Annotated in this window: 37 protein-coding genes and 1 riboswitch (1 of these 38 running past the window's edge); of the genes, 19 read left to right on the top strand and 18 right to left on the bottom strand. The window is 70.3% G+C overall.

All coding sequences use genetic code 11. The annotated features are described in order from the left end of the window. The 6 genes from ACFVH2_RS21070 to ACFVH2_RS21095 all read right to left on the bottom strand — a co-directional run. A protein-coding gene (locus ACFVH2_RS21070) for a ferredoxin (protein WP_378426707.1) crosses the window boundary here: on the bottom strand, positions 1–172 show its 5' portion. It extends 23 nt beyond the left edge of the window; the window shows 172 of its 195 coding nt (coding positions 1–172); its start codon is at positions 170–172; the stop codon falls past the left edge of the window. 2 nt (positions 173–174) lie between these two features. After that, positions 175–1,575 (bottom strand): cytochrome P450, encoded by a 1,401-nt coding sequence (locus tag ACFVH2_RS21075; RefSeq protein WP_378426705.1) that lies wholly within the window; start codon positions 1,573–1,575, stop codon positions 175–177. Further along, positions 1,572–2,396: an SDR family oxidoreductase gene (locus ACFVH2_RS21080; RefSeq protein ID WP_378426703.1), complete on the bottom strand. Its 825-nt coding sequence runs from the start codon at positions 2,394–2,396 to the stop codon at positions 1,572–1,574. Before ACFVH2_RS21080 ends, ACFVH2_RS21075 begins: the two co-directional genes overlap by 4 nt. Then, positions 2,396–3,619: a cytochrome P450 gene (locus tag ACFVH2_RS21085; RefSeq protein WP_378426701.1), complete on the bottom strand. Its 1,224-nt coding sequence runs from the start codon at positions 3,617–3,619 to the stop codon at positions 2,396–2,398. Before ACFVH2_RS21085 ends, ACFVH2_RS21080 begins: the two co-directional genes overlap by 1 nt. Then, positions 3,616–4,191 (bottom strand): TetR/AcrR family transcriptional regulator, encoded by a 576-nt coding sequence (locus ACFVH2_RS21090; RefSeq protein WP_378426699.1) that lies wholly within the window; start codon positions 4,189–4,191, stop codon positions 3,616–3,618. Before ACFVH2_RS21090 ends, ACFVH2_RS21085 begins: the two co-directional genes overlap by 4 nt. Positions 4,192–4,283: 92 nt before the next feature. Next, positions 4,284–5,141 carry a mycofactocin-coupled SDR family oxidoreductase gene (locus tag ACFVH2_RS21095; RefSeq protein ID WP_378426697.1) on the bottom strand — a complete coding sequence of 286 codons (858 nt, stop codon included), beginning with the start codon at positions 5,139–5,141 and terminating at the stop codon, positions 4,284–4,286. Positions 5,142–5,412: 271 nt separating this feature from the next. Here ACFVH2_RS21095 and ACFVH2_RS21100 point away from each other — a divergent pair, with 271 nt between their 5' ends. The 6 genes from ACFVH2_RS21100 (at position 5,413) to ACFVH2_RS21125 (ending at position 11,550) form a co-directional block, all read left to right on the top strand. Continuing rightward, positions 5,413–6,885 (top strand): aldehyde dehydrogenase, encoded by a 1,473-nt coding sequence (locus ACFVH2_RS21100; RefSeq protein ID WP_378426695.1) that lies wholly within the window; start codon positions 5,413–5,415, stop codon positions 6,883–6,885. Between the two features lie 32 nt (positions 6,886–6,917). Beyond that, the gene (locus ACFVH2_RS21105; protein ID WP_378426693.1) at positions 6,918–7,667 is read left to right on the top strand and encodes an SDR family oxidoreductase; all 750 of its coding nucleotides are present in this window, start codon (positions 6,918–6,920) and stop codon (positions 7,665–7,667) included. Next, positions 7,664–8,563: an NAD(P)-dependent oxidoreductase gene (locus ACFVH2_RS21110; protein WP_378426691.1), complete on the top strand. Its 900-nt coding sequence runs from the start codon at positions 7,664–7,666 to the stop codon at positions 8,561–8,563. The genes ACFVH2_RS21105 and ACFVH2_RS21110 overlap by 4 nt, the downstream gene beginning before the upstream one ends. Next, entirely contained in the window at positions 8,560–8,991 is a 432-nt protein-coding gene (locus ACFVH2_RS21115; protein ID WP_378426690.1) for a carboxymuconolactone decarboxylase family protein, read from the top strand. The genes ACFVH2_RS21110 and ACFVH2_RS21115 overlap by 4 nt, the downstream gene beginning before the upstream one ends. Positions 8,992–9,047: 56 nt before the next feature. Beyond that, entirely contained in the window at positions 9,048–10,514 is a 1,467-nt protein-coding gene (locus ACFVH2_RS21120; protein WP_378426688.1) for an FAD-dependent oxidoreductase, read from the top strand. A gap of 88 nt (positions 10,515–10,602) precedes the next feature. Continuing rightward, a complete protein-coding gene (locus ACFVH2_RS21125; protein WP_378426686.1) occupies positions 10,603–11,550 on the top strand; it encodes a pyridoxamine 5'-phosphate oxidase family protein in 948 nt (315 codons plus the stop codon). A 15-nt stretch (positions 11,551–11,565) separates the two neighbouring features. Here the strand turns inward: ACFVH2_RS21125 and ACFVH2_RS21130 are convergent, their stop codons facing one another. Further along, positions 11,566–12,426, bottom strand: a complete 861-nt coding sequence (locus ACFVH2_RS21130) for an LLM class F420-dependent oxidoreductase (protein WP_378426684.1) — start codon at positions 12,424–12,426, stop codon at positions 11,566–11,568. Positions 12,427–12,508: 82 nt separating this feature from the next. Here ACFVH2_RS21130 and ACFVH2_RS21135 point away from each other — a divergent pair, with 82 nt between their 5' ends. After that, positions 12,509–13,483, top strand: a complete 975-nt coding sequence (locus ACFVH2_RS21135; RefSeq protein WP_378426682.1) for an oxidoreductase — start codon at positions 12,509–12,511, stop codon at positions 13,481–13,483. Here ACFVH2_RS21135 and ACFVH2_RS21140 read toward each other — a convergent pair. Continuing rightward, positions 13,465–15,198: an acyl-CoA dehydrogenase family protein gene (locus ACFVH2_RS21140; RefSeq protein WP_378426680.1), complete on the bottom strand. Its 1,734-nt coding sequence runs from the start codon at positions 15,196–15,198 to the stop codon at positions 13,465–13,467. The two genes, ACFVH2_RS21135 and ACFVH2_RS21140, sit on opposite strands and share 19 nt — an antisense overlap. Before the next feature lie 209 nt (positions 15,199–15,407). Here ACFVH2_RS21140 and ACFVH2_RS21145 point away from each other — a divergent pair, with 209 nt between their 5' ends. From ACFVH2_RS21145 to ACFVH2_RS21175, 7 genes are all read left to right on the top strand, one after another. Further along, positions 15,408–16,364: an oxygenase MpaB family protein gene (locus tag ACFVH2_RS21145; RefSeq protein WP_378426678.1), complete on the top strand. Its 957-nt coding sequence runs from the start codon at positions 15,408–15,410 to the stop codon at positions 16,362–16,364. A gap of 33 nt (positions 16,365–16,397) precedes the next feature. Next, positions 16,398–17,741, top strand: coding sequence for a cytochrome P450 (locus tag ACFVH2_RS21150; RefSeq protein WP_378426677.1), 1,344 nt, complete (start codon positions 16,398–16,400; stop codon positions 17,739–17,741). Between the two features lie 31 nt (positions 17,742–17,772). Beyond that, positions 17,773–18,372, top strand: coding sequence for a TetR/AcrR family transcriptional regulator (locus tag ACFVH2_RS21155; RefSeq protein ID WP_378426675.1), 600 nt, complete (start codon positions 17,773–17,775; stop codon positions 18,370–18,372). Between the two features lie 121 nt (positions 18,373–18,493). Further along, positions 18,494–20,101, top strand: a complete 1,608-nt coding sequence (locus tag ACFVH2_RS21160) for a succinic semialdehyde dehydrogenase (protein ID WP_378426673.1) — start codon at positions 18,494–18,496, stop codon at positions 20,099–20,101. After that, positions 20,098–21,414: an AMP-binding protein gene (locus tag ACFVH2_RS21165; RefSeq protein WP_378426672.1), complete on the top strand. Its 1,317-nt coding sequence runs from the start codon at positions 20,098–20,100 to the stop codon at positions 21,412–21,414. The genes ACFVH2_RS21160 and ACFVH2_RS21165 overlap by 4 nt, the downstream gene beginning before the upstream one ends. Continuing rightward, entirely contained in the window at positions 21,366–21,725 is a 360-nt protein-coding gene (locus tag ACFVH2_RS21170; protein ID WP_378426670.1) for a hypothetical protein, read from the top strand. The genes ACFVH2_RS21165 and ACFVH2_RS21170 overlap by 49 nt, the downstream gene beginning before the upstream one ends. Beyond that, positions 21,722–22,543 carry an SDR family NAD(P)-dependent oxidoreductase gene (locus tag ACFVH2_RS21175; protein WP_378426668.1) on the top strand — a complete coding sequence of 274 codons (822 nt, stop codon included), beginning with the start codon at positions 21,722–21,724 and terminating at the stop codon, positions 22,541–22,543. Before ACFVH2_RS21170 ends, ACFVH2_RS21175 begins: the two co-directional genes overlap by 4 nt. Before the next feature lie 42 nt (positions 22,544–22,585). Here the strand turns inward: ACFVH2_RS21175 and ACFVH2_RS21180 are convergent, their stop codons facing one another. Continuing rightward, a complete protein-coding gene (locus ACFVH2_RS21180; RefSeq protein ID WP_378426667.1) occupies positions 22,586–24,343 on the bottom strand; it encodes a proline--tRNA ligase in 1,758 nt (585 codons plus the stop codon). A 245-nt stretch (positions 24,344–24,588) separates the two neighbouring features. Here ACFVH2_RS21180 and ACFVH2_RS21185 point away from each other — a divergent pair, with 245 nt between their 5' ends. The 3 genes from ACFVH2_RS21185 to yaaA all read left to right on the top strand — a co-directional run bounded on the left by ACFVH2_RS21185 (position 24,589) and on the right by yaaA (position 28,226). Then, a complete protein-coding gene (locus ACFVH2_RS21185) occupies positions 24,589–26,700 on the top strand; it encodes a hypothetical protein (protein WP_378426665.1) in 2,112 nt (703 codons plus the stop codon). 89 nt (positions 26,701–26,789) lie between these two features. Then, a complete protein-coding gene (locus tag ACFVH2_RS21190; protein WP_378426664.1) occupies positions 26,790–27,383 on the top strand; it encodes a hypothetical protein in 594 nt (197 codons plus the stop codon). Positions 27,384–27,485: 102 nt separating this feature from the next. Next, on the top strand, positions 27,486–28,226 hold the full coding sequence (gene yaaA, locus ACFVH2_RS21195) for a peroxide stress protein YaaA (RefSeq protein WP_378426662.1): 741 nt from the start codon (positions 27,486–27,488) through the stop codon (positions 28,224–28,226). Between the two features lie 10 nt (positions 28,227–28,236). Here the strand turns inward: yaaA and ACFVH2_RS21200 are convergent, their stop codons facing one another. The 9 genes from ACFVH2_RS21200 to mqo form a co-directional block, all read right to left on the bottom strand. Beyond that, complete coding sequence (locus ACFVH2_RS21200) at positions 28,237–30,771, bottom strand: polynucleotide kinase-phosphatase (protein WP_378426660.1); 2,535 nt, start codon at positions 30,769–30,771, stop codon at positions 28,237–28,239. Beyond that, the gene (locus ACFVH2_RS21205) at positions 30,768–32,165 is read right to left on the bottom strand and encodes a 3' terminal RNA ribose 2'-O-methyltransferase Hen1 (RefSeq protein ID WP_378426658.1); all 1,398 of its coding nucleotides are present in this window, start codon (positions 32,163–32,165) and stop codon (positions 30,768–30,770) included. Before ACFVH2_RS21205 ends, ACFVH2_RS21200 begins: the two co-directional genes overlap by 4 nt. Positions 32,166–32,229: 64 nt before the next feature. Then, on the bottom strand, positions 32,230–33,708 hold the full coding sequence (locus ACFVH2_RS21210; RefSeq protein WP_378426656.1) for an MFS transporter: 1,479 nt from the start codon (positions 33,706–33,708) through the stop codon (positions 32,230–32,232). Positions 33,709–33,719: 11 nt separating this feature from the next. Next, positions 33,720–34,943 carry a uroporphyrinogen-III C-methyltransferase gene (cobA, locus tag ACFVH2_RS21215; protein WP_378426654.1) on the bottom strand — a complete coding sequence of 408 codons (1,224 nt, stop codon included), beginning with the start codon at positions 34,941–34,943 and terminating at the stop codon, positions 33,720–33,722. Positions 34,944–34,967: 24 nt separating this feature from the next. Continuing rightward, positions 34,968–35,348, bottom strand: a complete 381-nt coding sequence (locus ACFVH2_RS21220) for a cobalamin biosynthesis protein (protein WP_378426652.1) — start codon at positions 35,346–35,348, stop codon at positions 34,968–34,970. Further along, the gene (locus ACFVH2_RS21225; protein WP_378426650.1) at positions 35,341–36,732 is read right to left on the bottom strand and encodes a cobyrinate a,c-diamide synthase; all 1,392 of its coding nucleotides are present in this window, start codon (positions 36,730–36,732) and stop codon (positions 35,341–35,343) included. The genes ACFVH2_RS21220 and ACFVH2_RS21225 overlap by 8 nt, the downstream gene beginning before the upstream one ends. A 26-nt stretch (positions 36,733–36,758) precedes the next feature. Next, the gene (gene cobO / locus ACFVH2_RS21230; protein WP_378426648.1) at positions 36,759–37,379 is read right to left on the bottom strand and encodes a cob(I)yrinic acid a,c-diamide adenosyltransferase; all 621 of its coding nucleotides are present in this window, start codon (positions 37,377–37,379) and stop codon (positions 36,759–36,761) included. Positions 37,380–37,410: 31 nt separating this feature from the next. After that, positions 37,411–39,339 (bottom strand): magnesium chelatase subunit D family protein, encoded by a 1,929-nt coding sequence (locus ACFVH2_RS21235; protein ID WP_378426794.1) that lies wholly within the window; start codon positions 39,337–39,339, stop codon positions 37,411–37,413. A 26-nt stretch (positions 39,340–39,365) separates the two neighbouring features. Continuing rightward, positions 39,366–39,519, bottom strand: a riboswitch (adenosylcobalamin (AdoCbl) riboswitch). A gap of 80 nt (positions 39,520–39,599) precedes the next feature. Next, entirely contained in the window at positions 39,600–41,147 is a 1,548-nt protein-coding gene (mqo, locus tag ACFVH2_RS21240) for a malate dehydrogenase (quinone) (RefSeq protein ID WP_378426646.1), read from the bottom strand. A 119-nt stretch (positions 41,148–41,266) separates the two neighbouring features. Between mqo and ACFVH2_RS21245 the strand changes: the two genes are divergently transcribed. Then, positions 41,267–42,289: an alpha/beta hydrolase gene (locus ACFVH2_RS21245; protein WP_378426644.1), complete on the top strand. Its 1,023-nt coding sequence runs from the start codon at positions 41,267–41,269 to the stop codon at positions 42,287–42,289. Then, positions 42,286–43,656: a mycothione reductase gene (mtr, locus tag ACFVH2_RS21250; protein ID WP_378426642.1), complete on the top strand. Its 1,371-nt coding sequence runs from the start codon at positions 42,286–42,288 to the stop codon at positions 43,654–43,656. Before ACFVH2_RS21245 ends, mtr begins: the two co-directional genes overlap by 4 nt. Positions 43,657–43,779: the final 123 nt, after the last annotated feature.

The following is a 43,779-nucleotide window of genomic DNA, read 5'->3' on the forward strand; positions in this document are numbered from 1 at the left end:
CCTGCGTCGGGCAGTACCGCACGGCGTTCTCCACGTCCGCCCGCGCCGACTCCGGCGGCGACGCGTCGAGGACCGTCACCTTCTCGCGGCCCGGCACCGAGAACACCTCGGGCGCCTCCATCTCGCAGGCCGCATGGCCCTGACACAGGTCCAGGTCCACCTCGATGCGCATGGTCAGGCCTCCCCCGCGATCCGGGACGCCGCGCGCCTGCGGTAGCGCACCCGGCACGGCTGCTGCAGCTGCACGACCATCTTGCTGTGGTCGTTGCGGTAGCTGTCGGACGGTTGTGACATCTCGAACTCGTAGTCCCGCAGCAGGATCGAGAAGATCGCCTTGAGCTGCATCTGCGCGAAGGCGGCACCGACGCAGCGATGCCTGCCCGCCCCGAACGGGATCCAGGTCCACCGGTTGACGATGTCTTCCTGGTTGGGGTCGATGTAGCGGCCCGGGTCGAAGTCGTCCGGTCGCGGGAAGTCCTCCGGAATCCGGTTGGAGATCGCCGGCGTCGCAGCGACGAGGTCGCCCTCGTGGATCCGGTAGCCCCCCACCTCGAAGTCCCCGCGCGCGACCCGCAAGAGAATGATCAGCGGCGGGTGCAGGCGGAGGGTCTCCTTGACCACCGACTCGAGCACCGGGATCTGGCGCAGCGCATGGAAACTGATGTCCGCGCCGTCGGAGTACAGCTCGTCGAGCTCGGTCACCACCCGGTTCATCGCGTCGGGGTGCCGCAGGAGTTCGATCAGCGACCAGGCCGCGGTCCCGGAGGTCGTGTGATGTCCGGCGAACATCATCGAGATGAAGATGCCGGTGATCTCGTCGGCGCTGAACCGCAGTTCGCCTTCGTCGTCTTTGACCGACACCAGGACGTCGAGCATGTCCCGGTCTTCCCTGCCCTGCGGCGGGTTCGCGATGCGGTCGTTCATGATCTCCTGCACCAGCGCCACCAACGCGACCCGAGCCTCGTCGCGGCGCCGGAAGCTCTCGATCTGCGCGTAGGGGTCGACGAACGCGATCGCGTCCGTGCCCTGTTCGAGCTCGTGGTAAAGCTTGGCGAACCGGTCGTCCAGCTGGTCGCGGAACTTCTTGCCGATCAGGCAGGCCGACGAGGTGTAGATGGTCAACTCGGCGAAGAAGTCGAGCAGGTCGATCTCGCCCTCCTCGTCCCAGCCCGCGACCATCGCCTCGACCTCGATGCCGATGGTGGCGGCGTGCCCCTTCATCTGCTCGCCGCGCAACGCCGAGTTGTGCAGCATCTCCTTGCGCCGCTCGGGGCTGGCGTCGAAAACCACACCCTCGCCGAAGATCGGCTTCATGAACGGGTACGCGGCCTGCTGGTCGAGATCCTCGTCGCTGGAACGGAAGAAGAACTCGTTGGCCTCGGCGCCGGAGAGCAGCACCACCTCCCGTTCGGCGAGCTGGAATATCCCGACGTCACCGCATTCCGCGCGCACCCGACGCATCAACGCGATCGGGTCCGTGCGCAGTTCCTCGAGGTGTCCGTGTTCGTGCTCGCCACCGGACACGCGTGGCGGGTTGGGCAGCGCCGTGGACTTCTCCTGCACTCCGTGTGTCATGTCGTCTCCTGCGAGGTGGTGTCGGGACGCGGGTTCGGGGGCGCCGGATCGTGCAGCGGCGCTTCGGGCTGGACCTCCACCAGGACCAGGTGGGCGCCGCGCGGCGCCGTCACCACCGCCACGATCGCGTTCGCGAGGTCGGAGGCACGCAGGAAGTAGCCGTGTCGGGCGAATCCCCAGCGCTTCCACGACTCCGCGAGCGGCCCGATGGTCTCCGGTGTCGCGTCCATCCCCATGCCGGTGAGGGTGGGACCCGGCCGGACGATGGAGGCCCGAATCCCGGTGCCCTCGAGCTCCATTCGCATCTGCCTGCCCATCGACTCCAGGCCGGCCTTCGCGGCGTCGTAGGCTCCCATCAGCGGACGCTGCCGATTCGCGCAGTCGGAGCCGATCAGCACGAAGTCGCCGCGGCGCCGCTCCCGCATGCCGGGCAGCACCCGATGCGCCAGTCGCTGCGCACCGACCAGGTGCACGTCGACCTGTCGCAGGAAACGCTCCGGATCCATCTGGTCCGCGGCACCGAACTCGAGGTCGCCCGCCCCGGAGACCGCGATCTCGATCGGTCCGAGAGCGGCCTCCGAGGCGGTCACGAACTCGTCGACGGAGGCGCCGTCGGTGACGTCGAGGAAGTGCGCGTACGCCTCGCCGCCGTCGCTGCGAATCTTCGCGGCGATCGCCTCGCACTCGGCGACCCGCCGGGCGCCGAGCGCTACGGGGTGACCGAGTTCGGCCAGCGCGTAGGCAGTGGCCGTGCCGATTCCCGAGGACGCGCCGCTGATCAGGGCCGGACGCCGGGCGGGATTGGGTTCGAATCTGGGCATCAGCGCACCTGCACCTTCACCGGCAGGGCCGCGAAGCCCCGCACGTTCGTCGAGTGGACACGTTCGATCCCGGACTCGTCGACCTCGAATCCGGACACCTGGCGGGCGAATTCGGCGAGCGCGATGTTCGCCTCGAGCCGAGCCAGGTGCGCGCCGAGGCAGAAGTGCACGCCGCCGCCGAAGCTGGCCAGCTTGTTGGTCGAGTTCCGGCCGATCAGGAATTCGTCGGCATCGTCGAAGACGTCGGAATCACGGTTGGCCGAGCCGATCAGGAGCAGCATCTTCTCCCCCGCGGGCACGGTCTGGTCGTAGTACTCGAGATCCTCGGCGGTGGTCCGCGCGACGATCTGGCTCGACGTGTCGTAGCGCAGCGTCTCCTCCGTCCACTGGGACACCTGAATCGACTGCGACCTACTGTCGGCGTCGGACAGGAGCGGCGCCATCTGATCGGGATTCCGTGCGCCCCAGTAGAGCGCATTCCCGAGCAGCTTCGTGGTGGTTTCGTTGCCCGCCACCACCATCAGGAACATGAATCCGAGAATCTCCGCGTCGGAGAGCTTGTCCCCGTCGATCTCCGCGTCGAGCAGCGCGGAGGTGAGGTCCGCGGTGCGCGCGCGCCGGCGCTCGGCGATCATGTCCCGGTAGTAGGTCATCAGCGCCATCGAGGACTCCACCGCGGCCTGCGGAACGTCGAGCACACCGTCCTCCCGGTGCACCACCAGGTCCGCCATCCTGCGCAGCTCGGCACGATCGGGCTGCGGGACCCCCATCAGCTCCGAGATCACGTCCATCGGCAGCTTGCCTGCGACATCGGCGATCCAGTCGAACTCTCCCGACTCGAGCGCCGGACCCAGGTGCTGCTTCGTGAGTTCCTGGATGCGACCCTCCATCTCGGCCACTCGGCGCGGAGTGAATCCGCGAGACACCAACTGCCGCAGCCGCATGTGCCTCGGATCGTCCATCGCCAGGAAGGACATCACGTAGTGCGCGTGCGGGCCGTAGGCCGCCGGGTCGAGCGAGACGCCGTTGGCGCTCGACAACCTCCGGCTGTCCTTGAACGCGTCGGCGACGTCGGAGTGTCGTGAGAGCGCCCAGAACCCGAGGTCCGGGTTGTGGTACAACGGCGACTCCACGCGGAGCCTGCTGTACACCGGATACGGGTCGTCGTGGAATCGGTAGTCGTACGGATTGAAGACCACCGGGTCGATCAGGGCTTCGGTCATCGTTGCTCCAGGATCATCCTTGCGGACGCCTCCAGGCGTCCGGCAATGTGCGCGTAGCTGCCGTACCCCATGCCGGCCCGCAGAAGCGCTCCGGCATAAAGCAGTTCGAGAGTCTCGATGGTGTCGGGGTCGCTGCCCGGGCCGAGCGCCTCGGCGAGGCGCCCGTGGATCTCGGCCCCGATCCGGCCGCGGAGATGCTCCACGTCCGGGTCGGTGCCGAGCAGTGCACTCGTCACCGCGTCGGACACCTCGGGCTCGTCCGCGATCAGCAGCGCGATGTTGCGCAGCACCGCCAGCACCCGAGCGGTCCGGTCGAGTCCGTCGCCGTCCGCGACCGGCGAACTGCGCAGCCGACGCCAGAACACCTCCGCGACGAGGTGCTCCTTCGACGAGAAGTAGGTGTAGGCCGTGGCGGGTCCGACCCCGGCGCGCGCGGCCACCGCCCGCACCGTGAGCCCGGCGAACTCCTGCTCGCGCAGCACCTCGACGCCGGCGTGCGTCAACCGATCGACGGTCTCGGCCTGCTTCTCCGTCAGCCGTCGTCGGGTGGATTCGAAACTCCGACTGGACACATGTCTGGACGCTACTACAGGCTCATGTCCAGGGCAACGGTCGTCGAGGCGTGGCGCGCCGGTTGATTCGGTCATATCCGCTGGCCGTGGACCTAGAGGCCGATCTTCATGCCCGCGCCACCGTCGACACGCAGCTGCTGACCCGTCACGTAGCGCGACTCGTCGGACGCGAAGAAGAGCACCGCGTGCGAGATGTCCTCGGGCTCGACCCACGGAATCGGCATGGCCTGCATGAACGGGAAGGTCACCGCGGCATCCTCGGCGGTGGGGTTCGCGAGATCCGGCCGGAAGGTCTTGTACATCGGCGGACTCTGCAGCATGTCGGTGTTGCAGTTGGTCGGATGGATCGCGTTGACCCGGATCGAACTCGGCCCGAGGGTCAGCGCGAGCGAGCTCGTGTACGTCTGGATCATCTTCTTCGCCAGCCCGTATCCGTCCCCGCCCGGACCCTGCAGCGCCTGCTGGCCGTTGAACCCGGTCTGCGGCACGAGTCCCGCGACCGACCCGATCGCGATGATCGAGGCACCCGCCCCGAGGTGCGGCATCGCCGCGTGCACGGTGTTGACGACGCCGACGAAGTCGACGTCGAAGGCATCGACGAAGCCCATGTTCGGAATGTGGTTGCCCAATGGGCAGATTCCGGCGTTCGCGACCACGATGTCGAGCCCGCCGAGCTGAGCGACCGCATCGGTCAGTTCCGTCTCCATCGCGGCGCGATCGCGAACGTCGACCTTCGCGGCAACCACCCTGCGCCCGGTCTTCTCCACCAGTTTCGCGGTGTCCGCGAGATCCGCCTCACTCGAGAGCGGGTACTCGTTGCTCCCGATGTCCTCACAGACGTCGAACGCGATGACGTCGGCGCCCTCCTCGGCCAGCCGAACCGCGTGACTGCGGCCCTGCCCCCTGGCCGCGCCCGTGACGAAGGCGACCTTGCCGGCAACTCGGTTCATTGCATTTCTCCCTCGGATCGAACGAACGGGGATCTGTGAACGGGCGCGCTGCACTCCGCCTGCCGGACATCGCGAACGGAGAGGTTCGCGCGCGGCGACGCCTGCCCCGGCACTGACGGCCGGGCGACGCGGCGGTGTGACGAAGACTAGACACGGACTCCGACGTTTGTCGATACCCAAGATCGAAATCGCTTATGCCCGACACCCATTGCGTGTGACATTTGTTCGAACTATAGTCCAGACACCTGTCCAGAAAGGAAGGGTTTGCGCAATGACGCTTCGACCTGCCGACAGCTCTGCACTGCTCGTCGACGGAAAGCTGATCTCGGGCTCCGGAGGGACCTTCGAGGTTCTCAACCCGGCCACCGAGGAGGTCATCGGCCTCGCCGCCGAGGGCACCGCCGAGGACATGGACGCCGCCATCGGGGCCGCACGGCGCGCCTTCGACACGACCGACTGGAACCGCGACCACGCGTTCCGGGCCCGATGCCTGCGACAGCTCTGCGACGCGCTGCAGTCGCACCTCGAGGAGCTGCGCGCGATCACCATCGACGAGGTCGGGGCCCCGGCCATGCTGACCACCGGTCCGCAACTGGAGGGTCCGATCGAGGACCTTCGCTACTGGGCCGATCTTGCCGAAAGCTATTCCTGGGAGAGCGATCTCGGGAAGGCGACGCCGATGGGCATTGCCACCGCGCGACGCGTGCTGAAGGAGGCGGTCGGCGTGGTCGGGGCGATCACCCCGTGGAACTTCCCACACCAGATCAACTTCGCCAAGCTCGGTCCCGCGCTCGCCGCGGGCAACACCGTGGTGCTCAAGCCGGCCCCCGACACCCCTTGGTGCGCAGCACTGGTCGGCCAGGTCATCGCCGAGGAGACCGACATACCCGCGGGCGTGGTCAACATCGTGACCTCCACCGACCACGGCCTCGGCGCCCAGCTCGCCGCCGACCCACGGGTCGACCTGGTCTCCTTCACCGGATCGACCGCGACCGGCAAGGCCGTCATGCGCACCGCCGCGGACTCGCTGAAGAAGGTGTTCCTCGAACTCGGCGGCAAGTCTGCCTTCGTCGTGCTCGACGACGCCGACGTGGCGGCCGCCAGTTCCGTCGCCGGCTTCTCGGTGTGCGTTCACGCCGGCCAGGGCTGCGCGCTGACCACCCGGCTGCTGGTGCCACGCGCCCGGTACGACGAGGCGGTGGCCGCGACCGCCCGGACGATGTCCGGCATCCGCGCAGGCGACCCGTCGAAGCCCGGAACCGTCTGTGGACCACTGATCTCCGCTCGCCAGCGTGACCGCGTCGAGGGCTACCTGAAGCTCGCTGTCGAGGAGGGCGGCACCATCGTCACGGGCGGTGGACGACCCGCGGACCGCGAGCGCGGGTACTTCGTCGAGCCGACCCTGATCGCCGGACTCGACAACTCGGCGCGGGTCGCGCAGGAGGAGATCTTCGGCCCGGTGCTGGTCGTCCTGCCGCACGACGGGGACGACGACGCGATCCGGATCGCGAACGAGTCCCCCTACGGTCTCTCGGGCGCAGTCTGGGGTACCGACCCCGATCGAGTGAATCGTGTGGTCGCGGGCATTCGCACCGGAACGCTCAGCGTCAACGGCGGCGTCTGGTACTCCGCCGACGCACCGTTCGGCGGATACAAGCAGTCGGGGATCGGTCGAGAGATGGGCGTGGCCGGCTTCGAGGAATACCTGGAAACCAAGCTCGTCGCCTCCCCCGCGTCCGCGTAATGCATTCCACGACAACGAAAGCAGGACTTCACATGGGACGTTTCGACGGACGCACCGCCATCGTGACCGGCGCCGCGCAGGGCATCGGAGAGGCGTATGCCCGAGCGCTGGCCGCCGAGGGGGCGAACGTGGTGGTGTCGGACCTCAACCGCGAACTCGGCGAGACCGTGGCCAAGCAGATCGTCGCCGACGGCGGATCCGCGGTGTTCAAGGAGGTCGACGTCGCGGACGGCGCGTCGACGCAGGACCTGGCCGACTTCACCATCGCGAAGTTCGGCAGCATCGAGCACCTGGTCAACAACGCCGCCATCTACGGCGGCATGAAGATCGACTCGCTGCTCACCGTGGACTGGGACTACTACCGCAAGTTCATGAGCGTGAACATGGACGGCGCGCTGCAGGTGTGCCGGGCGGTGGTCCCGCACATGCGCGCCAACGGCGGCTCGATCGTCAACCAGTCCTCCACCGCGGCCTGGTTGTACTCGAACTACTACGGACTGGCGAAGGCGGGCATCAACAGCCTGACCCAGCAGCTGGCCACCGAGCTCGGCTGGTCGAACATCCGCATCAACGCCATCGCGCCGGGCCCGATCGACACCGAGGCCACCCGCACCGTCACCCCGGGCAACGTCGTCAAGGACATCGTGAAGCGAATTCCGCTGCAGCGCATGGGGACCACCGACGACCTGGTCGGCATGTGTCTGTTCCTGCTCTCCGACGAGGCGAGCTGGGTCACCGGCCAGATCTTCAACGTCGACGGCGGACAGGTGTACCGCTCATGACCGCGGCCGCCACCGACGTCACGGTCGGCTACATCGGGCTCGGCAACATGGGTGCGCCGATGGCGAAGCGACTGCTCGACTGGCCCGGCGGCCTGGTGGTCTGCGACGCCCGCACCGAGGCCACCGAACCGTTCACCGCGGCAGGCGCCCGCGCCGCGGCCACCCCCGCCGCGGTCGCCGCCGAGGCCACGGTCATCTCGGTGACCGTGCTCGACGACGCCCAGGTGCGCGACGTCGTGGCCGGCCCGGACGGCATCCTGTCCACCGCGCGAGCGGGCACGGTGATCGCGGTGCACTCGACGATCTCGGACGTCACCGCCGTGGAACTCGCCCGCACCTGCGCGGAGGCGGGCGTCCACCTGATCGACGCCCCGATCAGCGGCGGCGCACCGGGTGCCCAGCAAGGTCGCCTCGCGGTCATGGTCGGGGGTTCCGCCGAGGCCTTCGCCGCGGTCAGCGAACCGTTCGGCCGATTCGCGGAGCTGGTGGTCCACGCCGGCGAGGTCGGCGCGGGAACGCGGATGAAGCTGGCTCGCAATCTGCTGCACTTCATCTCGTTCACCGCGGCCACCGAGGCGCAGCGGCTTGCCGAGGCGGCCGGCCTGGACATCCGGGACCTCGGCAAGGTGGTCCGGCACACCGACGCGATCACCGGCGGGGCCGGGGCGATCATGCTGCGTGAGACCACGGCCCCGGTCGCCGAGACCGACGGCTGGTTCCCGATCCTCAGCCACGTCCGCAACCTCGGCGAGAAGGACCTGTCCCTGGCCCTCGACCTCGGCGAACGACTCGACGTCGACCTTCCACTGGCCACCCGGGCACTGTCGGGCCTCGGCCCCGGCCTCGGCGTCGGTACCGGCGCCCTCTCCGAATCACTCACGAAGGAGCACACATGACCGATCGGAACGAACCGACCGAGGCTCGGTCGCGCGGCGTCGCGATGATGAACGAGGTGTACGGCTGGGAGATGCCCGCGGACGTACCCGGCGACTTCTTCGCCGTCACCGCCGACCACCTCTTCGCCGACATCTGGACGCGGCCGGGCCTGAGCCTGCGCGACCGGCGCCTGCTGCTGCTGGGCGCGATCACGGCGCAGGGTCAGGGCGACGTCGCGAAGATCCAACTCGGCGCCGCGCTGCAGAACGAGGAACTCACCGAGCAGCAGTGCGAGGAGGCCGCGATCTTCCTGTGCCACTACGTCGGCTGGCCGCTGGCCACCGGGCTGAACAACGCCCTCATCTCCGTCAAGGCCGACCGTCGCAAGGCGGCCCGGGCCGCGGCGAAGGCGGCCGAGGCGGAGTCGGCGGATTCGGCCTCCGGCTGACGCCGAAACCGAAATACTGCACCCAAGGCAACAACCCCGAGCAGAAGGACCGATTCATGGCCGAGGCCAACCACATCCGCCCACTGTCCGTCGACCAGGTGCAGACCTGGCATCACGAGGCCGACGTGGTCGTCGCCGGCTACGGCATCGCGGGCGTCAGCGCCGCGATCGAGGCGGCCCGAGCCGGCGCGGACGTGCTGGTTCTCGAGCGCACCAGCGGATGGGGTGGCGCGGCCGCCCTCGCCGGCGGCTTCATCTACCTGGGCGGGGGCACCCCGTTGCAGAAGGCGCTCGGGTTCGAGGACTCCCCCGAGAACATGAAGGCCTTCATGATGGCGGCCCTCGGCCCCGGCGCCGACGAGGAGAAGGTCACCGACTACTGCAACGGCAGCGTCGAGCACTACCAGTGGCTCGTGGACAACGGCGTGCCGTTCAAGGAGAGCTTCTACGGCCAGCCCGGCTGGGAGACCCCGTTCGACGACGGCCTGATGTACTCGGGCGGCGAGAACGCCGCCCCGTTCAACACCGTCGCCACCCCCGCCCCGCGCGGGCACGTCCCCCAGATGACCGGCAAGCGCACCGGCGAGAAGGGCGGCGGCTTCATGCTGATGAAGCCGCTGGTCGAGACCGCGGAGAAGCTCGGGGTGCGGCACGAGTACGACATGCGGGTGCAGCGACTGATCGTCGACGGCGATCGGGTGGTCGGCATCGTCGCCAAGCAGTACGGCAAGGAGATCGCCGTCCGCGCCCGCACCGGCGTCGTGCTGGCCACCGGCAGCTTCGCCTACAACAAGGAGATGGTGCAGGCCTTCGCGCCGCGCCTGATCGGCAAGCCCGGCGCCTCGATCGAGGAGCACGACGGCAAGGCGATCCAGATGGCGCAGGCCATCGGCGCGGACCTCGCGCACATGGACGCCACCGAGGTCGCATTCTTCGGCGACCCACAGCTCATGGTCCGCGGCATCCTCGTCAACGCCCGCGGTCAGCGGTACGTCAACGAGGACACCTACCCGGGCCGGATCGGCCAGGAGACGTTGCTGCGCAACGACAACCAGGCCTATCTCGTCATCGACGAGGCGGCCTACGAGGAGGGCAGCGCGGCGGACAGTTCGACTCCGTTCTTCCGCTTCCAGCCCAAGTGGGTGGCCGAGACGGTCGAGGAACTCGAGTCGGACATGGGCCTGCCGGAGGGCACGCTGGTGTCGACGGTGGAGGTCTACAACCGGCACGCCGAGCGGGGCGAGGATCCGGTTCTGGGCAAGAAGTCCGAGTGGTGCAAGCCGATCGGCTCCCCGATCGCCGCGCTCGACCTGCGCAACTTCACCGCCGGCTTCACCCTCGGCGGCCTGCGGACCACGATCAACTCCGAGGTGCTGCACGTCTCCGGCGAGCCCATCCCCGGACTCTTCGCCGCCGGCCGCTGCACCGCGGGCGTCTGCGCGGGCGGCTACGCCTCGGGAACCTCCTTGGGCGACGGCAGCTTCTACGGTCGCCGGGCCGGGATCGCCGCCGCCAAGGGCTAGACAGGCGGCTGCGCCGCCTGTGCGTGGTTGACGAGTCCCTGCACTCGTCAACCACGCACAGGAGCGGCGCCCCGGGTAGGGTCGGGCCATGCCGGTGACCTGGTCGGACGACGTGGACGCCATCCTGGGCGGCGACATCACCTGCGGTCTCGCCTGCCTCACCCCGGCGGGCGGGGCGGTCGTGACGACGGTGTCGCCGATCGGGCTCCGCGACCGCGAACACGGCACCGTCGGCTTCACCACCTCGCTCGGCTTCGGCCGCAAACTCGAACGCATCAAGGACAATCCCCGGGTCGCGCTGGCCTACCACGCACGCGAGCACGGGGTGGGTGACTGCGCCGACCCCCGGTTCGTCCTCGTGCAGGGCGAGGCGCGATTCGACCCACACCCGGACCGCGCGACGCTCGACGAGATCGGCGAGCACTCGGAGCCGTACCTGGGCGCGCCGCGGCGCGGCCCCTTCTGGGACCGGTGGCTGCGCGCGTACTACGAGGACCGGGTGCTGGTGACGGTGACCGCGACCCGGGTCGTCGCCTGGCCCTCGGCGACCGCGGAGGGTGAGCCCGAAGTGTTCGGTGCGCCGCGGCCCGACGGTGCGGCCGCGCCGCAGACGCCGCCGAAGAAGGGCACCGGCCCGCGGGTGCACGCGGTGCGGACCGGCGACCGGGCGTCGAGGTTGCCGCACCTGTTGCTCGCCTACCGCGACGCGGATCGGTACCCGGTGATCGTGCCGGTCGGGGTGAGATCGGCCGATGCCGCCGGCGTGCGACTACGGGTGCCCGCCGGTGTGCCCCTCGGCGGTCGCCGGGCCGGGCTGCTCGCGCACTCCTACGGCGCCCAGCTCGTCGGCCTCGAGTCCCGCCAGAACACCGGCTGGCTCGAGGTCACCGACAACGGGGCGTTGTACGCGCCGCACACGGAGTCCGGGTTCCGTGCACCCGCGAACAAGACGATCCTGCTGCTGGCCAACGGATTCCTGGCGCGGCGCGGGCTGGCGAAGGCCCGCAGGCAGGGGCGGGTCCAAGCGCTGGGCTGAACCCGCCACCACGGGTCAGCCCGCGAACGGCTCTCGATCCAGCTTGCCCGCGAGCCGCTCGAGGTAGGCCACGACCTCGGCCTCCGACTTGTCCGGCAGGCCGTACACCACCTCGGTGACGCCGAGGTCCTCCCAGCGGGACAGCTTCTCGGGCACAGGCTTGCGGTCGAGCACCACGATCCGCGGCGCACCCTCCCGGCCGGCGTCGGCCCAGGCCTTGCGCAGCAGCAGCACGTTGTCGTCGATGTCCTGCTCGATCGGGGTGGTCATCCACCCGTCGGCGGAGCGCGCGATCCACTTGAAGTTCTTCTCGTTGCCCGCCGCGCCGACGATGACCGGAACTCGCGGCTGCTGAACGGGTTTGGGCCACGCCCAGCTCGGGCCGAAGTCGAGGAACTCCCCGTGGTACTCCGCCTCCTGCTGTGACCACAGCGCTGCCATGCCCTCGAGGTACTCACGCAGCATGGTGCGGCGCTTGGCCGGCGGCACGCCGTGATCGGTCAACTCGTCGAGATTCCAGCCGTAGCCGACACCCAGGACAACCCGGCCGCCGGAGAGGTGGTCGAGCGTGGCGATGGTCTTCGCGAGCGTGATCGGGTCGTGCTCGACGGGCAGCGACACGGCGGTCCCGAGGGCGATCCGTTCGGTCACCGACGCGGCGGTACCCAGTGCCACCCACGGATCGAGGGTGCGCATGTACCGGTCGTCGGGAAGGGACTCGTCCCCGGTCTGCGGGTGCGCGGCATCGCGACGCACCGGGATGTGGGTGTGCTCCGGGACGTAGAACGAGTCGAATCCGGTTCGCTCCGCGGCCCGGGCCGCGGCGGCGGGCGTTATCCCCCGATCGCTCGTGAACAACGTGATGCCAAACTTCATCAATGTCTCCTCGCCGCGCGAACCCTCGTTCCGATGCCGTGAAGACTAATTTCTGGACACCTGTTTATCAAGGTGTCCAGAAATGCCTGCCGCGCGGGGCGACACGGTGATTCGCGGTCGGTCCGAGCGCAACCCCTGGACGCTCGACCGGGCTCCGAACCAGGCGGGCCGGACCGCCCTGGTGACCGGCGCCAACTCCGGAATCGGGCTCGAGACCGCCCGCGCGCTCGCCCACCTCGGCGCCGACGTCGTGCTCGGCTGCCGCAACCAGGCCCGGGCCGAGGGCGCCCGCGCGGATCTCCTCGCGAGCCTTCCCGGCGCGCGCATCGAGATCCTGCACGTCGACCTCTCCGACCTCGCGTCGGTCCGCGACGCCGCGGCCCGGGCTCACGAGCGATTCGATCGCCTGGACGTCCTGGTCAACAACGCCGGCCTGATGCGCTCGCCGCGCACGATCACCGCCGACGGCTTCGAGGCGAACCTCGGCACCAATTTCCTCGGGCACTTCGCGTTGACCGGATTACTGCTCGACCTGGTCGAGTCCGCGCCGTCCGGGCGGGTCGTCACCGTGGGCAGCCTCGCCCACCGGTTCGGCCGGATCCAATTCGCGGACCCACAACTCGCAGCACACTTCACGGTCGCGAAGGCGTACGCCCAGTCCAAGCTCGCCGAGGTCATGTTCGCGCTCGCCCTCGACCGGCGCCTGCGCGCAGCGCGGTCCGGGTCGATCTCGGTCGCCAGCCATCCCGGCGGCAGCCGCACCGCGGTGCTACGCGACCAGAACGCACTGCTCCGCCTCGGGATCAGCTCCAGGATGCGGGCGCTGACGGCCAGGCTCGTGCAGGAGCCGGCGGCAGGCGCGCTGCCGACCCTGCGTGCGGCGACCGATCCGGCGGTGGCCGGCGGCGACTACTACGGTCCCGGCGGACTACTCGAACTGACCGGGCCACCCGGCCCGGCGGGCATCGCCCGCCGGGCCCGGGACGGCGCGGACCAGGACCGGCTGTGGTCGCTCGCCGAGGACCTGACCGGCGTCCGCTACGGGCGCATCTCGTAGGCGCCGTCGTACGCGACCACCTGGTCCCACACCCGGCCGAACCGCTTCTCGTCCACCACGGGCTTGCGCACCGCCGCGAGCGCCCACTCCTGCTGAGCCTCCGTCGAGGACGGCTTCCCGTGCAGGGCAATCGCGTACCCGGAGAAGTCGCGGACCTGGAAGTCGAAGATCTGGTCGACGAGATCGAGGTCCAGGCCCGTGATCTCGGCCTGTTCGAGGATCAGCTGGCCGTACACGACGAGCGAGAAGAGGTGACCGACGTTGAGCATGAAGTCGAGGTCCTTCTGCTGCGCGGTGTCCGGCGCGGCGGTGGACAGCAGCTCCTTCAGCGCCGTGGCCTGCTCGTAGAAGCGGACCACGTTCGGCACGTCGCCGAACCGTTCGTACACCTTGGTCCAGTCGTGGAACTGAACCTTCGCCGCCCCTCGGGTCGGGCCCTGATTCCAGAAGAACTCGTCGTCGGCCGCGTCGAGCCGGGTACCGATCTCGGGGTACTCGGCGGGATTGAAGAGGTAGTTGGGCAGGAACTTGAGGATCAGGCCGACGTTGACGTGGACGGTGCCCTCGAGCTTGGGGAGGCAGCCGATCATCCCGGCGGCCTCGCGGAAGTAGGTGTTCTTCTCGTAGCCCTTGGCCGCGATCACGTCGTGCAGCAGCGCGACGACGCGCTCGCCCTCCGAGGTGACCTTCGCCTTGGTCATCGGGTTGAAGAGCAGGTAGCGGCGGTCGTCGAGGCTGGCGCTGCGGAAGTAGTCGACGGCGCGGGCGGCGAACTGCTTCATCGCGACCGTGCGCGCGTAGGCGTCGACGAACGCCGCCCGCACATGGGTGAAGTCCGTGACCGGGTTGCCGTAGAGAATCCGATTGTGCGCGTGCGTGATCGCCTCGTAGAACGCGTGCTCGGCGATGCCGATCGAACCGGTGCACAGATTGAACTTGCCGACGTTGACGGTGTTCAGTGCCGCCTCGAACGCCTGCACCCCGGTGTGCAGGATGTCCTGCTCGCGGACTGGGTAGTCCTCGAGGCGGAAGGTGCTCACGTACATCTGGCCGCGCAGGATGTTGTCGATCAGCTGGTAGTTCGGATGCCGGCTGTCCGCGACGAAGAAGACGTAGCCGTCGGGACCCTCGATGTCGGTGCGGCGGCCGAAGACCGAGACCATGCCCGCGACATTGCCGTTGCCGATGTAGTACTTGTCCCCCGTCACCCGGAACGCGACACCCTCCTCCGCGGCAGGGGTCAGGAGCATGTCGGTGGAGTAGACGTCGGCGCCGTGCTCGCGCTCGGAGAGCCCGAACGCCATCACCCCGCCGTCGGTCAGCTCGCGCGCGGCCCGTTCCTTCGCAATGACGTTGTCGCTCATCCAGATCGGGCCCAGCCCGAGGATGGTGACCTGCCACGCGTACCAGTAGGCGAGGCCGTAGAAGCCGAAGATCTCGCTCAGGGCCGCGTTGCGGGCGGCGTCCCAGCGGCGGTTCGGGTCGCCGTCGCCGAACTCGGCGGGAGTCTGGAAGGTCGCGAACAGCTTCTCGTCCTTGACGAACTCGAGAAAGTCCGACACCCAGACCGCGTCCAGGTCGTCCTGGAGCAGTCGCTGCTTGCCACGATTCTCGAACCAGTCGATGGTCGCGCGCAGCAACCTCCTGGTCTCGGGGTCGAAGTCCCGAGGGTCGTAGGTGTTCGGGTTGAACAGCAATCCAGCTTGCTCCGTCACGGCCACGCCTTTCGTCGAAGTACCGACCCTCAACTTACCAGCGAGTAACTTTCGCGTGAAGGGGTCCCGAGCCGTCTCCCGGGGCAGGGAAATCGACGCGGACTCTTGTGCACGCCACCCACCCGGCCTACTGTCTGGAACAGAGACACAGTTTTGTTCCATTGTTCACACCGGAACCCGACCCGGGCGTGACGACCGGAGGACTACTCATGACGCCTGTGCCCGAGACGACCCACGACCCCGCCGCCCCGCACGTCGGGTTCGACGAGGGCATCCGCGAGGCCGTGCCGATCACCGTCGACGACGAGGTGGCCGCCGCGGTGCCACCGCTCGGACCGGACTCGCTGGTGTGGAAGTTCTACGGCGACGTCCGTGGACTGCTCGGATTCCAGCGGCTCGCGGGCACCGAGAACTGCATCGAGCAACTCGGCAAGGCCGTCGAGGACCACTCGGTGATCTTCTCCGACACCCTCGGCCGAGCCCGCCGCAGCGGGCCACCGATCATGAAGACCGTCTACAGCGAGGACCCGCACGCGTGGGGCCGAACCGTCCGCGATTTCCACAAGCCGATCAAGGGCACCATCGCCGACGGGTCGCGCTACCACGCGCTCAACCCCGAGCTCTTCTACTGGGCGCACGCAACTTTCGTCGACCAGGTCCTCTACGTCACCGACACCTTCATCCGTCGCCTGTCGGACGCGGAGAAGGAGCAGATCTTCGAGGAGAGCAAGGCCTGGTACCGGCTCTACGGCGTCAGCGACCGCGGCCAACCACAGACCTACGCCGAGTTCGTCGAGTACTGGGACGGCATGCTCGACCGGTTCGTACCGACGAAGACGATCGTCTACGCCACCGGGTACATCCGCAAGGGCATCCCGGGCCCCCGCCGGATCCCCGCACCCGCGTGGAAGGTGCTGTCCGCACCGCTGAATGCGTTCACCCGCACCGTCGTCGTCGGCACCGTCCCCCCGCAGATGCGCGAGGTGTGCGGGCTCGAGTGGGACGCAAAGAAGGAGAAGAGGTTTCAGCGCTTCGCCAGGGTGATGCGGGCACTCGATCCGGTGTTCAACCGCCTCCCCCTCGGGGCGCTCTACCTGCCGTGGGCGCGCGACGCGTGGCGCCGCGTCGGCGTCGATCCGCGTCGACTGCACAACGCCCCAGCCTGACCATCCACCGAACGACGACTTCCAGGAGATCGCATGCGTCACAAGCAGTTGGCCACTGTTCCCGCCGGCAGTGGGCTGAAGCCGATCCACGGAACGGGCGACCCCGGTGTGATCGAGGTACTCCGGTTCTTCAGGGATCCGATCAGCATGGTCGCCAGGCGCCGTGCCGCATACGGCGACATCACCTACATCAACTCGTTCGGCCTCAAGTTCGTCATACCGCTGAACGCAGACGGCTGCGAGGCCGTCGCGATGAACCGGGACAAAGCCTTCGCCAACGAACCGGCGTGGGGCTTCCTGATCGGCCCGTTCTTCCGCCGCGGCATCATGCTGATGGACTTCGAGGAGCACCGCCACCACCGGCGGATCATGCAGCAGGCCTTCACCAACACCCACCTCAAGGGCTACCTCCAGGACATGCAGCCGATGCTCGCCGACCGGGTGGCCCACCTGCCACTAGGCGACGACGTGCGCCTGCTCGACGAGTTCAAGCAGCTCACCCTGGACCTGGCCCTGGAGATCTTCCTCGGCCTGGACCTACCCCGCGCCGAGGCCGACCGGATCAACAAGGCGTTCGTCGACTGCGTGAACGCCGGCCTGTCGATCATCCGCAAGAACATCCCCGGCACGCGATGGGCGCGGGGTCTCGCCGGACGAAAGGCACTCGAGGACTTCTTCCACGAGCACCTGCCCGCCAAACGCGCGACCCAGACACCCGACCTGTTCTCCGTGCTCTGTCACGCCCAGGACGAGGAGGGCCACACCTTCACCGACGAAGACGTGGTCAACCACATGATCTTCGTGCTGATGGCCGCCCACGACACGTCGACCATCACGCTGACCACCATGGCGTACTACATGGCCAGGCACCCCGAGTGGCAGGACAAGGCCCGCGGGCAGTCACGCGGGCTGCCACCGGAAATCTCGTACGACACCCTCGACGAGTTCACGGTCCTCGACCGCATCATGAAGGAGTCGCTGCGGCTGAACTCCCCGGTGCCCGGTCTGCCGCGGCGGGCGATCAAAGACACCGAGATCTGCGGGCACCACATCCCCGAGGGCACGTACGTCGCCGCGATCAGCTTGGTCAACCACCACAATCCGGCGCTGTGGACCGATCCCGAGCGATTCGACCCCGATCGGTTCACCAAGGAACGCGCCGAGGACAAGATCCACCGCTACGCGTGGATGCCCTTCGGCGGCGGCGTCCACAAGTGCATCGGCCTGTACTTCGCGCAGATGGAGGTCAAGACGATCATGCACAACATGCTGCTGAGGTACGAGTGGTCGGTACCGGAGGACTACCGGTGGGAGCTCGACAATTCCACCCTTCCGGTGCCGAAGGACCGCCTGCCGGTGCGACTTCGCGCGCTGTAGGCGGATACCGACGTGCGAGCCGACGACCGATATGCTGCCTGTAATGCCCACACCAGCCGAGCGCACCGCGACGTCCGCGTCACCGGAGACCGCGATGCTCGACGCTGCCCGCGACGAGTTCGAGCGCTACGGGATCCGACGCACGAACATGGACGACATCGCACGTCGTGCCGGCATCAGTCGCAGCACGCTGTACCGGCGCTTTCCCAACAAGGACGCACTGGTCGAGACCCTCTTCCTCCGCGAGTCGGCGCTGTTCTTCGCGGAACTGGACCGGGTCGCCGCGGACCTGGATCCGCACGGCGCCGTCGTCGAGTGCTTCACCCGTGGAGTCCGGCTCGCCCAGGACTGGCCGCTCGCGGGCCGGATCCTCGAGTCCGAACCGGAAATGATCCTCGGACTCACCACCCGGACCGACGGTGCGCCGATCACGGAGGCGAGCGCCCAGATCGCGGGTTCGCTGCGGCGCAGCGGTGTCACGATGCCGGACGAGGACCTGCAGGCAGTGTCGGAGATCCTGCTTCGAATCGCGATCTCGTTGATGCTCAATCCGCAAGGGCAGTTGGATCTCTCGGACTCCGAGGCGGTGCGCCGGTACGCCGAGCGTTACCTCGTGCGTCTCGTCTGGTGACGACCACCCCACCCTGAACGACCACGCTCCGGCGCCACGCCACCCTCTACCGAGCGCACGGTCACTCCGGCGACCCACGAGCCGATGCCTCCGTGCTCGCACCCTCCCGAACGAGGACTCCATGACTTCGACCTCCCGCGACGCCACCTGCGTCGACGATCCCTCCCCGCCCGAGTACCCACCGACCGTCGGCCCGGACCTGATCGCCGAACTGCGCGCGCAGCTGCCGTCCTCCCCCGACGTGCACCGCGCGCGGGCCCCGTTCACCGGCGCCGCGCTTCCCGGCGTGCCGCAGGCGACGCCGGAGACGGTCGCGACTGCGGCATCGACCGCGCGCGAGGCCCAGACCGGGTGGGCAGAGACCCCGGTCTGCGATCGCGCCCGCGCGGTTCGGCGTTTCGGTCGCGCCCTGCTCGACCACCACGACCAGCTCTGCGACGTCATGCAGTGGGAGACCGGCAAGGCCCGCGTACATGCGGCCATCGAGGTGCAGGGCGTCATCTCGGTCGCCGAGTACTACGGGCGGACCGGCGAACGCCACCTGCGCGGGAGGCGCGCCCGCAGCGCGATGCCCGGCGTGGTGCGCACGCACGTCGGCCACCGCCCGAAGGGAGTGGTCGGGGTGATCGCGCCGTGGAACTACCCGCTGTTCCTCGCGGTCGGCGACGTGATCCCCGCCCTCGTTGCCGGCAACGCGGTGCTGAGCAAGGCCGACTCGCAGGCACCGTGGACGCTGCTGCTGGCGCGAAAGCTCGCGGTGGAAGCGGGTATTCCGCCGCAGGTGTGGCAGGTGGTGGCCGGACCGGGCAACCGCATCGGGCCGGCCGTCGTCGACGCGGTCGACCACCTGTGCTTCACCGGGTCCACGGCCACCGGCCGCGACATCGCGCGGCGCTGCGCGGACCGGCTGATCGGCGCATCGCTGGAACTGGGCGGCAAGAACGCGATGCTCGTGTGCGCGGACGCGGACGTCGACGCCGCCGCGGTCGGCGCGATCCAGGCCTGCTTCTCGAACGCGGGCCAGATGTGCATCGGCATCGAGCGGATCTATGTGCACGAGCGGGTGTACCCGCAGTTCGTCGAGGCGCTGACCGAACGCACCCGGCGACTTCGGCTCGGCGCCGGCTACTCCCACGACCTCGACATGGGTTCGCTCACCTCACCGAGACAGCTCGAGGCGACGCGGCGGCACGTAGAGGACGCGGTGGACAAGGGCGCGAGGGTGATCACCGGTGGGCGTGCCCGACCGGATCTCGGGCCCCTGTTCTTCGAGCCGACGGTGCTCGCCGACGTCACCGAGGACATGGACGTCTACGCGGAGGAGACCTTCGGTCCCGTCGTCGCCGTGTACCGGGTGCGCGGCGACGACGAGGCGGTCGCCGCCGCCAACGAGGGCGAGTACGGCCTGAGCGCGAGTGTGTGGACGCGGGACCTGAAGCGAGGCAGGCTGATCGCGTCCCGGATCGTGGCGGGGTCGGTGAACGTCAACGACGGGTACCTGTCCGCGATCGCCTCGCTCGACGCGCCGATGGGCGGGATGCGCGCGAGCGGGCTCGGCCGCCGGCACGGCCGCGCGGGCATCGTCCGCTACACCGAACCGCAGACCGTGACCACCCAGCGGCTACCCACCGCCTACCCGGACCGCTTCCGCGCCCTGCTGCTGCACGTGACGAACCTCGGCATGCGAGTGCGCCTGGCGCTGCCGCACCGATCGCGAGGACGACGATGAACCTCCCACCGCTGATCAGCCGGGCACGCAACGAATTCGCGGCGGCCCGGATTCTCCGGAGAGCGGGTATGGCGCCGCACAACCCACGCGCGTTCGCCGCCGGCGCCCGCGCCGTGGCCCGCCTCGGACCGTTCGGCGGCCTGCCCGGGTACTGCGCGGCGGTGCACTCCGGTACGGCCGTCATCGACGATCGCGGCGAACTCGGATTCGACGAATTCGATCTTCGGACAAGGCGACTGGCCAACGCGCTGCGTACCGAACTCGCCGGTGCGGACGGGGCCACGCCCAGTGTCGGGATCCTGTGCCGCAACCACGCCGATGCCCTGGTCACACTCTGCGCCGCAGCCGCCGCGGGCGCGCGGGTCGTGCTGCTGGGCGCGGACTTCGGTCCCCGGCAGGTCGCCGCGGTGGCCGCACGGGAACGGCTCGACGCGCTGGTCTACGACGAGGAGTTCGCGGCCGCGGCCGCGGTGTTCACCGGCCCGCGGTGGTGCGCCTGGTACGAGAACACACCGCCGGCGGACGCCCTCGACCACCTAGTCGCGCGCGGCGCCGATACCGTGCCGCCCCGGCCCGCACGGCCGGCGTCGCTGGTGATCCTGACCAGCGGCACCAGCGGGATTCCCAAGGGTGCGCCGCGCGGCGAACCGCGGACCCTGCTGCTGACGGCGGGGCTGCTCGAGCGGATCCCGTTGCGCGGTGGCGAACGAGTCCTGTTGTCGGCGCCCGTGTTCCACGGCTGGGGCCTGCTCGTCGCGGTGCTCACCCTCTGCCTCGGGTCGACCCTCGTCCTGCACCGCCGCTTCGACGCGGCCCGGGCAGTGACCGACCTCGAACGCCTCGGCTGCTCCACCTTCGTCGCGGTGCCGACCATGCTTCGCCGGGTGCTCGCCCTGGGCGAGCAGGTGCGGTCGGCGGACCTGTCCGCGGTGCGGATCGTGGCCAGCGGCGGCGCACGCCTGGAACCCGCCCTGGTTGCGGAAGTCACGGCGACGTTCGGCCCGGTGCTGCACAACCTCTACGGGTCGACCGAGGCGGCGTACATCAGCATCGCGACACCCGACGACCTCGCCGTCGCCCCGGACTGCGCGGGTCGCCCACCGCTGGGCAGCACGGTCCGCATCGCGGACGAGCGGGGGCACGCAATTGAAGCGGGCACGGAGGGCCGGATCCTGGTGCGCACTCCCGGACAGATCGACGCGTACACCGACGGCACCGCGCGCAGCAGTGTCGACGGTTTCTCGACACCGGCGATCGGGGGCACATGGACGGCAGCGGCCGACTGTTCGTCGCGGGCCGCTCCGACTCGATGATCGTCTCGGGCGGCGAGAACGTCTTCCCCGAGGAACTGGAGATGACGCTGCTCACGCACCCTGCGATCGCGGACGCCGTGGTGACACCGGTGGAGGACGCCGAGTTCGGGCGGAGACTGCGCGCCTACGTCGTGCGAGGACCGGGCACCGGTCGCGACCTCGACGAGGATGCCGTTCGCGCGCACGTCGCGACCGAGTTGCCCCGGTCCCGGATGCCCCGCGACATCGTGTTCGTGGATGCGCTGCCGCGCGGATCGTCCGGGAAGGTACTGCGCCAGACCATCGACGAGCTGAGGGAGAGCCACACATGAGGGGAATCGAGTTGGCCGGCCGGGTGGCCGTGGTGACCGGAGGTGCCCGCGGCATCGGGCTGGCCACCGCGCGGGCGTTGCGGGCGGCGGGGGCCCGGGTCGCGATCGGCGATGTCGACGCCGAACGGGCCGCGGCCACCGCCGCCGACCTCGGAATCGTCGCTGCCCACCTCGACGTCACCGACCCGGCGTCGGTCGACGCATTCCTCGACGAGGTGCAGACGCGGCTCGGCCCGATGACGGTGTGGGTGAACAACGCCGGCATCATGCCGATCGGTCCGGTCCTCGACCAGGATGCCGCGGTGATCCGCCGGGCCGTCGACGTCAACGTCGTCGGCGTGATGAACGGTGCCCTCGCCGCGGCGCGCCGCATGGTCACCGGAGGGGGCGGACGCATCGTCAACGTCGCGTCGATCGCCGGCCGCATGCCGGCGCCCGGAATGGCCGTCTACAGCGGCACCAAGTTCGCGGTCGTCGGATTCGGCGAGGCGCTCGATGCCGAACTCGCCGACCGCGGGGTGCGGGTGTCGACGGTGTTGCCCTCGTTCACCGACACCGAGCTGATCGCCGGGACCGCACCCGGACCGTTCACCCGGCCGATCCCGCCGGAGCAGGTCGCGGCAACCGTGGTGACGGTGCTGCGGCGGGGCCGCCGGCACGCGGTGGTCCCGGGCCGACTGTCCGCGGGAAGCGCACTGTGGCAACTGTTCCCGAGGCCCGTGGCTCGAGTTCTCCGCCGGGGCGTCGGGCTGGACCGGGTCTTCCTCGACGTCGGTGTGGACCGGCAGGCCTACGACCGACGCATCGCGGGGAGCTAGGCGTCGGTTCGTGGGCCTGGCCACCCCGCGACGGCGAGCGGATCAGCCGCGGACGGCCGCCAGCACCTCGGCGAGCGCGCTGTCCGCGGACACCTCGCGGGACTCACCGGTGAACCGGCCCCGCAGCTCCACCTTGCCCTCGGCCCAGCCGCGGCCGACGACGACGACCAGCGGGACACCGAGCAGTTCGGAGTCCTTGAACTTCACGCCGGGCGAGGCCTTGCGGTCGTCGAGGATCACCGACAGTCCGGCGCGATCGAGCTCCGCGGCGAGACCCTCGGCGCCCTCACGGGCGGTCTCGTCCTTGTTCGCGATCACCAGGTGCACGTTGGCGGGCGCGACCTCGGCGGGCCAGCGCAGGCCCTTGTCGTCGTGCTGCTGCTCGGCGATGACCGCGACCAGCCGCGAGACGCCGATGCCGTAGGAGCCCATGGTCGGGCGGACCGGCTTGCCGTTCTCGCCGAGCACGTCGACCGAGAAGGCGTCGGTGTACTTGCGGCCGAGCTGGAACACGTGGCCCACCTCGATGCCGCGGGCGGCGACAAGCGGGCCCGCGCCGTCGGGCGAGGGGTCGCCGTCACGCACCTCGGCGGCCTCGATGGTGCCGTCCGGGGTGAAGTCGCGGCCGGCGACCAGTCCGACGACGTGCTTGCCCTCCTCGTCGGCGCCGGTGATCCAGCTGGTGCCCTCGACCACGCGCGGGTCGACGAGGTAGCGAACGCCGTTGGCCTGCAGCGCCTTCGGGCCGATGTAGCCCTTGACGAGGAACGGGTTGTTCTTGAAGTCGGTCTCGGTGATGAGCACGTACTCGGCGGGCTCGAGCGCCGCCTCGAGGCGCTTCTCGTCCACCTCCCGGTCACCGGGGATGCCGATACCGAGGAGCTCCCACTCGCCGCCCGGCACACGGGTCTTGACCACGATGTTCTTCAGGGTGTCGGCCCCGGTCACGGTGCGTCCGATCTTCTCGGCGACGCCGGTGGCGTTCGCCCAGCCGACCAGCGAGTCGATGGTCGGGGTGTCCGGGGTGTCGTAGACCGTCGCCTCGGGCTGTCCCTCGATCGGCAGCGCGGCGGGAGCCAGCGTCTTGACCGCTTCGACGTTTGCGGCGTAACCCGACTCGAGGCAGCGAACGTAGGTGTCCTCGCCGATCTCGGACTCGGCCAGGAACTCCTCCGAGGCGCTGCCGCCCATCGCGCCGGACGTCGCGGAGACGATGACGTACTTGACGCCGAGCCGCGCGAGGATGCGCTCGTAGGCGTCGCGGTGCGCCCGGTAGGAGGCGGCCAGGCCCTCGTCGGTCAGGTCGAAGGAGTACGAATCCTTCATCACGAACTCGCGTCCGCGCAGGATGCCGGCGCGCGGCCGCTCCTCGTCGCGGTACTTGGTCTGCACCTGGTACAGGGTGACCGGGAAGTCCTTGTACGAGTTGTACTCGCCCTTCACGGTGAGGGCGAACAGCTCCTCGTGGGTGGGGCCGAGCATGTAGTCGTTGCCCTTGCGGTCCTTGAGGCGGAACAGGCCGGCGCCGTACTCGGTCCACCGGTTCGACGTCTCGTAGGGCTCGCGCGGGAGCAGCGCGGGAAGCAGGATCTCCTGCGCGCCAATCGCATTCATCTCCTCACGGACCACGCGCTCGACCTCGCGCAGCACCCGCAGGCCCAGCGGCAGCCAGGAGTAGACGCCCGGCGCGATGCGGCGGACGTAGCCGGCACGAACCAGCAGCTTGTGGCTGGCGACCTCGGCGTCGGCCGGATCGTCGCGGAGGGTGCGGAGGAACAGCTGAGACAGGCGCGTGATCACAACCCAGGAGCCTAGTCGGTCGAGCCTGCGAGGCCGACCGTGGGCGCAGTGGTCGAGCCTGCGAGGCCGACCGTGGGCGCAGTGGTCGAGCCTGCGAGGCCGACCGTGGGCGCAGTGGTCGAGCGTGCGAGGCCGTGCGAAATCCGAACCCAGGTTAGCCTCTCCTTGCTAAACATAGGCTAACCTCTGTCGCGTTCGTCCGATTGCCGCCCCCACCGGAGCGGCTGTGACCAGAAAGAAGAAGGATGCGCGCGTTCAGCAGTGCAGCCCTCGGGGCAGCGGCGGTCGCCGTGGTGTGGTCGGCTTCGGCGGGGGTCGCCTTCGCGGCCCCGGACGTCGACGGCCCGCCCGTGACGTCGGCATCGAGAACGACCGGCCTGCGCGCCGGCGGCGAGACCCTCACCGTCTCGGGGTCCGGGTTCAAGACCGACGGTCCGGGCATCTACGTCGGGCTCGTCGAGGACAGCCGGTTCACGCCCACCGACGCGAGCGCGTGGATCTCGACGGTGTTCGTGCAACCGGGTCAGATCACCGGAGGCCGGTGGTCGACGTCGCTCGACGTGACGGCCGTCGGCGCGGGGTCCGACTGCGCGGCGAGCAGTTGCTCGATCTACACCGTCGCCGCCCACGGATCGTCGGACCGCTCGCAGGACACGCGGATCCCGGTCACGTTCGCCGCGGCAGTTCCGACGACCACGCCGGCACCGACCACCACCACGACGCCCCCGGCGCCGTCCACGACCACCCCGGCGCCGACGACCACAACCACCAAGTCACCGGCGCCGACCACCACGACGAAGCCGCCGGCGCCAACCACGACCAAGCCACCGGCGCCGACGACCACGAAGCCCGCGGCCACCACTACCACCAAACCCCCGGCGCCGACCACCACCACGCCACCGGCGCCGACCACCACCACGAAGCCGCCGCCCACGACGCAGCCGCCGACCGGCAACGGGCCGGCGGTCACGGCGGATCGCACCAGCGGCCTCAACCCGGCCGGTGACACGATCACCGTCAGCGGGCGCGGGTTCTCCACCTCGGGTACGGGCATCTACATCGGCGTCGCCCAGATGAGCCGGTACTCGACCACCGACGCGTCGGTGTTCCAGGATGCGAAGTTCGTGAAACCGACGGACATGCCGGGCGGATCATGGTCGACGACGCTCAACGTGTCGTCCGCGTTCGCCGGCAGCGACTGCATGGCCAATGCGTGCGCGGTCTACACCCTGGCCGCCCACGGGTCGCCCGATCGCGGCCAGGACACCGTCACGCGGATCACGTTCGCGGGCGCCCCGGCCCCGGCCGAACCCCCGGCCGGCACGGGCCCCGGCGGCACGAACGGCGGCACCGATACCGGCGGTGGCGGTGCGGGCGGCGGCGCCCCCGGCGGCGGGGCGATCGCGTCCAACCCCGGCCTGTCGGTGACGCTGTCGAAGTCGGCCGAGCTCGATCCCGCCGGTGAAACGGTGACCATCTCGGGCGCCGGATTCTCCGGCGCGGCACCGGGCCTGTACGTCGGGCTGGTCCAGGACAACGTCTTCTCCTCCACCGACGCCTCGGTCTGGATGACCACCGCCTTCCTGAAGCCGGACGCCATCGCGGGCGGAAACTGGTCCATCACCGCGGAACTCCCCTCGGCGATGGGCGCATACGACTGCGTCCGCAACTCCTGTTCGATCTACACGGTCGCGGCACACGGGTCGAGTGACCGCAGCCAGGACTCGCGGACGCCGGTGAGCTTCGTCGGCGGTGTCGCGCCGGGCACGGTCACCGCGCCGCCGGCCAAGGGCGCGGCCGGCGGCGACGCGGCGAAGGCGGTCGCCGTCACGCTGTCGAAGTCGCGGGGGCTGAAGGTCGACGGCGAGACGATCACCATCTCGGGCACCGGCTTCGCCGCCACCGGCCCCGGCGTCTACGTGGGCCTGATCCAGGACGACAAGTTCTCGACGACGGACGCGGGCGCCTGGATGACCACCGCGTTCATCACCCCGAACCGGATCATGGACGGCGCCTGGTCCACCACAGCGGATGTCCTTGCAGTCAAGGGCGATTCGGACTGCACGAAGAAGACCTGCTCGGTCTACACGATCGCCGCGCACGGCTCGAGCGACCGCAGTCAGGACACCAAGACCCCGGTGAGCTTCGGCGACGACCCGGACGCCGCGGTGGACCCGAACGAGGACGCAGCCGCGGGCGACGGCGGATCCTCGAGTTCGACTCCGACGGCGCTCCGCAGCCTCTCCGGTGCACTGGACGGGCCCGCCGGCTGGATCCTGCCGCTGCTGGTCGGCGGCGGTCTCGGCGCCGCGATCGCGGTCGCGACGACCACCGCGATGCGTCGACGCAAAACGTAGGGGTTGCAAATTTAGGCTAGCTTTACCTAAGTTCTAATCCGGAATCCGGAGCCACTTCATCGTTAACCCCCACTCACGAAAGAAGAATCATGCGCACGTTCCACAAGGTCGCCGTCGCGGCGGCCGCCGTCGCACTCGTCTCCGCGCTGCCGGTCGGCATCGCCACGGCGGCAACCCCGTTGAAGCTCGACCTCGGTTCGACGGCCAGCATCGGCACCGAGCTGCCGGCCCTCCAGGGCATCAACACCGACCTGCTCGCCGGCCTCGACACCGGGTCGCTCGGCGGACTCTTCCCGGGCAGCGAGGGCACCGACCCCCAGGGGCCGGGGCCCGTGGAGCCGGCCGGTCCGAAGGTCACGGTGTCCAAGAAGACGGACATCGCCGCCGCCGGCGAGACCATCACCGTCTCGGGTGCCGGATTCTCCGGAGCCGGTTCCGGCCTCTACGTCGGTCTCATCCAGGACAGCAAGTACTCGGCGACGGACTCCACCGCGTGGATGACCACCAAGTGGCTCAAGGCCGCCGACATCGTCAACGGCGCCTGGACCGCGAACATCGACGTCGCCGCCGTCGCCGGCAGCTCCGACTGCCTGAAGAACACCTGCTCGATCTACACGGTCGCCGCCCACGGCTCCCCCGACCGCACCCAGGACACCAAGACCCCGGTGACCTTCCGCGGCTGACCCCCGCACACCCGGTCCGGCCTCCGCTTCTCGTGAGCGGGGGCCGGACCCGTTTCGATGCGCCCAACCGTGCGACCGTCGCGCCCGGTACGGTTGGCGCCCGTGCTGGTACTGCTGCCCCCTTCCGAGACCAAGTCCGACGGCGGCAAGGGCGCCCCGCTCGACCTCGGTGAGCTGGCGCTGCCCAAGCTCACCGCGACCCGCGAGCTGCTGGTGAACACGCTCGTCGAGCTGGCCGCCGACGAGGAGGCCTCCAGCGCGGCCCTCGGGCTCAGCGCCGGGCAGGCCGACGAGATCGCCCGCAACGCCGCGCTGTGGACCTCCCCCACCCGACCGGCGCTCGACCGCTACACCGGCGTCCTGTTCGACGCCCTGGACGCGAGGTCCTTCACCCGCACACAGAAGGCGAAGGCCCTGACCCGGCTCGCGATCGGGTCCGCCCTGTTCGGGGTGGTGCGCGCGGGCGACCCCATCCCGGCGTACCGACTGTCGGGCGGATCGAAGCTGCCGGGCATGGGCACCCTCGCGGCGCTGTGGAAACCGGAACTGACCTCCGCGCTCGAGGCCGAGGCCGACGGCCTGGTGGTGGACCTGCGCTCGGGCACGTACCAGCAGCTCGGCCCCGTGCCCGGCGCGGTCGTCGCGACCGTCCTCACCGAGAAGCCGGACGGCACCCGGTCCGTCGTCAGCCACTTCAACAAGCACCACAAGGGCCTGCTCGCGCGCGCCCTGGTCGTCTCACGCGCCGAGCCGACGGACGTGAAGGGGGTCGCCCGCGTCGCCTCGAAGGCGGGCCTGACCGTCGAGATCGCCTCTCCCACCGAGCTCGTCATCCTGACCTAGGCGCAGACGCCTACAACCGGGGGTCGACCGGCTCAGACTCGAGCGCCAGCACCGCGAACACCGCCTGGTGGATCCGCCACAGCGGATCGGCCTTCACCAACCGGTCGACCGCCTCCATGCCCAGCGCGTACTCACGCAGGGCCATCGACTGCTTGTGCCCCAGGCTCCTGTTGCGCAGCCGGTCGAGGTTCTCCTTCTCGGTGTAGTGCGGACCGTAGATCAGCCGCAGGTATTCGCGGCCCCGCACCTTGATGCCGGGCTGAGCGCGTCGAGAACCCGCGTGCGACCCGTTGGCGAACGGCTTGACCACCATGCCCTCGCCGCCGCCTGCCGTCAGCTCCTCCCACCACGCGACGCCCGCCGCCTCCGACTCGGCCGACGCCAGGTCGACGACGATCCGACGCGTCGTGGTGAAGAGCTCAGGCGCCGCGTCCACCAGCCGATCCGCGACGGCCAGGTGCCAGCCGTGATCGCGGTCGCGGTGGCCGGCGCCCTCGGTCGCCAGCACTTGGAACGGCGCCACCCGCACCCCGTCGAGACCGTCGGTCGGCCACACGTATCGCCGGTAGGCGTCGGCGTAGCGCGCGACGTCGTCCGCCCGGCCGCGCGTTCGCTCGACCAGATCCGCGACGTCGAGACCGCGCTCCGCCGCCGCCTCGAGCACCGACCGCCGGCCGGCGAGGTCCGCGCGCGCGGCCGCACCCACGGCGGCGTACTGCGACCGCAGGAGGGACTCCGACTTCGCCGACCACGGCAGCAACTCGGCGTCGAGCAGCACCCAGTCGGTCCCGAGTTCCTCCCAGACCCCGGCCGCGCCGACCGCGGTCCCCATCGTCTGGACCAGTTGTCCGGTCTGCGCAGCGTCGAACATGCGCCGGCCGGTGCGGGTGTACACGATGCCGGACAGGCCGTCCGTGGCACCGAACCGCCGCGCGGCCACGGACGCGTCCCGGCACACCAGCGCCACCGCCCGCGACCCCATGTGCTTCTCCTCGCAGATCACCGTGTCCACCTTCGCCTTTCGGTACGCCGCGAAGGCCTCGGCGGGATGCTCGAGCAGACCGGGGCGCGTGGACGCCGCGCACGGCGCCATCGTCGGCGGTAGGTAGTTGACCCACTGCGGGTCCACCGCCCAGCGGCTCATCACCTCGAGGGCGCCGGCCGCGTTCTCCGGCCGCACGCTCACGCGTCCGTGCAGCGAGGTGTCGACCCCGCCGACACCGAGGACGTCGTCGATGTCCAGGGCCAGCGGATCGGTGCCGGACAGGCGAACCGGTTTCGCCGGCGGGTACCACTCCCGCTCCGCCGGCACCGAGACCACCTCGCGCTCCGGGTACCGCATCGCCGACAGCGCACCACCGAAGACGCAGCCGGTGTCGAGGCACGCGGTGTTGCCCACCCACCGCACGTCCGGCACCGGGGTGTGCCCGTACAGCACCACCGCGTCACCCCGGTAGTCCTCGGCCCACGGGTAGCGGACCGGGAGCCCGAATTCGTCCGTCTCGCCGGTGGTCTCGCCGTACAGCGCGAAGCTCCGCACCCGCCCCGAGGCCCGGTTGTGGTACTCCTGCTTGAGCCCGGCGTGCGCGACGACCAGACGGCCCTCGTCGAGCACGAGGTGCGCTACCAGCCCGTCGCAGAACTCCGCGACCCGCGTGCGGAACTCCTCGGACTCGCCGGCCAGCTGGTCGAGCGTGCCCTCGAGCCCGTGCGTGAGGCTGACCTTCCTGCCGCGCAGCGCTTTCACCAGCTTGTTCTCGTGGTTGCCGGGCACCGCGAGCGCGTGTCCCGCCGCGACCATGCCCATCACCAGGCGCAGCACCCCCGGCGAGTCCGGGCCCCGGTCCACGTAGTCGCCGACGAACACCGCGGTACGCCCGTTCGGCGGAACCGCATCCACCGCTCGGCCGTGCTCGTCCCGAAGCACCTCGTATCCCAGAGCGCCCAAGAGTGTTTCGAGCTCGCTGCGGCAACCGTGAATGTCGCCGATCACGTCGAACGGTCCTGGCAGCGCGCGACGGTCGCTGCGCAGCGGCGCACGGACGATGCGTGCGGACGCGACCGCATCGACGCCGTCGAGGACGTGCACGGTACGGAAGCCCTCGCGGGCGAGCCCGCGCAGCGACCGGGTGAGCTGCTGGTGCTGCCGCCGCAGCACCGCACGGTCGAACGCCCGGTCCCCGCGGGCGGCGGTGCGCTCGGCGCACACCGCTTCCGGCACGTTCAGCACGATCGCGACCGGCAGCAGGTCCTGACCGCGCGCCAGTTCGATCAGCTTCCTGCGGGCGGCGGGCTGGACGCTGGTCGCGTCGACGACGGTGAGCCGGCCCCCGCGCAGACGCTTCGACGCGATGAACTCGAGCACCTCGAACGCGTCGGCGGTGGACGCCTGCGAGTTCGGGTCGTCGCTGACCAGACCGCGGCAGTGGTCACTGGAGATCACCTCGTAGGGACCGAAGTGCTCGGCCGCGAAGGTCGACTTGCCGGACCCGCTGATGCCGACGAGCACGACCAGCGACGGCTCGGGAATCTCGAGGACACTCATGCGGCAACTTCCTGTCGGGTGAACACGGCCATCTGGGTCGGCGCGCCGTGGGTGGCGTCGAACTCTCCGATCCCGCTGAAACTGACGTCGTAGCCGTGTTCCGAGGTGATCTCACCGGCCCAGGACGCGAATTGCGTTCGGGTGAACTCGAATCGGTGATCCGGGTGCCGGAATGCACCCGGTTCGAGGTTCGGGTACAGCACGTTGTACTCGGCGTTGGGGGTGGTCACCAGCACCACCCTCGGTTTCATGTCGGCGAACACCGACCGCACCAGGGCCGGCAGCCGGGACCGGTCGACGTGCTCGACGACCTCCATCAGCACCACCGCGTCGAACCCGTGCAGGCGCCGATCGCGGTAGGTGGCCGACGACTGCAGCACCGCGATCCGGTCCCGCTGACGGTCGGGCAGCTCGCCCAGCCCGAGCCGGCGTTCCGCCTTGCGCAGCGCCGCGTCGCTGACGTCGACGCCCACGATCCGGGTGAAGGCCGGACGCGCGAGCAGTTCGCGCAGCAGTTTGCCTTCGCCACAACCGACGTCGACGACCCTTGCCACGCCGAGGTTCTCGAGGGCGGCGAGCACCGCGTCCTGACGCAGCTGCGCGAGGCCCACATTGGTCACCGTGGGTTCGTCCGGCTCCCCGGTGGCCCCGTCGTCCAGCCGTTCGACGACCGACGCGACCAGTTCGCGGCGGTGCGCGAGGTACCTCGAGGTGATCAACCCGGATTCCGGGTGGCCGCCGAGCCAGTCCCCCGCCGCCCTGACCAACTTGTCGGCCTCGTCCTCGCCGACCCAGTAGTGCTTGACGTCGTCGAGGACCGGCAGCAGGACGTACAGGTGCCGCAGCGCGGCGGACACGGGCAGCGTGCCGGTGAGCGTCAGGCTCACGTACGCCGAGTCGCCCCACTGCGGGATCGACTCGTCCAGCGCCACCGGATCCGCGGTGACCTCCCAGCCGAGCGGCCCGAACAGCCGGCCGGGCAGGTCGCGGCCGCCGCGCGCCGGCGCCGCCGGAACGGTGACGCGCAGCGGCAACGCCGTGAGCGGCAGTTCGGGACGCGAGGCGAGCGTCCCGGCGAGGGCGGACTTGAACACCCGCGCGATCGCCACCGCGAGCATCGACGACCTCGCGTAGGGGCGGTCGTTCACGTACTGCCCCAGCGCGAACCCGTCCGCCCCGCGGCGAAACTTGCTGCGCGCCAACTCGACGGGATCGACATCCAGCGTCATCGCGACCGTGCAGCGCGCCGGCGTGGACTCCGGGTAGAACACCGTCGCGGTCCCCACGGAGAGGTCGAAGGCCTGGACCCGATCGGGATGCTTGTGGAGCAGGTAGCCCAGATCGGAGGCATCGGGAAAGTCGCCCGTCGCGGTGGCGGTGAGTGTCAGGAGCACCGAGCCGACGCTACCGACGCCGCCGCCCCTTGGCGAGCGAATTGTCCGGGTCGCCCGCGGCCGGTCAGGACTGCTGCGCGGCCTTCTCCGCCTCCTGCGCCTGCGCGACCTGCTCGGGGCTGAGCCGGATGAACAGCGCCGTGATCGCGGCCAGCGCCGCCGCCACCGCGCAGCCGACAAGGGCGAAGGTGTAGCCGTCGCCGAGCGCGGCGAGCTGCGCCGGGTTCATGTCCGCCGCCGCGCCGGACACGCCGCCGAGGGACAGCGTCCGCGAGGTCGCCATCGCCCCGATCACCGCGAGTCCGAGCGGGCCACCGAGCGTCTGCGCGACCTGAGCGATCGCCGCGAGCGGACCGATGTCCGACGGCCCGACGCCTGCGATCGCGCACAGCGGCAGCGGCACCACCGCCAGGCCGACGCCGAATCCGATGCCGATCACCGGAACGAACAGGTTGCCGAGATACGTCGCGGAGCTGTCGAAGGTGGAGCCGTAGAGCAGCCCGACGACCATGATCACCGCGCCCGCGACGACCAGCCACCGAGGCTGGATCCGGACCGCCAGCTTGGACGCGACGAAGGCCGCCGCGCCGAGACCGAAGGCGAACGGGATGAACGCCAGGCCCGCCTTCAACGGCGTGTAGCCGAGCACGTCCTGGACGAACAGCGCGACGAACGCGGCCACCGAGAACATCACCGCACCGACGAAGAAGATCGCGAGGATGGTCGCCACCCGGTCCCGGTTCTCGAACAGCGTCAGCGGCAGCAGTGGGTTCTTCGCGTTGCGCTCGACGAGCAGGAACGCGCCCAGCAACAGCACTCCGCCGATCAGCGCACCGATCACGGCCGCGCTGCCCCAGCCGAGTTCGGGCCCCTCGGACAGCCCGAACACGATCGCCGTGCACCCGACCGTGGCCAGGATCGCCCCCGGCACGTCGAGCGGGATCCGCTCGCTGCCGGTCTCGACGAGGGCGACCACGGCCAGGGCGACGATCAGCAGGCCGATGGGAACGTTGATCAGGAAGATCCACCGCCAGGACACCTGGGTCAGCGCGCCACCGATCACCAGCCCCGCGATGGAGCCGACACCGGTCATCGCGGCGAAGATGGCGATCGCCTGGTTGCGCACCGGGCCGGGCGCGAAGGTCGTGGCGACCAGGGCCAGGGCCGTCGGCGAGGCGACCGCGGCGCCGACGCCCTGCAGGGCGCGGGCGGCGACCAGGGTGGCCTCGTTGACGGCCAACCCGCACAGCAGCGAGGACACCGTGAACAGCGCGACGCCCGAGATGAACATCCGTTTGCGGCCGAACACGTCCCCGAGCCGGCCGCCGAGCAGCATCAGGCCGCCGAAGGCCAACGCGTACGACGTCAGCACCCAGTTGCGGCCGCTGTCGCTCAGGTCGAGGTCGGACTGCAGCCGGGCGAGGGCGAGGTTGGCGACGGTTCCATCCAGCACCACCATCAACTGCAGGCCACTGAGCACGATGATCGCGAGCCCGAAGGCCCGCGTGGTGACCGGGTACTTCACAGCGGTGGAATCAGACACGGGAGTCCACGTTACCGAGCGTCAACAGCAAACCCCGCGGTCGGTCCGATCACGATGATCGCCGGCGGCCGGATGTTCTCCTCGCGAACGCGCGCCGCGATGGTGGCGAGGTCGGCGCGCAGCACCCGCTGCGAGCGCGTCGTGCCCTCCTGGATCGCGGTCACCGGGGTGTCCGCGGGACGTCCGCCGTCCATCAAGGTGGCGGCGAACTTCTCGATCCGCTCGACCGCCATCAGCAGCACCAGGGTGCCCCGGAGCCGGGCCAGCGCCGACCAGTCGGTCAGCGAGTCGGGGTGATCGGGCGCGACGTGTCCGCTGACGACGACGAACTCGTGCGTGACGCCGCGGTGGGTGACCGGGATGCCTGCCGCCGACGGCACCGAGATGGCGCTGGTGATGCCCGGCACGACCGTCACGGGGACGCCGGCCGCCGCGCAGGCCTCGACCTCCTCGAAGCCGCGCCCGAACACGTACGGGTCGCCGCCCTTGAGCCGGACCACGAACTTGCCGGCCCGCGCACCCTCGATCAGCGTCTCGTTGATGGCCTGCTGCGCCATCGCCCGGCCGTACGGCAGCTTCGACGCGTCGATGACCTCGACGTGCGGCGCGAGTTCGGCCAGCAGCTCCTGCGGCGCGAGGTGGTCCGCGACCACGACGTCGGCGCGGGAGAGCAGCCGGCGGCCGCGGACGGTTATCAGATCGGGGTCACCGGGTCCGCCGCCGACGAGCGCGACGCCGGGAGCGTGCGGCTCCTCGTCGGTGAGGGTGCCGGACTGCAGCGCCTCGACGATCGCGGTCCGCACCGCGGCCGAGCGGCGGTGCTGGCCGCCGGCGAGCACGCCGACCTCCAGCCCGTCGAAGGAGGCGCTGGCCGGCGTGACGGCGGTGCCCTGACGGGCGCTGTCGGCGCGCACGCAGAAGATCCGGTTGCGCTCCGCCTCCGCGACCACGGCCGCGTTCGTGTCCGGCTCGTCGGTGCAGGCGATGGCGTACCAGGCGCCGTCGAGGTCGCCGTCGGTGTAGTCGCGCAGTTCGGCGGTGATCTGGCCGCCGGTCACCATCGCTTCGACCGCGGGTGTGACGGTGCGGGCGATCACGTGCACCTTCGCCCCGGACGCGACGATCAGGCCGAGGCGACGCTGCGCGACGGTCCCACCGCCCACCACGACGACCCGGCGGTCGGTCAGGTTCAGGCCGACGAGGTAGTTCGTCTCGTCTCCGGCCGCTGCTGGCACTGCGCTCTCCTTCAGGTCTTCGGACTACCAAACAGTACGGGCGAGCGCGACCGTCACGCCATTGCGGGCGCGCTTGCGCACCAGCAGGTCACCGCCGCCCGCGCCGAGCACCGCGGCGGCCTCGGCCACGCTCGGGGTGCCGACCTCCGCGGCGACCCGACCGGACGGCGTCGGCACCTCGACCGCCGCGAGCTCGTCGGCGGTGAAGCCGAGCACCGGCACACCGAGTTCGGCTGCGGCGATCGCGACGGACGACTCGGTCGCCTTGCGTTCGAGCGTCGCCAGCGCGTGCAGATCGGCAGGGTCGTCGACGACGGCACTGATCGCGTCCAGCACCGCGTCCGGACCGACGCCGTCCCGCAGGCCGATGCCGACCACCAGGTCACCGCGCCCCGGGCTATCCACTGCGCACCTCGAATTCCCTTGCCGCACCGACAAAACGTCGAACCGACGACGGACTGCCCGCGGGATGCGTGTGCAGGTACGACGCGTGCACGCCGCCGCCCGCGAACCCCTCGCGCGCCGATGCGCCCGCCGCTCTCCAGCCCCACGCGGGCGACCAGCCGTCCACCGCGGTGGCCGCGAGGCTGGTGCGGTGGAACTCGTGGCCGACCACCCGCTGGCCGGGTTCGAACAGCACCGACTCCCCCAGCGCGACCGCCTCCCGGTAGCCCAGGGTCAGCGCGCCGCCGAAGGATGCGTCGACGCCGATCACCCCCGCCATCGGATGCCCGTCCAGCCGCCGCGAGAGGTACAGCAGGCCCGCGCATTCCGCGTGAATCGGCATCCCGCGCCGCGCGAGCTCCCGCACCGTCGTCAGCAGCGCCGTGTTCGCTGCCAGGTCCGCGGCGTGCTCCTCGGGGAAGCCGCCGGGCAGCACCAGCGCCGCGACGCCCTCGGGCAACTGATCGACAGCCGGATCGAACACGTGCACCCGCGCACCCGCGGCCTCGAGCAGTTCGCGGTGCTCGGCGTAGCCGAAGGTGAACGCCGCCCCGCCCGCGACCGCGACCACCGGGGCGCCCGGTACCGGCTCGCCCACCTCGGCCCGCGGGTCCCAGGCCGGCGCGGTCACCGCCGAGCGGGCCAGCGAGCGCACCGCGCCCAGGTCGACGTGGGTCGCGATCAGCTCGGTCATCGCGTCCACCGCCGCGGTCGCGGCGCCGCCGTGTTCGACGGCGGTGATCAGGCCGAGATGCCGGGACGGGACGGACAGTTCCGCGAGCCGCGGCACCACACCGAGCACCGGGACACCGACCCGGTCGCAGGCCTGCCGCAGCACCTGCTCGTGCCGCGCACTGCCGACCCGGTTGAGGATCACCCCGCCGATCCGGACACCGGAGTCGAAGGTCGCGAAACCGTGCAGGACCGCGGCGAGGGACTGGCTGTGGCCGCGGGCGTCGACGACGAGAACCACCGGGGCACCGAGCAGGCCCGCGACCTGAGCCGTGGAGCCCTCCGCCGCGCCGTCGGGCGCCGGGTCCGCGATCTTGCCGTCGAACAGGCCCATCACGCCCTCGACAACGGCGATGTCGCAGCCCGCGGAGCCGTGCCGGAACAGGGGCCCGATCCGCTCGGCGCCGACCAGGACGGGGTCGAGGTTGCGGCCGACGCGGCCGGCGGCGAGGCCGTGGTAGCCCGGGTCGATGTAGTCCGGGCCGACCTTGAACGGCGCCACCGCGTCGCCCGCCGCCCGCAGGGCGCCGATCAGACCCGTTGCGACCGTGGTCTTTCCGCTACCCGAGGCGGGCGCGGCGACGACCACCGCAGGAACCGACCCCGCTGTCACATTCCTCGTCGCTCCGCTCGGCTCCATCACCACTCGATGCCCCGCTGCCCCTTGCGTCCGGCGTCCATCGGGTGCTTGACCTTGGTCATCTCGGTGACCAGGTCGGCGGCCTCGATCAGGGCCTGCGGGGCGTCGCGACCGGTGATCACCACGTGCTGGTTGCCGGGCCGCTCGCGCAGTGTCTGCACCACCTCGTCGACGTCGACCCAGCCCCACTTGAGCGGGTAGGTGAACTCGTCGAGCACGTAGAACTTGTGTTCCTCGTTGGCGATTCGACGGGCCACCTCGCGCCACCCGTCCAGGGCGACCCGCGCGTGATCCTCGTCGTCGCCCTTCTTGCGGGTCCAGGACCAGCCCTCGCCCATCTTGTGCCACTGCACGGGCCCGCCGACTCCGGTGGACTGGTGCAGCTCACCGAGCGCGCGGAACGCCGATTCCTCGCCGACCTTCCACTTGGCGGACTTGACGAACTGGAACACCCCGATGTCGAAGCCCTGGTTCCAGGCGCGCAACGCCATTCCGAACGCGGCCGTCGACTTCCCCTTTCCCGCGCCGGTGTGCACGGCGAGGACCGGTGCATTGCGACGCTGGCGGGTGGTCAAACCGTCGTCGGGGACGGACTCGGGAAGCGGAACTCCCTTGGGCACAGTGCAACTCCTTCTCTGGCGCGTTGACGATCTAGGCCGCGAATGCCGCGGCGCCGGCCCGGACCACGCCCGCGACCCGCTCCGCGGACAGCTCGTCGATCCGGACGTACGCGCCGCGCATGGCGGTGGCCAGCTCGCGTGCCAGGCCGAGCCGGACCATGCCGGACTCGCAGTCGACGACCACCGAGGCCACGGACGTGTCGGCCAGCAGGCCCGCGGCGACCCGGGCGCGGTGCACCGGATCGGTTCCGCCGGTGGCCCGTCCATCGGTCAGCGCGACGACCATCGCGCGACGCTGCGGGTCCCGGACCTTCTCGCGGAGCACCACCTCACGCGCCTTCAGGAAGCCCTGGGCGAGCGGGGTCCTGCCGCCGGTGCGCAGCGACCGGAGTCGACGCACCGCCACGTCCACCGACGAGGTCGGCGGCAGCACGAGTTCCGCGGCAGTCCCGCGCACGGTGATCACGGCGACCTTGTCGCGGCGCTGGTAGGCGTCCCGCAGCAGCGAGATCACCGCACCGGTGACGGCGGAGAGCCGGTCGCGCGCCGCCATCGAGCCCGACGCATCGACCACGAAGACCACCAGGTTGCCCTCCCGACCCTCGCGTTCCGCTCCACGAATATCTTTGGGCACCAACACCATCGGACCTTCGGTACGGCCACGGGAGACCTGGTGCTCGGCGGCGGCGAAGAGCGTGCCGACCAGGTGCAGGCCGCGACCGGGCGTGGTGGTCGAGCGCACGACCCGTCCCTGCTGCGAGCGCGAGCGCGAACGGCGCCCCGGCGCACCCTCGCCGACTCCGGGGATGGTCAGCAGTCGGGTCTTGAACTGTGCCGACGGCGCGGCGGCCGGACGCTCGGGGGCGCGAGCCGGGCCGGACTGTTCGCTCTCGCTCGGCTCCGCGGACTGCTGGGCATCGCCGGGGGACGCGGGCCCGTCGGACTCGGGCGCGGGCGCGCCGCCGCCGGGTCCGTCGGGGTCGGGCTCCGGCTCGGGCTGGTTCGCCTGCTCGGCGGCGTCACGCATGGCGTCCTCGAGCTGCTGCGGGTCCAGGCCCGGCTCGTCGAAGGGGTCGCGGCGACGCCGGTGCGGCAGGGTGAGCTCGGCGGCCACCCGGACGTCCTCCTCGGTGACCGCCGTCGCGCCGCGCCACGCGGCGTGCGCGGTGGCGGTCCGGGCGAGCACCAGGTCGGCCCGCATGCCGTCGACGTCGAAGGAGGCGCACAGGGCCGCGATCCGGCGCAGTTCGGTGTCGCTCAGCTCGACACCGGCGAGGGCCTGGCGCGCGGCCGCGATCCGCTGGGCCAGGGCGAGGTCCTGGTCGGCGTATCGGGCGGCGAAGGCGGCGGGGTCGGACTCGAAGTCGAGCCGGCGGCGCACCACCTGCATGCGGGTGTCCACCTCCCGCGACGCGGCGACGTCGACGGCCAACCCGAACCGGTCGAGCAGCTGCGGGCGCAGCTCACCCTCCTCTGGGTTCATGGTGCCGACCAGCACGAATCGGGCCGGATGCGAGTGCGAGACGCCGTCGCGCTCGATGTGCACGCGTCCCATCGCGGCGGCGTCGAGCAGCACGTCGACCAGGTGGTCGTGCAGCAGGTTCACCTCGTCGACGTAGAGCACGCCGTCGTGCGCGGCAGCCAGCAGTCCGGGCTGGAACGCCCGCTCGCCGTCCCGGAGGACCTTCTCGAGGTCCAGCGACCCCACCACGCGGTCCTCGGTGGCACCGACCGGCAGTTCGACCAGCCGGGCGGGCCGCGTCCCGTCGTCTCCGGACACCGGCGGCAGCAGCGCGGCGAGTGCGCGGACCACGGTGGACTTGGCGGTGCCCTTCTCGCCGCGCACCAGCACACCGCCGATGCCGGGATGCACCGCGCACAGCGTGAGTGCGAGCCGCAGCTGGTCCTGGCCGACGATCGCACTGAACGGGAAGCCCGGTTCCGGACGGGTCTGCGTCATCGAACTCAGCTGTGCCACAGTGCAATTCCCTTCACTCCCCGGTGTCCGCGCCGAGGGTCGGAGTCGATCCTCTACCGCGGCGATCTGACTCCGGCTCCCGACCGGGTCGGGCACCGTCACAGTGGCGGGACCGTGCCTGACTTGCACAGGACTTCCCCGCGGCAGGGACATTGTTCGAGGGTGACTCTATCGGGCGCAACGACCGCCGCCGCCACCGCGCCCGGTGGGCGCGATGACGGCGGCGGTTCGGTGTGCCTGGGTCAGACGGCGGCGGCCGTGGTGGCGACCGCGTCCGAGGATTCGAGCTGCAGCACGCGGTTGGACCAGTCCCACACCTCACGGAAGAGGGACTCGTTGTCCGAGAGCTTGACCCCGAGCGAGGGCACCATCTGCTTGAGCTGCGGCTCCCAGGCCTTGTACTGCTCGCCGAAGCAACGCTGCATCACGTCGAGCATCGCGGGGACCGCGGTCGAGGCGCCCGGCGAGGCGCCGAGCAGGCCGGCGATGCTGCCGTCCGCGGCGCTGACCACCGCGGTGCCGAACTCGAGCACGCCGCCCTTGCCCTTGGCCCGGCGGATGACCTGGACGCGCTGCCCCGCGGTGATGAGCTCCCAGTCCTTGTCGAGCGCCTTCGGCACGAACTCCTGCAGGGTCTCGATGCGGCCGGCCTCCGACTTGGTCAGCTCACTGACCAGGTACTTCACCAGACCGAGCTCGGAGACACCCACGCCGAGCATGGACAGCAGGTTGTTCGGCTTGACCGAACCGGGCAGGTCGGTGACCCGGCCCTCCTTGAGGAACTTCGGCGACCAGCCGGCGTAGGGGCCGAACAGCAGTCCGGGCTTGCCGCCGATGACGCGGGTGTCCAGGTGCGGCACCGACATCGGCGGCGCGCCGACGGCCGCCTTGCCGTACACCTTGGCGCGGTGCTGCGCGATGAGCTCGGGATTGGTGCAGCGCAGGAAGGCGCCGCTGACCGGGAACCCGCCGAAGCCCTTGGCCTCCGCGATGCCGGACTTCTGCAGCAGGTGCAGCGCACCGCCGCCCGCGCCGACGAACACGAACTTCGCGTTGACCTTCCGGCGGGCGCCCGTGCGACGGTTGTGGACCTTCACGTCCCAGGTGCCGTCGGACTGCTTCGAGATGTCGGTGACCTCGTGACCGAAGTACACCAGTCCGCCGGAGGCGCCGACATGGCCGAGCAGCTGCTTGGTGAGCGCGCCGAAGTCGACGTCGGTGCCGCCGTCGGTCCAGTTCAGCGCGACGGGGTCGGAGAAGTCGCGACCCTTGGCCATCAACGGCAGGCGGCGGGCGAACTCCTCCGGACGCTCGGTGTACTCCATGCCGGCGAACAGCGGGTGCCCGGCGAGGGCGTCGTACCGCGCCCGCAGGTACTTCACGTTCTCTGCGCCGTGCACGAAGCTCACGTGCGGGATCGGGTTGATGAACTCGCGGGGCTCGGTGAGAATGCCCTTCTCGACCGCGTGGGCCCAGAACTGCCGCGAGACCTGGAACTGCTCGTTGACGTTGATCGCCTTGGCGATGTCGACCGAGCCGTCGGCGTTCTCCGGGGTGTAGTTGAGCTCGCACAGTGCCGAGTGCCCGGTGCCCGCGTTGTTCCACGGGTCGCTGCTCTCCGCGGCGGCGGCGTCGAGCCGCTCGAACACGCTGATCGACCAGTCCGGCTGCAGCTCACGAAGGAGGGCGCCGAGGGTGGCGCTCATGATGCCCGCACCGACGAGCACGACATCGGTCTTGGTCTGTACTGCGTTGTTTTCTGACACTGGAGAATCGACTTCCTTGTCCATTGGCAGTGGGCAGTCACACCGACTGCAGCCGACAGGTTACCCGGGCGTATATGGGCCGTTAACCTCACCCAATTGTGCCCCCCTGCGGGGAGGTTTCCCGCACATTACTGTTGTGATCTGTGACTACATGGGCACCGGACCTTCTTGGTGAAGGATATGAGCAGCTGACGATCCCGCTCGGGGCGGATCCGGACGGCGAGGGCGACGTCCTGGCTACCCTGGTTCGATACCGCCCCGAGGACGCCCCCGGCACCCGTCGCGCCGTGCTCTACGTGCACGGATTCACCGACTACTTCTTCCAGAAGCATCTCGCGGAGCACTTCCACGAGCAGGGCTACGCGTTCTACGCGCTGGACCTGCGCAAGTGCGGCAGGTCCCTGCGCGCGGGCCAGACGCCGCATTTCGTGACTGATCTCTCTTTCTACGACGCGGAGCTCGACCGCGCGCTGTCCCTCGTCCGCGAGGACGTCGGCGGGTCGAGTGGGGACTCGAGTGGAGCCGGCGAGGGGTCCGTGCTGCTGACCGCGCACTCCACCGGCGGGCTGATCCTGCCGCTGTGGCTCGACCGCCTCAACGCGCGACCCGGCGGCAGCGCAGGCGCGGGCGTCCGCGGGCTCGTCCTCAACAGCCCGTGGTTCGACCTGCAGGGCCCGTCCTACCTGCGCAGCGTCGGCACGGTGGCGGTCGACGCGGTCGGCCGGGTGAAGGAGAAGCTGGTGATCAAGCAGCCGCCCGCCGACGTGTACGGGCGGACCCTGCACCGCGACCACGGTGGCGAGTGGGACTACAACCTCGACTGGAAGCCGCTGACCGGCTTTCCCGTCACTTTCGGATGGATGCGGGCGATCCGGCGCGGTCACGCCCGCCTGCACCGCGGCCTCGACATCGGTGTCCCGTCCCTGATCCTGCGGTCCAAGGCGACGCACTACTCCCTGCGGTACACGGAGAAGTCCGAGGTGGCGGACCTGATCCTCGACGTCGAGCAGATCGCGAAGTGGGCGGGCTGCCTCGGCGACCGCACCACGATCGTGCCGATCGAGGGGGCCCGGCACGACGTGTTCCTGTCCCGCGAGGTTCCGCGCAAGCAGGCCTTCGACGAGGTGGACCAGTGGTTGGGCTGGCTGGACGGGCAGGGCGCGTGAACCACTTCGATCTCGCGATCATCGGATCCGGTTCCGGCAACACAATTCTCGACGACCGGTTCGCCGACATGCGGGTGGCCATTCTCGAGGGCGGAACCTTCGGCGGCACCTGCCTGAACGTCGGGTGCATCCCGACAAAGATGTTCGTCTACGCCGCCGAGGTGGCGCGGGCGATACAGCACGCGAGCCGGTACGGCGTCGACGCGCGCGTGGAGAAGGTGCGGTGGTCGGACATCGTCGACCGGGTCTTCGACCGGATCGACCCGATCTCGGCGGGCGGCGAGCGCTACCGGCGCGACGAGAACCCCAACACCACACTGTATTCCGGATACGCCACGTTCGTGGGTCCGCGGGAGATCCGAACCGGGACCGGGGAGGTGATCACCGCCGACCAGGTGGTGGTGGCGGCCGGTTCGCGTCCGATCGTCCCCGACGAGATCAGCCGCAGCGGCGTCCCGTACTTCACCAACGACGACATCATGCGGCTGCCGGCACTGCCCGAGCACCTGGTGATCGTGGGGAGCGGGTTCATCGCGTCCGAGTTCGCGCACGTCTTCTCCGCCTTCGGTAGCCGGGTGTCGATCATCGGCCGGGGCGAGCGCCTGCTGCGCGATCTCGACACCGACGTCTCGCAGCGGTTCACCGACCTGGCGCGGCGGAAATGGGATGTGCACCTGGGCAATTCGGTGACCGAGGTCGCGGGTGGTCCCGGCGAGGTGCGGGTGACGCTCGCGGACGGGACGGTGGTCACCGGTGACACCCTGCTGGTGGCGACGGGGCGCACCCCGAACGGCGATCGGATCGGGGCCGAGTCCGCGGGGATCGCCGTCCACACCGACGGCCGGGTCGTGGTCGACGAGTTCCAGCGCACCACCGCCGAGGGCGTCTTCGCTCTCGGTGACGTCTCCTCACCGCACCAGCTCAAGCACGTGGCCAACCACGAGGCGCGGGTGGTGCAGGCGAACCTGCTGCGCGACGCGTGGAGCGGCGACGAGCCACTGGTCAGCACGGATCACCGGTTCGTGCCGTCGGCGGTGTTCACGGACCCGCAGATCGCCACGGTCGGACTGACCGAGGATCAGGCCCGCGAGCGCGGGCACGACATCGCGGTGAAGGTCCAGAGGTTCGCCGACGTCGCTTACGGCTGGGCGATGGAGGACGACGAGGGCCTGTGCAAGGTGATCGCCGACCGCGGCACGGGACAGCTGCTGGGCGCGCACATCATCGGCGCACAGGCATCCACCCTCATCCAGCCGCTGATCCAGGCGATGAGCTTCGGGTTGCCCGCGCGGGAGATGGCCCTCGGTCAGTACTGGATCCATCCCGCGCTGACCGAAGTCGTCGAGAACGCCCTGCTCGGGCTGTAGGCGGCTGCGCCGCAGTGGTGGGGGGGGGGGGTGCGTGGTGGTTGTTACAACAGCACAGGCCGCCGCGCACCACCACCTACCGTGGGGGGCCGGCGTGGCCGTGGGGAGACTAGGGGGGGCCGG

Origin of the sequence: Rhodococcus sp. NPDC127527, from assembly GCF_042672245.1 — a bacterium.
Classification (GTDB): domain Bacteria; phylum Actinomycetota; class Actinomycetes; order Mycobacteriales; family Mycobacteriaceae; genus Rhodococcus_G.

Bases quoted from the DNA above. Each gene is read 5' to 3' on its own strand.
- ACFVH2_RS21115 (WP_378426690.1), top strand. From the start codon at position 8,560: ATGACCGATCGGAACGAACCGACCGAGGCTCGGTCGCGCGGCGTCGCG.
- ACFVH2_RS21130 (WP_378426684.1), bottom strand. From the start codon at position 12,426: ATGAAGTTTGGCATCACGTTGTTCACGAGCGATCGGGGGATAACGCCC.
- ACFVH2_RS21175 (WP_378426668.1), top strand. From the start codon at position 21,722: ATGAGGGGAATCGAGTTGGCCGGCCGGGTGGCCGTGGTGACCGGAGGT.
- mqo (WP_378426646.1), bottom strand. From the start codon at position 41,147: ATGGACAAGGAAGTCGATTCTCCAGTGTCAGAAAACAACGCAGTACAG.
- ACFVH2_RS21200 (WP_378426660.1), bottom strand. From the start codon at position 30,771: ATGAGTGTCCTCGAGATTCCCGAGCCGTCGCTGGTCGTGCTCGTCGGC.
- ACFVH2_RS21170 (WP_378426670.1), top strand. From the start codon at position 21,366: ATGGACGGCAGCGGCCGACTGTTCGTCGCGGGCCGCTCCGACTCGATG.
- ACFVH2_RS21135 (WP_378426682.1), top strand. From the start codon at position 12,509: ATGCCTGCCGCGCGGGGCGACACGGTGATTCGCGGTCGGTCCGAGCGC.
- ACFVH2_RS21165 (WP_378426672.1), top strand. From the start codon at position 20,098: ATGAACCTCCCACCGCTGATCAGCCGGGCACGCAACGAATTCGCGGCG.
- ACFVH2_RS21120 (WP_378426688.1), top strand. From the start codon at position 9,048: ATGGCCGAGGCCAACCACATCCGCCCACTGTCCGTCGACCAGGTGCAG.
- ACFVH2_RS21125 (WP_378426686.1), top strand. From the start codon at position 10,603: ATGCCGGTGACCTGGTCGGACGACGTGGACGCCATCCTGGGCGGCGAC.
- ACFVH2_RS21085 (WP_378426701.1), bottom strand. From the start codon at position 3,619: ATGACCGAAGCCCTGATCGACCCGGTGGTCTTCAATCCGTACGACTAC.
- ACFVH2_RS21185 (WP_378426665.1), top strand. From the start codon at position 24,589: ATGCGCGCGTTCAGCAGTGCAGCCCTCGGGGCAGCGGCGGTCGCCGTG.
- ACFVH2_RS21110 (WP_378426691.1), top strand. From the start codon at position 7,664: ATGACCGCGGCCGCCACCGACGTCACGGTCGGCTACATCGGGCTCGGC.
- ACFVH2_RS21095 (WP_378426697.1), bottom strand. From the start codon at position 5,141: ATGAACCGAGTTGCCGGCAAGGTCGCCTTCGTCACGGGCGCGGCCAGG.
- ACFVH2_RS21145 (WP_378426678.1), top strand. From the start codon at position 15,408: ATGACGCCTGTGCCCGAGACGACCCACGACCCCGCCGCCCCGCACGTC.
- ACFVH2_RS21080 (WP_378426703.1), bottom strand. From the start codon at position 2,396: ATGCCCAGATTCGAACCCAATCCCGCCCGGCGTCCGGCCCTGATCAGC.
- ACFVH2_RS21105 (WP_378426693.1), top strand. From the start codon at position 6,918: ATGGGACGTTTCGACGGACGCACCGCCATCGTGACCGGCGCCGCGCAG.
- ACFVH2_RS21150 (WP_378426677.1), top strand. From the start codon at position 16,398: ATGCGTCACAAGCAGTTGGCCACTGTTCCCGCCGGCAGTGGGCTGAAG.
- ACFVH2_RS21155 (WP_378426675.1), top strand. From the start codon at position 17,773: ATGCTGCCTGTAATGCCCACACCAGCCGAGCGCACCGCGACGTCCGCG.
- ACFVH2_RS21160 (WP_378426673.1), top strand. From the start codon at position 18,494: ATGACTTCGACCTCCCGCGACGCCACCTGCGTCGACGATCCCTCCCCG.
- ACFVH2_RS21235 (WP_378426794.1), bottom strand. From the start codon at position 39,339: ATGACGCAGACCCGTCCGGAACCGGGCTTCCCGTTCAGTGCGATCGTC.
- ACFVH2_RS21100 (WP_378426695.1), top strand. From the start codon at position 5,413: ATGACGCTTCGACCTGCCGACAGCTCTGCACTGCTCGTCGACGGAAAG.
- ACFVH2_RS21190 (WP_378426664.1), top strand. From the start codon at position 26,790: ATGCGCACGTTCCACAAGGTCGCCGTCGCGGCGGCCGCCGTCGCACTC.
- ACFVH2_RS21075 (WP_378426705.1), bottom strand. From the start codon at position 1,575: ATGACACACGGAGTGCAGGAGAAGTCCACGGCGCTGCCCAACCCGCCA.